At 70.1% G+C, this 56,015-nt stretch carries 53 protein-coding genes, 1 tRNA gene and 1 pseudogene (2 of these 55 only partly in view); 22 read left to right on the top strand and 33 right to left on the bottom strand.

Going from position 1 to position 56,015, the window contains the following annotated elements; genetic code table 11:
* Positions 1–387, bottom strand: partial view of a LacI family DNA-binding transcriptional regulator gene (locus tag ACZ4SA_RS02170; RefSeq protein WP_468269258.1) — the 5' portion only. It extends 726 nt beyond the left edge of the window; 387 of the gene's 1,113 nt are visible here — the first part of the coding sequence; the start codon lies at positions 385–387; the stop codon falls past the left edge of the window.
* Positions 388–796: 409 nt separating this feature from the next.
* Here ACZ4SA_RS02170 and hisC point away from each other — a divergent pair, with 409 nt between their 5' ends.
* The gene (gene hisC / locus ACZ4SA_RS02165; protein WP_468268780.1) at positions 797–1,876 is read left to right on the top strand and encodes a histidinol-phosphate transaminase; all 1,080 of its coding nucleotides are present in this window, start codon (positions 797–799) and stop codon (positions 1,874–1,876) included.
* A gap of 41 nt (positions 1,877–1,917) precedes the next feature.
* Here the strand turns inward: hisC and ACZ4SA_RS02160 are convergent, their stop codons facing one another.
* Positions 1,918–2,295, bottom strand: coding sequence for a cyclophilin-like fold protein (locus ACZ4SA_RS02160; protein ID WP_468268777.1), 378 nt, complete (start codon positions 2,293–2,295; stop codon positions 1,918–1,920).
* A 202-nt stretch (positions 2,296–2,497) separates the two neighbouring features.
* Here ACZ4SA_RS02160 and ACZ4SA_RS02155 point away from each other — a divergent pair, with 202 nt between their 5' ends.
* The 4 genes from ACZ4SA_RS02155 to ACZ4SA_RS02140 all read left to right on the top strand — a co-directional run bounded on the left by ACZ4SA_RS02155 (position 2,498) and on the right by ACZ4SA_RS02140 (position 10,051).
* Positions 2,498–4,006, top strand: coding sequence for a cytochrome ubiquinol oxidase subunit I (locus ACZ4SA_RS02155; RefSeq protein ID WP_468268774.1), 1,509 nt, complete (start codon positions 2,498–2,500; stop codon positions 4,004–4,006).
* A 23-nt stretch (positions 4,007–4,029) separates the two neighbouring features.
* Positions 4,030–5,031, top strand: a complete 1,002-nt coding sequence (gene cydB / locus ACZ4SA_RS02150) for a cytochrome d ubiquinol oxidase subunit II (RefSeq protein ID WP_468268771.1) — start codon at positions 4,030–4,032, stop codon at positions 5,029–5,031.
* A gap of 6 nt (positions 5,032–5,037) precedes the next feature.
* Positions 5,038–8,652, top strand: coding sequence for a thiol reductant ABC exporter subunit CydD (gene cydD / locus ACZ4SA_RS02145; protein ID WP_468268768.1), 3,615 nt, complete (start codon positions 5,038–5,040; stop codon positions 8,650–8,652).
* 355 nt (positions 8,653–9,007) lie between these two features.
* Complete coding sequence (locus ACZ4SA_RS02140) at positions 9,008–10,051, top strand: M23 family metallopeptidase (RefSeq protein WP_468268765.1); 1,044 nt, start codon at positions 9,008–9,010, stop codon at positions 10,049–10,051.
* Positions 10,052–10,148: 97 nt separating this feature from the next.
* Here ACZ4SA_RS02140 and ACZ4SA_RS02135 read toward each other — a convergent pair whose 3' ends face one another.
* Entirely contained in the window at positions 10,149–11,018 is an 870-nt protein-coding gene (locus tag ACZ4SA_RS02135; RefSeq protein WP_468268762.1) for a Cof-type HAD-IIB family hydrolase, read from the bottom strand.
* A 97-nt stretch (positions 11,019–11,115) separates the two neighbouring features.
* Here ACZ4SA_RS02135 and ACZ4SA_RS02130 point away from each other — a divergent pair.
* A pseudogene (locus tag ACZ4SA_RS02130) lies at positions 11,116–11,334 on the top strand (LLM class flavin-dependent oxidoreductase); the annotation flags it as partial.
* 81 nt (positions 11,335–11,415) lie between these two features.
* Here ACZ4SA_RS02130 and ACZ4SA_RS02125 read toward each other — a convergent pair.
* From ACZ4SA_RS02125 to ACZ4SA_RS02110, 4 genes are all read right to left on the bottom strand, one after another.
* Positions 11,416–11,817, bottom strand: a complete 402-nt coding sequence (locus ACZ4SA_RS02125) for a DNA-binding protein (RefSeq protein ID WP_468268759.1) — start codon at positions 11,815–11,817, stop codon at positions 11,416–11,418.
* Positions 11,814–12,062 (bottom strand): type II toxin-antitoxin system CcdA family antitoxin, encoded by a 249-nt coding sequence (locus ACZ4SA_RS02120; RefSeq protein WP_468268756.1) that lies wholly within the window; start codon positions 12,060–12,062, stop codon positions 11,814–11,816. Before ACZ4SA_RS02120 ends, ACZ4SA_RS02125 begins: the two co-directional genes overlap by 4 nt.
* Before the next feature lie 665 nt (positions 12,063–12,727).
* Positions 12,728–13,831, bottom strand: a complete 1,104-nt coding sequence (locus ACZ4SA_RS02115) for a hypothetical protein (RefSeq protein WP_468268753.1) — start codon at positions 13,829–13,831, stop codon at positions 12,728–12,730.
* 316 nt (positions 13,832–14,147) lie between these two features.
* Positions 14,148–14,459 (bottom strand): hypothetical protein, encoded by a 312-nt coding sequence (locus ACZ4SA_RS02110; protein WP_468268750.1) that lies wholly within the window; start codon positions 14,457–14,459, stop codon positions 14,148–14,150.
* A 101-nt stretch (positions 14,460–14,560) separates the two neighbouring features.
* Between ACZ4SA_RS02110 and ACZ4SA_RS02105 the strand changes: the two genes are divergently transcribed.
* The gene (locus ACZ4SA_RS02105; RefSeq protein ID WP_468268747.1) at positions 14,561–15,457 is read left to right on the top strand and encodes an LLM class flavin-dependent oxidoreductase; all 897 of its coding nucleotides are present in this window, start codon (positions 14,561–14,563) and stop codon (positions 15,455–15,457) included.
* A gap of 46 nt (positions 15,458–15,503) precedes the next feature.
* Here ACZ4SA_RS02105 and ACZ4SA_RS02100 read toward each other — a convergent pair whose 3' ends face one another.
* The 4 genes from ACZ4SA_RS02100 to ACZ4SA_RS02085 form a co-directional block, all read right to left on the bottom strand.
* Entirely contained in the window at positions 15,504–16,079 is a 576-nt protein-coding gene (locus ACZ4SA_RS02100; protein ID WP_468268744.1) for an RNA 2'-phosphotransferase, read from the bottom strand.
* A gap of 128 nt (positions 16,080–16,207) precedes the next feature.
* Positions 16,208–17,149, bottom strand: a complete 942-nt coding sequence (locus tag ACZ4SA_RS02095; protein WP_468268741.1) for a MerR family transcriptional regulator — start codon at positions 17,147–17,149, stop codon at positions 16,208–16,210.
* 33 nt (positions 17,150–17,182) lie between these two features.
* On the bottom strand, positions 17,183–18,970 hold the full coding sequence (locus tag ACZ4SA_RS02090; RefSeq protein ID WP_468268738.1) for an SDR family oxidoreductase: 1,788 nt from the start codon (positions 18,968–18,970) through the stop codon (positions 17,183–17,185).
* Complete coding sequence (locus tag ACZ4SA_RS02085; RefSeq protein WP_468268735.1) at positions 18,967–19,836, bottom strand: M24 family metallopeptidase; 870 nt, start codon at positions 19,834–19,836, stop codon at positions 18,967–18,969. The genes ACZ4SA_RS02090 and ACZ4SA_RS02085 overlap by 4 nt, the downstream gene beginning before the upstream one ends.
* A 246-nt stretch (positions 19,837–20,082) precedes the next feature.
* Here ACZ4SA_RS02085 and ACZ4SA_RS02080 point away from each other — a divergent pair, with 246 nt between their 5' ends.
* The 5 genes from ACZ4SA_RS02080 (at position 20,083) to ACZ4SA_RS02060 (ending at position 24,560) form a co-directional block, all read left to right on the top strand.
* On the top strand, positions 20,083–21,045 hold the full coding sequence (locus tag ACZ4SA_RS02080; RefSeq protein WP_468269256.1) for an ABC transporter ATP-binding protein: 963 nt from the start codon (positions 20,083–20,085) through the stop codon (positions 21,043–21,045).
* A complete protein-coding gene (locus ACZ4SA_RS02075) occupies positions 21,042–21,950 on the top strand; it encodes an ABC transporter permease (RefSeq protein ID WP_468268732.1) in 909 nt (302 codons plus the stop codon). The genes ACZ4SA_RS02080 and ACZ4SA_RS02075 overlap by 4 nt, the downstream gene beginning before the upstream one ends.
* Positions 21,947–22,858 (top strand): ABC transporter ATP-binding protein, encoded by a 912-nt coding sequence (locus tag ACZ4SA_RS02070; protein WP_468268729.1) that lies wholly within the window; start codon positions 21,947–21,949, stop codon positions 22,856–22,858. The genes ACZ4SA_RS02075 and ACZ4SA_RS02070 overlap by 4 nt, the downstream gene beginning before the upstream one ends.
* Positions 22,859–22,875: 17 nt before the next feature.
* A complete protein-coding gene (locus tag ACZ4SA_RS02065; protein ID WP_468268726.1) occupies positions 22,876–23,595 on the top strand; it encodes an ABC transporter permease subunit in 720 nt (239 codons plus the stop codon).
* Positions 23,596–23,870: 275 nt separating this feature from the next.
* Entirely contained in the window at positions 23,871–24,560 is a 690-nt protein-coding gene (locus tag ACZ4SA_RS02060; protein ID WP_468268723.1) for a hypothetical protein, read from the top strand.
* Positions 24,561–24,849: 289 nt separating this feature from the next.
* Here the strand turns inward: ACZ4SA_RS02060 and ACZ4SA_RS02055 are convergent, their stop codons facing one another.
* The 9 genes from ACZ4SA_RS02055 to ACZ4SA_RS02015 form a co-directional block, all read right to left on the bottom strand.
* Entirely contained in the window at positions 24,850–25,662 is an 813-nt protein-coding gene (locus tag ACZ4SA_RS02055) for an HAD family hydrolase (RefSeq protein ID WP_468268720.1), read from the bottom strand.
* Complete coding sequence (gene serS / locus ACZ4SA_RS02050) at positions 25,659–26,936, bottom strand: serine--tRNA ligase (RefSeq protein ID WP_468268717.1); 1,278 nt, start codon at positions 26,934–26,936, stop codon at positions 25,659–25,661. Before serS ends, ACZ4SA_RS02055 begins: the two co-directional genes overlap by 4 nt.
* 607 nt (positions 26,937–27,543) lie before the next feature.
* The gene (pheA, locus tag ACZ4SA_RS02045; protein ID WP_468268714.1) at positions 27,544–28,479 is read right to left on the bottom strand and encodes a prephenate dehydratase; all 936 of its coding nucleotides are present in this window, start codon (positions 28,477–28,479) and stop codon (positions 27,544–27,546) included.
* 32 nt (positions 28,480–28,511) lie between these two features.
* Positions 28,512–29,777: an iron uptake transporter deferrochelatase/peroxidase subunit gene (gene efeB, locus ACZ4SA_RS02040; protein WP_468268711.1), complete on the bottom strand. Its 1,266-nt coding sequence runs from the start codon at positions 29,775–29,777 to the stop codon at positions 28,512–28,514.
* Positions 29,778–29,811: 34 nt separating this feature from the next.
* Complete coding sequence (locus tag ACZ4SA_RS02035; protein ID WP_468268708.1) at positions 29,812–31,818, bottom strand: copper resistance CopC/CopD family protein; 2,007 nt, start codon at positions 31,816–31,818, stop codon at positions 29,812–29,814.
* A 21-nt stretch (positions 31,819–31,839) separates the two neighbouring features.
* A complete protein-coding gene (locus ACZ4SA_RS02030) occupies positions 31,840–32,286 on the bottom strand; it encodes a copper chaperone PCu(A)C (RefSeq protein ID WP_468268705.1) in 447 nt (148 codons plus the stop codon).
* Complete coding sequence (locus ACZ4SA_RS02025) at positions 32,283–32,981, bottom strand: SCO family protein (RefSeq protein ID WP_468268702.1); 699 nt, start codon at positions 32,979–32,981, stop codon at positions 32,283–32,285. The genes ACZ4SA_RS02030 and ACZ4SA_RS02025 overlap by 4 nt, the downstream gene beginning before the upstream one ends.
* Before the next feature lie 42 nt (positions 32,982–33,023).
* Positions 33,024–33,764 carry a YcnI family copper-binding membrane protein gene (locus ACZ4SA_RS02020; RefSeq protein ID WP_468268699.1) on the bottom strand — a complete coding sequence of 247 codons (741 nt, stop codon included), beginning with the start codon at positions 33,762–33,764 and terminating at the stop codon, positions 33,024–33,026.
* Positions 33,765–33,857: 93 nt separating this feature from the next.
* Complete coding sequence (locus ACZ4SA_RS02015; RefSeq protein WP_468268696.1) at positions 33,858–34,640, bottom strand: hypothetical protein; 783 nt, start codon at positions 34,638–34,640, stop codon at positions 33,858–33,860.
* A gap of 192 nt (positions 34,641–34,832) precedes the next feature.
* Here ACZ4SA_RS02015 and ACZ4SA_RS02010 point away from each other — a divergent pair, with 192 nt between their 5' ends.
* Positions 34,833–35,294, top strand: a complete 462-nt coding sequence (locus ACZ4SA_RS02010; RefSeq protein ID WP_468268693.1) for an ATP-binding protein — start codon at positions 34,833–34,835, stop codon at positions 35,292–35,294.
* A 30-nt stretch (positions 35,295–35,324) separates the two neighbouring features.
* Here the strand turns inward: ACZ4SA_RS02010 and ACZ4SA_RS02005 are convergent, their stop codons facing one another.
* Together ACZ4SA_RS02005 and ACZ4SA_RS02000 are read right to left on the bottom strand one after the other, a co-directional pair.
* Positions 35,325–36,785: an aminopeptidase P family protein gene (locus ACZ4SA_RS02005; RefSeq protein ID WP_468268690.1), complete on the bottom strand. Its 1,461-nt coding sequence runs from the start codon at positions 36,783–36,785 to the stop codon at positions 35,325–35,327.
* 123 nt (positions 36,786–36,908) lie between these two features.
* A complete protein-coding gene (locus tag ACZ4SA_RS02000) occupies positions 36,909–38,462 on the bottom strand; it encodes a PP2C family protein-serine/threonine phosphatase (RefSeq protein WP_468268687.1) in 1,554 nt (517 codons plus the stop codon).
* 509 nt (positions 38,463–38,971) lie between these two features.
* On the opposite strand from ACZ4SA_RS02000, the gene ACZ4SA_RS01995 reads away from it, so the two are divergent.
* Positions 38,972–39,739, top strand: coding sequence for a bifunctional DNA primase/polymerase (locus tag ACZ4SA_RS01995; RefSeq protein WP_468268684.1), 768 nt, complete (start codon positions 38,972–38,974; stop codon positions 39,737–39,739).
* 358 nt (positions 39,740–40,097) lie between these two features.
* Positions 40,098–40,757, top strand: a complete 660-nt coding sequence (locus ACZ4SA_RS01990; RefSeq protein ID WP_468268681.1) for a hypothetical protein — start codon at positions 40,098–40,100, stop codon at positions 40,755–40,757.
* 195 nt (positions 40,758–40,952) lie between these two features.
* On the opposite strand, the gene ACZ4SA_RS01985 is transcribed toward ACZ4SA_RS01990, so the two are convergent.
* The 3 genes from ACZ4SA_RS01985 to ACZ4SA_RS01975 form a co-directional block, all read right to left on the bottom strand.
* A complete protein-coding gene (locus tag ACZ4SA_RS01985; RefSeq protein WP_468268678.1) occupies positions 40,953–41,945 on the bottom strand; it encodes a DUF5926 family protein in 993 nt (330 codons plus the stop codon).
* Positions 41,946–42,277: 332 nt separating this feature from the next.
* Positions 42,278–42,877, bottom strand: coding sequence for an ATP-binding protein (locus ACZ4SA_RS01980; RefSeq protein ID WP_468268675.1), 600 nt, complete (start codon positions 42,875–42,877; stop codon positions 42,278–42,280).
* A gap of 53 nt (positions 42,878–42,930) precedes the next feature.
* Entirely contained in the window at positions 42,931–43,731 is an 801-nt protein-coding gene (locus tag ACZ4SA_RS01975) for a glycerophosphodiester phosphodiesterase (RefSeq protein WP_468268672.1), read from the bottom strand.
* A 341-nt stretch (positions 43,732–44,072) separates the two neighbouring features.
* Here ACZ4SA_RS01975 and ACZ4SA_RS01970 point away from each other — a divergent pair, with 341 nt between their 5' ends.
* A complete protein-coding gene (locus ACZ4SA_RS01970; RefSeq protein ID WP_468268669.1) occupies positions 44,073–45,653 on the top strand; it encodes a S1C family serine protease in 1,581 nt (526 codons plus the stop codon).
* Positions 45,654–45,740: 87 nt separating this feature from the next.
* Here ACZ4SA_RS01970 and ACZ4SA_RS01965 read toward each other — a convergent pair whose 3' ends face one another.
* Entirely contained in the window at positions 45,741–47,138 is a 1,398-nt protein-coding gene (locus ACZ4SA_RS01965; protein WP_468268666.1) for an FAD-binding oxidoreductase, read from the bottom strand.
* A gap of 295 nt (positions 47,139–47,433) precedes the next feature.
* On the opposite strand from ACZ4SA_RS01965, the gene ACZ4SA_RS01960 reads away from it, so the two are divergent.
* A tRNA-Ser gene (locus tag ACZ4SA_RS01960) sits at positions 47,434–47,518 on the top strand.
* A 135-nt stretch (positions 47,519–47,653) separates the two neighbouring features.
* Here the strand turns inward: ACZ4SA_RS01960 and ACZ4SA_RS01955 are convergent.
* The 6 genes from ACZ4SA_RS01955 to ACZ4SA_RS01930 form a co-directional block, all read right to left on the bottom strand.
* Positions 47,654–47,833 carry an integrase gene (locus ACZ4SA_RS01955; protein ID WP_468268663.1) on the bottom strand — a complete coding sequence of 60 codons (180 nt, stop codon included), beginning with the start codon at positions 47,831–47,833 and terminating at the stop codon, positions 47,654–47,656.
* Between the two features lie 61 nt (positions 47,834–47,894).
* Positions 47,895–49,136, bottom strand: coding sequence for a PP2C family protein-serine/threonine phosphatase (locus ACZ4SA_RS01950; RefSeq protein WP_468268660.1), 1,242 nt, complete (start codon positions 49,134–49,136; stop codon positions 47,895–47,897).
* Positions 49,137–49,445: 309 nt separating this feature from the next.
* Positions 49,446–49,718 carry a hypothetical protein gene (locus tag ACZ4SA_RS01945; protein ID WP_468269254.1) on the bottom strand — a complete coding sequence of 91 codons (273 nt, stop codon included), beginning with the start codon at positions 49,716–49,718 and terminating at the stop codon, positions 49,446–49,448.
* 44 nt (positions 49,719–49,762) lie between these two features.
* Positions 49,763–50,029 carry a hypothetical protein gene (locus ACZ4SA_RS01940; RefSeq protein WP_468268657.1) on the bottom strand — a complete coding sequence of 89 codons (267 nt, stop codon included), beginning with the start codon at positions 50,027–50,029 and terminating at the stop codon, positions 49,763–49,765.
* Positions 50,026–50,289, bottom strand: a complete 264-nt coding sequence (locus ACZ4SA_RS01935; RefSeq protein WP_468268654.1) for a hypothetical protein — start codon at positions 50,287–50,289, stop codon at positions 50,026–50,028. The genes ACZ4SA_RS01940 and ACZ4SA_RS01935 overlap by 4 nt, the downstream gene beginning before the upstream one ends.
* Positions 50,290–50,293: 4 nt before the next feature.
* The gene (locus tag ACZ4SA_RS01930; RefSeq protein WP_468268651.1) at positions 50,294–50,863 is read right to left on the bottom strand and encodes a DUF5994 family protein; all 570 of its coding nucleotides are present in this window, start codon (positions 50,861–50,863) and stop codon (positions 50,294–50,296) included.
* Between the two features lie 294 nt (positions 50,864–51,157).
* Here ACZ4SA_RS01930 and ACZ4SA_RS01925 point away from each other — a divergent pair, with 294 nt between their 5' ends.
* Positions 51,158–51,676, top strand: coding sequence for a DUF5994 family protein (locus ACZ4SA_RS01925; protein ID WP_468269252.1), 519 nt, complete (start codon positions 51,158–51,160; stop codon positions 51,674–51,676).
* Positions 51,677–51,694: 18 nt separating this feature from the next.
* Here the strand turns inward: ACZ4SA_RS01925 and ACZ4SA_RS01920 are convergent, their stop codons facing one another.
* A complete protein-coding gene (locus ACZ4SA_RS01920; protein WP_468268648.1) occupies positions 51,695–52,564 on the bottom strand; it encodes a bifunctional DNA primase/polymerase in 870 nt (289 codons plus the stop codon).
* A gap of 309 nt (positions 52,565–52,873) precedes the next feature.
* Between ACZ4SA_RS01920 and ACZ4SA_RS01915 the strand changes: the two genes are divergently transcribed.
* The 4 genes from ACZ4SA_RS01915 to ACZ4SA_RS01900 all read left to right on the top strand — a co-directional run.
* Positions 52,874–53,179, top strand: a complete 306-nt coding sequence (locus ACZ4SA_RS01915) for a hypothetical protein (protein ID WP_468268645.1) — start codon at positions 52,874–52,876, stop codon at positions 53,177–53,179.
* A 234-nt stretch (positions 53,180–53,413) separates the two neighbouring features.
* Entirely contained in the window at positions 53,414–54,316 is a 903-nt protein-coding gene (locus ACZ4SA_RS01910) for a bifunctional MaoC family dehydratase N-terminal/OB-fold nucleic acid binding domain-containing protein (RefSeq protein WP_468268642.1), read from the top strand.
* A gap of 88 nt (positions 54,317–54,404) precedes the next feature.
* Positions 54,405–54,863, top strand: coding sequence for a MaoC/PaaZ C-terminal domain-containing protein (locus ACZ4SA_RS01905; RefSeq protein WP_468268639.1), 459 nt, complete (start codon positions 54,405–54,407; stop codon positions 54,861–54,863).
* A protein-coding gene (locus ACZ4SA_RS01900; RefSeq protein ID WP_468268636.1) for a lipid-transfer protein crosses the window boundary here: on the top strand, positions 54,860–56,015 show its 5' portion. The gene runs 14 nt beyond the window's last position; the window shows 1,156 of its 1,170 coding nt (coding positions 1–1,156); the start codon lies at positions 54,860–54,862; its stop codon lies off the right edge, out of view. Before ACZ4SA_RS01905 ends, ACZ4SA_RS01900 begins: the two co-directional genes overlap by 4 nt.

Here is a 56,015-nt window from a genome sequence, read left to right as displayed (position 1 = left end):
TGAGGTGGCGGGCAGGATGACCAGGGCGTAGCCGCGGGCGAGCGCGGCCGAGGTCGCGGCTCTGGCCATTTCGGCGAAGTACGCGAACTCCGTGAAGGTGAAAGGTTCATCCCCGTACGTCGTCACCGTCAGGCCGATTAAGCCCGACTTCCCGGTACGGAGGGTCCGGGCCGCGGCGGACGGGCGGTAGCCCAGCCGCTCGGCGACCTCGCGGACGTGTCTGCGGGTGGCCTCGGGCAGCCGGCCCTTGCCGTTGAGGGCGTCGGAGACGGTTGTGATGGAGACCCCGGCCGCGGCGGCCACGTCTCTGATGCCTGCCCGGCCCTGCCTGCCGCCCCGGCGGGATGTGTCCGTCCGGCTCACCTGATGCTTCCCTGCTGCTGTCATGGCGAGCCGATAGTAGGGCTCGCGCAGGTGGTTGGGCCGGTCGCATATGCGCACGTTGACAGGCACGTTTCTGCATGATCATTATGGCTTAATATCCTTGGAAACCAAGTCAGTTGGGCACCGACGGCGGACGGTGCCGGGCGCGGGGCCTTCGAGGCCTGGCGAACGGCCCATGTCTCGATGAGGTCTCAACTCATCACTACGGGGGATGCGCGCCACGGCGTGAGCTACCGGCGCACGCCGGGTGGAGGCGCTCCCCCCTCTCGATCGTGCCCTTCGGGAGCCTCCGCCTCAGGCCGCGGCGAGCGTTCATCGCGCCCGGCCATTCGCAGCGGCGGCGAATCCTCATAAGGTGAGCAGTATTGGTTGAGCAGTACCGATCTGCACGGACGGTCGAGGAGGACCTGCGGTGAGCGAGACGAGCCCCAAGCTGCGCGCCGAGCTGGACGGCATCCCCACGTACAAGCCGGGCAAGCCGGCGGCGGCCGGTGGCCCGGTGGCCTACAAGCTGTCCTCCAACGAGAACCCGTACCCGCCGCTGCCGGGCGTGATGGAGAGCGTGATGGCGGCGGCACAGAACTTCAACCGCTACCCCGACATGGCCTGCACGGGTCTGATGGACGAGCTCGCGGACCGGTTCGGGGTGCCGGTGACGCACCTGGCCACGGGCACCGGCTCGGTGGGCGTCGCGCAGTCGCTGCTCCAGTCGACCTCCGGCCCCGGCGACGAGGTGATCTACGCCTGGCGCTCCTTCGAGGCGTACCCGATCATCACGCAGATCAGCGGCGCGACCGCCGTGCAGGTGCCGCTGACCGAGGGCGAGGTGCACGACCTTGACGCCATGGCCGACGCGATCACCGACCGGACGCGGCTGATCTTCGTCTGCAACCCCAACAACCCGACCGGCACCGTAGTCCGCCGTGCGGAGCTGGAGCGGTTCCTCGACCGGGTGCCCTCCGATGTACTGGTGGTGCTGGACGAGGCGTACCGGGAGTTCATCCGCGACTCCGACGTCCCCGACGGTCTCGAGATCTACCGTGACCGCCCCAATGTCGCGGTGCTGCGCACCTTCTCCAAGGCGTACGGTCTGGCGGGCCTGCGGGTCGGCTTCGCCGTGGCCCATGAGCCGGTGGCGGCGGCACTGCGGAAGACGGCGGTCCCCTTCGGCGTCACCCAGCTCGCGCAGGAGGCGGCGGTGGCTTCCCTGCGCGCCGAGGACGAGCTGCTCGGGCGGGTCGGATCGCTGGTCTGCGAGCGGAACAGGGTGTACGAGGGCCTGGTGGAGCAGGGCTGGACGGTGCCCGAGACACAGGCGAACTTCGTCTGGCTGCGCCTCGGTGGGCGCACGCTGGACTTCGCCGCGGCCTGTGAGAAGGCCGGCGTCGTGGTCCGGCCGTTCACCGGCGAGGGCGTGCGCGTCACCATCGGCGAGTCCGAGGCGATGGACGTGTTCCTGCACACGGCGGAGACGTTCCGCAAGGGTCTGTAGGGCCCCGCGGTCGACCCCGCCGGTGGTGCCGGGCGGGGGCCTCAGTCCTGGGTGACGCACTCCACCCGGACCGGGTCGCCCGCCCTGATCCCTGCCGGCCGGCGGGGGTCGCCGTCGATCCTGCCGAGCACATTGCAGGGACCGGCGAGGCGGCATTCCTCACCGAGGGAGATCGGGGTCGGCCCGTAGGGAAGGGCGAGGGCGTCGCCGTCGGTCCAGAACGCGACGGTGCCGGGCTCCACCACTTGGCGGGCGTTCGACTCCCGAGCCACGGAGACGGGTGTCTCGAAGTAGACCTCCTCGCCCCAGGTCCGGGCCGTCGCGGAGAACGGCAGAACCCCCATGAGCGCCTTGCTCGTGGGGGTTGCGTCGATCGTGGCGGTCAGATGTCCGCCGGGCCAGGAGATCCGTATCTGCATGGGTCAAATTCAACAGTATGTTGAAGTTCTCGAGAAGGCCCCCTCAAGGGGGACCCCCCGATAGAAGGTGCGAATTTCGTGTGCGTCATAATGCTTGTGAATGTGAACGCGTTCACAAGCGGACTCTGTTTCTCCCGTAAATCGGATGGAACGGGAGGGGGTCGGCTGCCGCTGTGACCACGGCGACGTAAGGAGAGACGACGTGGACCTCGCTCTGGCGCCCGAGACCTTGGCGCGATGGCAGTTCGGCATCACCACCGTCTACCACTTCCTGTTCGTCCCCCTCACGATCTCGCTCGCCGCGCTCACCGCCGGCCTGCAGACCGCCTGGGTGCGTACGGGGAAGGAGAAGTACCTCAGGGCCACCAAGTTCTGGGGCAAGCTCTTCCTGATCAACATCGCCATGGGTGTGGTCACGGGCATCGTCCAGGAGTTCCAGTTCGGCATGAACTGGTCCGACTACTCGCGCTTCGTCGGCGACGTCTTCGGCGCCCCGCTCGCCTTCGAGGCGCTGATCGCCTTCTTCTTCGAGTCCACGTTCATCGGGCTGTGGATCTTCGGCTGGGACAAGCTGCCCCAGAAGGTCCACCTCGCCTGCATCTGGATGGTCTCCATCGGCACCGTCCTCTCCGCGTACTTCATCCTGGCGGCCAACTCCTGGATGCAGCACCCGGTCGGCTACCGGATCAACGAGGAGCGAGGACGGGCCGAGCTCACCGACTTCTGGCTGGTCCTGACGCAGAACACCGCGCTCACCCAGTTCTTCCACACCATGACGGCGGCCTTCCTGGTCGGCGGCGCGTTCATGGCCGGCGTCTCGGCCTTCCACCTGGCCCGCAGGAAGCACATTCGCGTGATGCGGACCTCCCTGCGGGTGGGCCTGGTCACCGTCGCCGCCGCCGGACTGCTGACGGCCGTCAGCGGTGACCTCCTCGGCAAGGTGATGTACGAGCAGCAGCCCATGAAGATGGCGGCCGCCGAGGCGCTGTGGGACGGGGAGGCGCCGGCGCCCTTCTCCGTCTTCGCCTACGGAGACGTGGACGAGGGGCACAACAAGGTCGCCGTGGAGATCCCCGGGCTGCTGTCCTTCCTGGCGCACAGCGACTTCGACTCGTACGTCCCCGGCATCAACGACGTCAACGAGCAACTCCAGGAGACGTACGGTCCCGGCGACTACCGCCCCAACATCCCCGTCGCCTACTGGGGCTTCCGCTGGATGATCGGCTTCGGCATGGCGTCTCTCACCATCGGAATGATCGGACTCTGGCTGACCCGGAGGAAGTTCCTGCTGCCCCCCGCCCTGCGGACCGGCGAGGACGAGGTTCCGAATCTGGTGCTCTTCAGGAACAAGGCACTCGGCCCCCGACTGGGCAAGTGGTACTGGCTGATCGCCCTGTGGACCATGGCCTTCCCCCTGATCGCCAACTCCTGGGGCTGGATCTTCACCGAGATGGGCAGGCAGCCGTGGGTCGTCTACGGCGTGCTGCGCACCCGTGACGCGGTCTCCCCCGGGGTCTCCCAGGGCGAGGTGCTCACCTCGATGGCCGTCTTCACCACGCTGTACGCGGTGCTCGCGGTGATCGAGGTCAGGTTGCTCGTGAAGTATGTCAAGGCCGGGCCGCCCGAACTCACGGAGGCCGACCTCGACCCGCCCACCAAGATCGGCGGCGACGACAGCGACGCCGACCGGCCCATGGCCTTCTCCTACTGAGGCCGCAGAGGAGCTGCTGAGGCATGGAACTCCACAACGTCTGGTTCGTACTCATCGCCGTTCTGTGGATCGGCTACTTCTTCCTGGAGGGCTTCGACTTCGGGGTCGGCGTCCTCACCAAACTGCTGGCGCGGGACCGCTCCGAACGGCGGGTGCTGATCAACACCATCGGGCCGGTCTGGGACGGCAACGAGGTGTGGCTGCTCACCGCGGGCGGGGCGACGTTCGCGGCCTTCCCCGATTGGTACGCCACGCTGTTCTCCGGGTTCTACCTCCCGCTGCTGTTCATTCTCGTCTGCCTGATCGTGCGCGGCGTCGCGTTCGAGTACCGGCACAAGCGGGCGGAAGAGCGCTGGCAGACCAACTGGGAGCACGCGATCTTCTGGACCTCGCTGCTGCCCGCCTTCCTGTGGGGCGTGGCCTTCGGCAACATCGTGCGGGGGGTGAAGATCGACGAGAACAAGGAGTACGTCGGCACGTTCTTCGATCTGCTCAACCCGTACGCGCTGCTCGGCGGACTGGTCACGCTCGCTCTCTTCACGTTCCACGGTGCTGTGTTCGCCGCGCTGAAGACGGTCGGCGACATCAGGACCCGGGCCAGGGCGCTCGCGTGGAGGCTGGGTCTGCTTACGGCTGTGCCGGCGCTTGGCTTCCTGCTGTGGACCCAGGCCGCAGGCGGCGACGGGAAGAGCCTGGTGGCGCTGGTCGTCGCGGTGCTGGCGCTGGCGGGTGCAGTCGGTGCCATCAAGGCGGGTCGTGAGGGCTGGTCGTTCGCCCTGTCCGGGGTCGCCATCGCCACCTCTGTGGCGATGCTGTTCCTCGCGCTCTTCCCGGACGTCATGCCGTCCTCGCTCGACTCCGCCTGGAGCCTCACGGTCACCAACGCCTCGTCGAGCCCGTACACCCTGAAGATCATGACGTGGCTGGCGGCCGTCGCCGCACCGCTGGTGATGCTCTATCAGGGCTGGACGTACTGGGTGTTCCGCAAGCGGATAGGCACCCAGCACATCGCCGACGCCCACTAGCGGGGGATGTTTCACGTGCAACCGATCGATCCGCGTCTGCTCCGGTACGCCCGGGCCACCCGGATCTTCCTGGCCGCGGTGGTGGTGCTCGGGCTGGCCGGCGCGGCCCTGGTCATCGCTCAGGCGATGCTCATCGCCGAGGTGGTCGTCGGGGCCTTCCGGCACGGGCTGTCCGTGTCCGGCCTGTCCACACCGCTGGTGCTGCTGGCGGCGGTGGCGGTCGGGCGGGCGGCGGTCTCCTGGCTGACCGAACTCGCCGCACATCGGGCGAGCGCCGCTGTGAAGTCGGAGCTCCGGCGACGGCTGCTGGAGCGGGCCGTCGAACTGGGGCCGGGCCGGCTGAGCGGGCGTCGCACCGGAACGCTGGTAGCGCTTGCCACCCGGGGCGTGGACGCGCTGGACGACTACTTCTCGCGGTATCTGCCGCAGCTCGGACTCGCGGTCGTGGTGCCGGTCGCGGTGCTCGCCCGGATCGTCACGGAGGACTGGATCTCGGCCGCGGTCGTCGTGCTGACCCTGCCGCTGATCCCGGTCTTCATGGTGCTCATCGGGTGGGCCACGCAGTCGCGCATGGACCGGCAGTGGCGTCTGTTGTCCCGGCTCTCCGGTCACTTTCTCGACGTGGTCGCGGGCCTGCCCACGCTGAAGGTCTTCGGACGGGCGAAGGCACAGGCGGATTCGATCCGCTCCATCACCTCGCAGTACCGGCAGGCGACACTGCGCACACTGCGGATCGCCTTCCTGTCGTCCTTCGCGCTGGAGCTGCTGTCGACCCTGTCGGTGGCTCTGGTGGCCGTCGGCATCGGCATGCGGTTGGTCCATGGTGATCTCGATCTGTACACCGGGCTGGTGATCCTGATCCTCGCGCCGGAGGCCTATCTGCCGCTCCGGCAGGTGGGGGCCCAGTTCCACGCCGCGGCGGAGGGACTCTCCGCGGCACAGGAGATCTTTGAGGTCCTCGAGACCGCTCCGCGGGAATCCGGCGGGCGTCCGGTGCCCGGCACCCTCCGGCTGGAGCTGGACAGGGTGACCGTTCGGCACAGAGGTCGTGACGAGGCGTCGTTGGACGCGGTCTCCCTGGTGGTGGAGCCCGGCGAGACGGTGGCGCTCGTCGGGGAGAGCGGGGTCGGGAAGTCCACGCTGCTGGACGTCCTGCTCGGCTTCGTGGCGCCGGCAGAGGGGCGCGTACGAGTCGACGGAACCGACCTGGCCGAGCTGGATGTGCACCGGTGGCGGGACCAGATCGCCTGGGTGCCGCAGGCTCCGTATCTCTTCGCCGGGACGATCGCGGAGAACGTACGCCTCGCGCGCCCGGACGCGGACGACGCGGCGGTACGGGAAGCACTGCGGGCGGCGGGGGCGTACGACTTCGTCGCGGCACTCCACCGAGGGACGGACACGCCGATCGGCGAGGACGGCTCGGGGCTCTCGGCCGGCCAGCGGCAACGGCTCGCGCTGGCCAGGGCGTTTCTCGCCGACCGGCCGCTGCTGCTGCTGGACGAACCGACAGCCGCGCTGGACGGAGCGACCGAGGCGGACATCGTCGAAGCGGTGGGCCGGCTGGCGCGGGGCCGGACGGTGCTGCTGGTCGTCCACCGGCCCGCCCTGCTGGCCGTCGCGGACCGCGTCGTCACGCTCGCCCGCCCGGCCGCGGCAGCGGACACCAGGCGGACCGAAGACCGCGTTACGGAGACGGCACGGACGAACCCCGGCGCGGAGGCGATACCGGAGACGGGTGCGGAGCCGGCAGCTCACCGCAGCGCTCCGGTCAGGAGCGGACAGCCGCCGCTGGCGCGGGTGCGCACCGCAGCGGGCCACCTTCGGGGCCGGCTCGGCCTGGCCCTTCTGCTTGGCAGCCTCGCCCTCGGCTCCGCCGTGGGCCTCATGGCGGTCTCCGGATGGCTGATCTCCCGGGCCTCGGAGCAGCCGCCGGTACTTCACCTGATGGTGGCCGTGACGGCCACCCGGGCGTTCGGGATCGGGCGGGCCGTCTTCCGGTACGCGGAACGCCTGGTGTCCCATGACGCCGTGCTGCGTACGCTCGCCGAGATGCGCGTCGCCGTGTACGGCCGGCTCGAACGCATCGCGCCCGCCGGCCTGGGCCGCACCCGCCGCGGCGATCTGCTCTCCCGGCTCGTCTCCGACGTGGACGCCCTCCAGGACTACTGGCTGCGCTGGATGTTGCCCGCCGGAACGGCCCTTGTCGTGGGCGCGGCGTCCGTCGGATTCACGGCCTGGCTGCTGCCGGAGGCAGGAATGGTCCTGGCCGTGGGACTGCTCGTGGCGGGAGTCGGCGGACCGCTGGCCGGCGGGGTCCTCGCCCGGCGCGCCGAACAGCAGCTCGCGCCGGCCCGCGGCGTCCTGACGACCAGGATCGTCGAACTGCTTGCAGGGACGGCGGAACTGGCCGTCGCCGGTGCGCTCCCGCGACGGCTGGCTTCGACGCGCGAGGCGGACCGGAAGCTGACGCGCATCGCCGCGCGGCAGTCCGCCGCCACGGCGCTCGGCGGCGGACTCTCCGCCCTCGTCTGCGGCCTGACGGTGGTTTGTGCCGCGCTGGTCGGTGTGCTGGCGGTGCGGGCGGGCCGTCTCGACGGTGTCAGTCTGGCAGTCGTCGTGCTCACGCCGCTCGCCGCCTTCGAAGCGGCCTCCGCGCTGCCGCTCGCCGTTCAGTACCGGCGGCGCGTCGAGCGCAGCGCCGAGCGGGTGTACGAGGTGCTCGACGCTCCCGTACCCGTGCGGGAGCCGGAGCGGCCGGCCGCTGTGCCGGACACTGCTTTCCCGCTGGAGCTGCGCGGGGTCGGCGGCCGGTACCCGGACCAGGACCGGGACGCGCTGAGCGGCTTCGACCTGACGCTGACCCCGGGGAAGCGGGTCGCGGTCGTGGGGGTCTCGGGCTCCGGAAAGTCGACGCTCGCGCAGGTGATGCTCCGGTTCCTGGACTGCGACCGGGGGACGTACACCATCGGCGGTGTGCCCGCGGCGTCGCTGGACGGTGACGCGGTGCGGCGGTTCGTCGGGCTGTGTGCCCAGGACGCCCATCTCTTCGACAGCTCCGTTCGCGAGAATCTGCGGATCGCCCGCCCGGACGCGACGCGGGAGGAGCTGCGTCGGGCTCTCGACGACGCCCGGCTGCTGGAGTGGGTCGACGGCCTCCCCGACGGTCTCGACACGCTCGTCGGTGAGCACGGCGCCCAACTGTCGGGCGGCCAGCGCCGGAGGCTGGCCCTGGCGCGGGCGCTCCTCGCCGGGTTCCCGGTCCTGGTGCTGGACGAGCCCGCCGAGCATCTCGATCTGGCGACGGCCGACGCCCTCACCGCCGACCTGCTGGCGGCGACCGAGAGCCGGGCGGCCGAGGCGCGAGCTGCCGGGCGGGGCACCGGCATGGACGCGGAGTGCGAGGCAGCGGGGCCCGCTCCCGCCACCGTGCTGATCACGCATCGCCTGCGCGGTCTGGAGGCGGTCGACGAGATCGTCGTCCTGGACGCGGGACGGGTCGTGCAGCGGGGGGCGTACGAAGAGCTCGCCGTGGTGGAGGGGCCGCTGCGGGCCATGCTGCAGCGGGAGCGGGCCGCGGACGAACTCGACGCCCGACTTTCCCCGTCGGACAGAACTATTTGATCTCGGGTCATGAACCCGTCCGAAAGCCGAGGGCCCGCTCGACGCCGCAGCCCGGGAGACGCGCGGCCACGCGGGCGTGTCGGCCGACGGCACCGCCAAGGAGACGCGCGGCTGCCCGGGCCTGTCCGCCCGGGCCTGTCCGCCGCGTCGCCGCCCGGGTGCCCCACCTTCTGGAGGCCATGCGGGGGCCGGACCCGCCGGACCGGGCGCTTCCGCCGGACCCGCCGCGCCTTCCGGTCCGAAGCCGTAGCGCGGACGGGCTTGTCCCCCGAGTTGCGGCGGTAGCTGGGCCAGGTGGCCCTACGACACCGCACCGGTCCCCGAGATCCCACCGATCCCGGGCGACGATCCGTGGATGTGCTTGAGACTCCGCGACCGGCTGCTGATCCTCCCGGTGGTCCTGTGCGCGCTTCTCGGTGCGCCGGTGCCCCCCGCCGTGGCGAACGACGCTCCGGCGCCACCTGCCGGCATCGCTGTGACACGGCTCTACGAGGACGTGGCCAAGGCCACGGAGCAGTACGAGCGTGGCAAGCGTGCGGCCGACCGGCAGCGCGCCGTCGCCGACCGTCTCCAGGACAGGCTGGCGCAGGAGCGGAAACGCCGCGGCACGATCCACGACGCCGTCGGAGCCGTCGCGCGGGAGCAGTACCGGACCGGCGGCTCGCTCGCCTTCGTCGGCCGCCTCCTGCTCGTCGACGACCCCGATGCCCTGCTGCGCGGCTTCCGCCTCGGCGCGCAGGCCGAGCAGGCGGTGAGCCGGTTGCTGGACCGGGCGCGCAAGGCCGAGCGGGAACTCGGCGCGGCAGAGGCGAAGGCCACCGCCGCCTGGCACGACCTCGCCGTACGCCACGCCCGGCTGGCGGCCGTCAAACGAGGTATCGAGTCCAAGCTCGAGGCCGCGCAGTGGGAGCTGCAGGCGGAGGCGGACCGCAGTGCGGCGGCGGGCAAGTGCGCCGGTGCGGTGCGGCCCGAGAAGCCGGCACCTCCGGCCGGCCCCGAATGGGTGGCGCCGGCTGAGCACTACACGCTCTCCGCGGGCTTCGACAGCGTGGGCGCGCTCTGGGCCCATCGGCACACGGGCCAGGACTTCGCCCTCGGTCTCGGCGCTCTGGTGCGGTCGGTCGGAGCCGGGCGGGTCGTCAGCGTCTCCTGCGGCGGCGGTTTCGGCATGCAGGTCGTCGTGGCGCACTCGGACGGCTACTACACCCAGTACGCGCACCTGGCGTCAGTCGCCGTCGACCAGGGCGAGCAGGTGCGCACCGGTCAGTGGATCGGCCAGGCGGGTACCACGGGCAACTCGACGGGGCCGCACCTGCATTTCGAGGCGCGGCTCACGCCCTATCTGGGGTCGGGGGTGGATCCGGTGGCCTGGCTGCGCGAACGCGGCGTGAATCTGTGAGCCCGGTGGCGAGCCCGGCGGCCCGGCCGCACCCCGTGCAGGCGACCGCGGCCCCGGCACGGTCCGCTTCCTCCGGGCCGGACTGACACCGTCCAGGTCAGACCTGATGCTGCTCCATGTGCCGGGCGAGGATCTGCTCGATGACCACGGCGACGCCGTCCTCGTTGTTGGCGACCGTCCGCCCGGACGCGGCCGCGATCACATCGGGATGCGCGTTGCCCATGGCGTAGGAGGTCCCTGCCCAGGTCAGCATTTCCACATCGTTGGGCATGTCACCGAACGCCACGACCTCGTCGGCGGAGATCCCGCGCTGCGCGCAGCACAGCGCGAGGGTACTTGCCTTGCTCACGCCCAGGCCGCTGACCTCCAGCAGCGCCGTCGGACTCGAGCGGGTGAACGACGCGAGCTCGCCCGCCGCGGCACGGGCCAGGGTGAGGAAGCTGTCGGGCACCAGATCGTGGTGGTGGGCGAGCAGCTTGATCACGGGGGCGCCTTCGCCCGGCCGCTCCTCGTGGAGGAGCTTCTCCGCGGTGGCGACGGTGGCGCCCGGGTCGAGATGGAAGGGCGGATAGTCCGGCTCGTAGTGGATGCCGCTGGTCAGCTCGACTGCGAACGAGGTGCCGGGTGCGGTGGTGCGCAGCGTCCGTACGACGTCCATGGCGGTCGCCCTGGGCAGATCGCGGACCTCCAGCAGCTTTCCGCCGGCGTGCAGATCGACCACCGCCGCGCCGTTGGCACAGATCGCGAGGCCGTGGCCGTGGACGTGGTCGCTGACGACGTCCATCCAGCGGGCCGGCCTGCCGGTGACGAAGAAGACCTCGATCCCGGACTCCTCCGCGGCTGCGAGCGCGGCGATCGTCCGGTCGGAGACCGACTTGTCGTCCCGCAGCAGCGTTCCGTCGAGGTCGGTGGCGATCAGCCGGGGCGTGATGAGGGGCAGGCGGTGGGGCTCGGTAGCTGAGGTCACAGATCCATTCTCCCGTACGGGTGTGCACGGGCGTGCGAGAGGGCGCACATTTGAGTGGACGGTGTCGCGGGCCGGTCGGGCACGTACGCTCGGAGGCATGCGTCTGAGCACCGTGATCCTCCCCGTCCGTCCCTGGCAGCGCGGCGGCCGCGACGAGTGGCTGCGCGCCGAACAGCTCGGTTTCCACACCGCGTACACGTACGACCACCTGTCGTGGCGAACCTTCCGCGACGGCCCCTGGTACGGCGCGGTGCCGACCCTGACGGCCGCCGGCGCGGCGACCGAGCGGCTGCGCCTCGGCACGCTGGTCACCTCAGTCAAGCCTTTTTCACCTATCCCGGCCTGACCAGGGCGGATTTCCCTGGGGCCGAGGCGTGGCCCCTTGTACTCCCCCCTCTCAGACACCGATGAGCCTGACCCGGTCACCGCACAGCCGGGCCATGTCGTCGACGTCGGACGTCAGTACGGCCACCGGACCCGGCTGGCGCAGTGCCACCTCGGCGACAGTCGCGTCGATCGCGTACTTGTGGCCGTGCAGACCTGCGGCCTTGAGCAGTTCCGCGGATGCCTTGGCTGCCGCCTCGGTCACCGGCTCGACCTTGACCCGGGACAGCACCCACCGCAGCCGGGGCATGTTCACCCGGGGGTGGCTGACTTCCACGATGGTGTTGGCTCCGATGACGTAATCGGCACCCATGGCATGGAAAACCTGGAACATCGCGAGGATCTTGCGGTCCTGCGCGATCCAGGCGGAGATCCCCTGTGAGTCCAGGACGACGGTCTCGACGTGCTCGTTCACGCCGCGCTCGCCGACCCGCTCGCGTCCATCGTCCCGAAGATCCTGGAGCGCGCCTCCGCCAGCTCCTCCTCGGTGAAGGCCCCGTGCTCCTCCTGGTGGCGCTGCAGGTCGGCACTGAGCAGTTGGTGCCGCAGCTGCCGCGCCACCGCCTCGGCGACATAACCGGAGATGTTGTCGGTGAGCTTCCTCAGTTCGGCGACCTGCTCGGTCGGCAGCGTCACCGTGATCCTTGTCGTGTCCGCCATGACGCGAGCATACCGCGATATGCGCACCCGCGGTCGTCTCGCTCGGCGTGCGTCCGAGGCCGCAGGTCGGTGCGTCGCCGGGTCGGGCCGGGAGTCTCGGGGCCGCCTGCGCGTCCTGGCCGGGATCCTCGACCGGCACCGCGGCCGGCTTCCCGCCGGAGTCCACGCCCGGACCTTCGGCCGGTGTCCCGCCCGTGGCCCCTGGTCCCATGGTGGACCGTCGGCCGCCCCTCGCAGGTCTTCCGCACCAGCTCCGTGGTCGACGCCTTGGGGCAGGCTCGCGGACGGTGCGGTGAACCTTGGCGTGTCGGCCATCACGACCGGGCGTCGGCCCCTTCGGCGTGTGGCGCGTCTCCCACATCATCGAGCCGGTCCGCAGTCGGTCGCCGACCATGCCCATCTACTGCTCGTCGTGGTGGCCCTCACATCGTCGAAGCGCACTCCGGGGATCCGGCAGAACGGTTGCCTGGCCGGGGCTTCGCCCTGGGCATCCGCCACCATCGGCGGCTCCAGGCGCACAGGGACGTCCGGCGCGCGACTGGCAGCCTTCATCTCCTTGTCGGCAACTTGCAGCGCTGTGTCCGTCGGGCAGGAGCGACCGGAGCCGCTCAGGAAGTGGCGAGCCAGACACGCTGCTCCTCCTCCCCCTGGTACGAGATCGCTCGTCACGCCCGACCAGCGTCGGGGCAACCACTGCGTCCGGCCGTGGCCTGCATGAAGTGCGTGAACACCGTCGTGGCATCTGGAACCGCATCGCCGACGAGCGCCTCGTTGACGTTGCCGTAGAACACCGTGGGCTTGTCCTTGCACATGGCCCGCCGCAAACCCTTGTCCACTCCCTCGGGCAGCCCGTCGAACAGGGCTGTCATCCGCGGGGACGAGACCATCGCGTACTGCGCCATCGGAACCTCGGGGCTGTTCCTGGGGCTCTTCGCCACGGAACACGTCTGGAGTTTCCCTGCGACCGCACCCACCTGCCAGTAGTACAGAAACTCGCGGCCGAAAGCGAAGCGCATTCCGGAATTACGGCAGACGTCGAAACCCTCCTGGGCCACATCCGTCGCTCCGTCCACGACCACAAGCGGCGATTCCGCGAGCAACGGCTCGTCCGGCTCGCAGTCCGCTTCTTCCATGCCCACGTCGGCGGCTTCCAACAATAGCTCGGTGACCTGATGCGGCGAGCCGATCGGAAAGGGGGTGGCTGACTCTTCGCCCTGGTCACGCATCCAACTCGCGCTGCGGATCGTCACCACGGAGGGCCTTCCGTCGACGTCACACGCCTCCGGCAGGACCAACAGCCCCCTGTCCCGCGTCACGACACCCTCCAGGCCGTCGGGCAACGGCGAGGCGGAACCATCGAGGTAGGGGGCCATCCACGCGCGACGGTCCTCGGCCCCCGCAGGAACGGGGCCGATCGCCAGCGAGACGCGCTCTTCGACCTCAACCGACCCCCCGCTCAGATCTAGCGGCGAGGTGATGGTCACGTCGCAGGTCGCCAGCTCCGTCGCACCGGCCGACGGCGGTTTAGACCGCGTGCTCTGCCGCCGGGACCCCGGCTCGTCAACCGCGTCCTCGCTCAGGAAGAGCGGGCCGCTGTTCTCGTACCACGCCCCCCAGCAGTGGCGGGCACGGAACGGCCAGCCGCGCGTGGACCACAGTCCCGCGCCGGCGGCGAGCATGATCGCGATCACCGTCCAGACCAATATCCGGCCCCGTCTGTCGGCCCTGGCGCTGCTGTCGGCTTCCGTATGGCTGTTGTCGCCACCCATGGGAGTTCCCCCTCGCGAACGGGCTTCGCTGTTCGAGCAAACCCACCGATGGTACGACTCCGCCCCGGCACGAACCCGTACGGGGCGGAGCACCGCGTGCGACCACCCCGGCGGACGACGCCACCCGGCCATCACGGCGGAGCAGACCGAAGCCTTCCGCGTCCAGCAGCGCGACGAAGCCGCCCGGCTCGGTCGCGAACGCCGAAAGGCGCCCGCCGGGCCCGCCGCGAACTCGCGCCGATGAGCGGCGGTTGTTCGTCGGGACTTCTTCGCACGGGCGCTCAGCGCCGTACGGCACCGAGCAGCTCACCCGGCCTCAACCGGCCCAGTGGCGGTACGCCTCGATCCACTCCGCCCCCTCGGGCGCCGGACTGGGCAACGGCAGTTCCAGGACGCCGATCGGCTGCCGGACGCGGTCACGAGAGCACAGGGCGACGATCCTGCCGTCGGGCGTGAGGTCGACGCCGCGCACAGTTACCTCGACGCCGAGAACCGCGGTGGTGAAGGGCAGGTCGAGGTACTCCTCAAGCATGGTGAACAGACCGGTGAGCTGCTCGTCCTCGTTGCCGGCGTCGACAGTCGCCTCTTCGATCATGGCCTCGAGTTCGGCCCTACCCAGCGTGCCCATGACGCCACCGTAGCGGCCCCATCGCGACGTCGGCGTGGCTTCCCGAATCTGCTCCGTCGGCGTATCCGTGGCAGCGGGGAAGCCCGCGTATCGTCGGGGTCATGCGACTGAGCACGGTGATCCTCCCCATCCACCGGTGGGTCGAAGGACAGAAGATCTGGCGGCGGGCCGAAGAACTCGGTTTCCACACCGCGTACACGTACGACCACCTCTCCTGGCGGACCTTCCGGGACGAGCCGTGGTTCGGCGCGGTCCCCACTCTCACAGCCGCAGCAACCGTGACACACAGTATGCGTTTGGGTACGCTCGTGACGTCCCCCAACTTCCGGCACCCGGTGACCCTGGCCAAGGAGCTGATCTCCCTTGACGACATCTCGGGCGGGCGGATCACGCTGGGCATCGGTGCGGGCGGTGTGGGTTTCGACGCCACGGCGCTCGGCCAGGAGGCATGGACACCACGGGAACGCGCCGACCGGTTCGCCGAGTTCGTGCCGCTGCTCGACCGGCTGCTGACCGAGGACTCGGTGACGCAGGAAGGCGCCTTCTACTCGGCGGTGGAGGCGCGCAACATCCCCGGGTGCGTGCAGCGGCCACGTCTGCCGTTCGCGGTCGCCGCGACCGGCCCGCGCGGGCTGAAGCTCGCGGCCCGGTACGGGCAGGCCTGGGTGACCACCGGCGACCCGAAGCTCTTCGAGACGGGCACCCCCGAACAGTCCCGCGACGCCATTCGAGGGCAGATCGACAAACTCGCCAAGGCGTGCGCAGACATCGGCAGGAACGTCGGCGAACTGGACAAGATCCTGCTCACCGGCTTCACGCCGGACCGCGGCCGGCCGCTCGAGTCGCTGGACGCGTTCGTGGACTTCGCGGGCAGGCACTTCGAACTCGGCTTCACCGAGATCGCGGTCCACGCCCCCATCCCCGACTCCGACTTCGCGGCCGATCAGGCGGTCTTCGAGCAGATCGCGACCGAGGGCCTGGCCCAGCTCGTCGGCTGAGGCCCCCCGTGGGGCCGAGGGCTGCGCGTCGCGCGAGGCCGGCGGTTCACCCGTCGCCGGGGAAGCGGATGAATTCCGGGGGCACGGAGTCGGTGAGCCAGACGCCGTTGGCGCTCACCCGGAAGACATGGCCCGCCCGGTGGAGCGCGCCTGCGTGCACGGCGAGGACGACGGGGTTGCCGCGGCGCGCACCGACGCGCGTCGCGGTCTCCCGGTCGGGCGACAGGTGCACGTCGTGACGGTTCATGGGCCGTAGGCCTTCGGCGCGGATCGCGTCCATGCTGCGGGCGACGGTCCCGTGGTACAGGTACTCCGGCGGCTCTGCCGCCGGCAGGTCGAGGTCGACTTCGACGGTGTGGCCCTGGTTGGCGCGGATGCGGTCGCCGTCGATCGTGAAGCGCTTCTTGTCGTTCACCGCGACGACGTGGTCGAGCTGGGCCCGGGTGAAACGGAAACCGTGCTCGGCCGCGGCCCGCATCAGCTCGTCGATCCGCACCCAGCCGTTCGCGTCGAGGGTGATGCCGATGCGGTCGGGTTGGTGGCGCAGATGCTTCGAGAGGTACTTCGACACCTTGACGGTGCGCCTCTCGTCGGATGTCGCGTCGGCGGGTCCTGCGTTCATGGGGTCAGCCTGCCTGGTCGGATGTCGGCGACGCCACTCAAAAAATCCTGGCTCGAAGGTTTGATCCACAACCAACGTGCCTTATCCACAGGCGAATTGGTGAATCTGTGAACAACTGCCATGGCTTTTCAATCCGTTTGCCCAATATGCCCGTTGATGCGGTGTGTTGCTGCGAGGTCGTCCAACGTCCTGGCGTGAAGCTCCCTTTCGGTGGCCGCGTGGACGAAGGTGTCGGCGTTGTCCGCACCAACCAGGCGGCGCACAGCGCGCATTGTCTCTGGGGGAAGGGTGACTGTTGTACGCCTTTCCTCCACAGGGGGCGGCCCGTCGGCCATGAGGTGCTGCTGCAGGTGCAGTGTCGCGAACGTCTGCATGGCGCGGGCCAGTTCGGCGTCGAGCGTCTGCCGGGCGAGAGGGCGAAGCCGTCGGACGAGAGCCGCCGCCTCTGCCGCATCGGCGTCCGTCGGCGGCCCGTGCTCGAGGAAGCGCGCGAAGACATGCTCCGTGGTGAACTCAAGGAAACGGGCGGCGATATGCTCCACCTGCTCCCGAACCTCCCTCAGATGTCCGGAGATTGCCGTCAGCGGTACTCCCGCGGAGTGCAATTCGGACGCCACCGAAAGCTCTTGGGGGCTCGGGACCAGAAATTCGTCCTCACGCCCCGGAATCGGCTCCAGCACGCCGAGCTCCACCGCTTCGGCGAAGGCGTCCTCGTCGGGCGTACCGCCGAACCTGCGCTCCAGTTCCTTCCGGGAGATCCTGGCGACCTCCTCGTCGGTCCACGGCCCCTGCACCTCGGCCACGAGTCCGAGCACACCGCCCAGGCCGCGGCCCGTGTCCCAGGCATCCAGCAACTCCTTGATGGAGGCGAGTGTGTAGCCCCGCTCGAGGAGATCGGCGATCTGACGCAGACGGGTGAGGTGAGCGGAGCCGTACACGTTCGAACGGCCCCGCCGCTCGGGCTTGGGGAGCAGCCCCCGGTCCTGATAGGCCCGGATCGTGCGGACCGTGGCGCCGCTGTGGTGCGCCAGGTCCTCGATCCGGTACTCGGCTGTCGACTGCTCGGACAAGTCCACTCCCTCCACGACGGCCGGCCGCGCTGCTCACAGCCGCGGCTCGAGCCTTGCCAGCGCGCGCAGCGCCCCCGGCGTGAACCGTGACATGAAGTGCGCGACCCGGGCTTCAGGGGTGACCGGCACGACCGCCTGGTTGCGTACCACCGCCCGCAGGATCGCGTCGGCGACCTTCTCCGGAGGGTAGTTGCGCAGCCCGTACAGCCGGGCCGACTTCTTCTGCCGCCGCTTTTCCTCCGCCTCGTCCACTCCGGCGAAACGGGCAGTGGAGGTGATGTTGGTGTTGACGATGCCGGGGCAGATCGCGGTGACGCCGATGTCCCGGCCGGCCAGCTCGGCCCGCAGGCATTCGCTGAGCATCAGCACCGCCGCCTTCGACGTGCTGTAGGCGGGCAGTGTTCTGGAGGGCAGATAGGCGGCGGCCGAGGCGGTGTTGACGATATGGCCGCCCTGGCCGCGCTCCGCCATCTGGCCGCCGAAGATCCGGCAGCCGTGGATCACGCCCCACAGATTGACGTCGAGGACCTTCTTCCAGTCCTCGGAGCTGGTGTCCAGGAAGGAGCCCGACAGCCCTGTCCCGGCGTTGTTGACCAGCACATCGACGATGCCGTACTCGGCGGCGACCTTCTCGGCCAGCTTCTCCATGGCCTGTTCGTCGCTGACGTCGACCACCTCGCCCCACGCGTCCGGGGCGCCGATGAGCCGGCACATCTCAGCCGTCCTGGCGGCACCCTCCGCGTCCCGGTCCACGGCCACGATGCGTGCCCCGGCCTCAGCGAAGGCGAACGCCGTGGCCCGTCCGATACCGCTCGCCGCGCCCGTCACCAGGACGAGCTGTCCGCCGAACCGTTCCGCGTACACCCCGGTGTCCGGCTTCGCCGTCGGCCCGGGCCCCGCCGGCCTGCTCGGTCCGCCCTCGTGAGCATCGACGAACTCGCCGATCCACGCCGAGAGTTGGTCGGGTCGTGTTCTTGGGACCCAGTGCTTGGCGACCACGGACCTGCGGGTCAGCCGCGGTACCCATTCGCTCAGATCGTCGTAGAGCCGCTCGGACAGGAACGCGTCACCGGTCGGCGTGATCAGCTGGACGGGCACGTGGGTGTAGGCGTCGGTGCGCGGGCGGCGCAGCCGGGCCCGGACGTTGTCCCGGTAGAGCCACGCGCCGTGCGCGGCGTCCTGAGGCAGCGACGCCGTCGGATACTCACCCGCGGGCACCTTCTCGACACGCTGCAGTATCTTCGGCCAGCGCTTGCCGAGCGGGCCTCGCCAGGCCAGCTCGGGCAGCACCGGGGTGTGCAGCATGTACACGTACCAGGACTTGGCACCCTGGCCGAGCAGTTGCCCGACCCTGCGCGGGGTCGGACGGCTCATACGCCGCTTGATCCAGTGTCCGAAGTGGTCCAGCGAAGGGCCCGACATGGAGGTGAAGGAGGCGATGCGGCCTTCCGTGCGCGCGACCGTGGCGAACTCCCAGGCCTGCACGGACCCCCAGTCGTGGCCGACGAGGTGCACGGGCCTGTCCGGGCTCACCGCGTCGGCGACCGCCAGGAAGTCGTCGGTCAGTTTCTCCAGGGTGAAGCCGCCGCGCAGCGGGGTCGGCGCCGTGGAGCGGCCGTGTCCCCGGACGTCGTACAACACGACGTGGAAGCGGTCCGCCAGCCTGCCCGCGACCTCGGACCAGACCTCCTTGCTGTCCGGATACCCGTGGACCAGCATGACGGTCGGCTGCGTCTCGTCGCCCAGTTCGGCGACGCACAGCTCGATCCCTCCCGTACGGACCCGGCGCTCGCGCGCCCCCGCCAGTGCTCCCACGCTCACCGGTTCCTCTCCTGTGCCCACCGCCGCACATGCGGCAGGTCGTCGTCCAGCCAGAACGCGCTCTGCTCGGGTTCCCTGGAGTCGGTGACGACCAGGATCTCCTCGAACTTCGCACCCGTACCCCGGAATCCGAGGTGCGGTTCGACCGCCCACAGCCCCGGCCGGGGTGGGTGGTCGGAGAACTTGTAGGGGCTCCACAGCGGGGACCAGCCGTCGCGGTGGCCGTGCAGCACGTCGCTCGCGAGGCCCTTCAGTGCCTGGGTGCCGAACCCGAAGAGACTCGGAGACCAGCGGCGGTCCCTCACCCGGTCGATCTTGTGGGCGATCACGCCGAACGGGTAGGCGCGGTGCCTGTTGGCGTACCCCTGGCGGACCATCAACCGGTCCACGCTTTCGTAGATCTCGCGCAGCGGCCGTCGTTCCCGCACTTCGCGCAGGATCAGCTCGCGGTGCGCCCCGAGGTCGGCGAGCAGCTTGTCGTGGAGGGGGCTCGGGCCGAGGCAGCCCGAGTAGCCGATGTCCGCGGTGAAGCCGCCCAGAACCGGCGCCATGTCGAGGATGAACGGCATCCCCGCCTCCAGGACACGGTCGGTCGGGAAGAACTGCAGAGGTGTCCGGAAGTCCGTGAACGCCGTGCGATCCCCGAACCAGGCGAAGGGGAGGTGGAACCAGTCGCGCACCCCGCGCCCGCGCAGCCACTCCCGCTGCATCCGCGCCGCCTCGCGCTCGGTCACACCGGGCTTCAGCTGGGCCGCGACGGCTTCCGCGCACTCGTACGCCAGGCGCTGCACATCCCTGAAACCGCGGAGCTCGTGCCTGAAACCGCGGAGCTCCCCGGTCCGTTCAGCTGTCACTGCCGAGGCCATGCCACCGTCCGTCTCCTGAGCGATACGACCCGTAACTTGACACTGATGAATGTGACAATGCCCGGCGGCTGCGTCAAGGGGTGTGCACAACCCGGGCCCGCCGTCCACTTCGGTCGCCCTGCCCCACGAATGCCGTCCACTTCGGTCGCTTTGCCCCTACGGGCCTGTACCTCTTGAGTCGGAGACGGATAGAGCCGCGAGGCTGACGTCAGGTGTGCCGCGCGCCACTACCTTCGAACTGTGACTGTGATCGCGACCGAAAGCCTGAGCAAGCGGTTCCCCCGGGTGACCGCCCTTGACCGGCTCTCCTTGGACATCGGCCCCGGTGTGACCGGACTGGTGGGCGCCAACGGAGCCGGCAAGTCCACGTTGATCAAGATCCTGCTGGGTCTGTCCCCCGCCACAGAGGGGCGGGCCGCCGTGCTCGGACTGGACGTCGCCACGAGCGGCGCCCAGATCCGCGAGCGAGTCGGCTACATGCCCGAGCACGACTGCCTGCCGCCCGACGTCTCGGCCACCGAGTTCGTCGTCCACATGGCGCGCATGTCCGGCCTCCCGCCGACGGCCGCACGGGAACGCACCGCGGACACCCTGCGCCACGTCGGTCTGTACGAGGAGCGGTACCGCCCCATCGGCGGCTACTCCACCGGCATGAAGCAGCGCGTCAAACTCGCCCAGGCGCTGGTCCACGACCCGCAGCTGGTCCTGCTCGACGAGCCGACCAACGGCCTCGACCCGGTCGGCCGCGACGAGATGCTCGGTCTGATCCGCCGCGTGCACACCGACTTCGGGATCTCGGTCCTGGTCACCTCGCACCTGCTCGGCGAACTCGAGCGCACCAGCGACCACGTCGTCGTCATCGACGGCGGCACGCTGCTGCGCTCCAGCTCCACCAAGGACTTCACACAGATCACCACCACGCTCGCCGTCGAGGTCACCGACTCCGACAGCCACCCCGACGGCACGGCCGCGCTCCGGGCGGCCCTCGCCGCCGCCGGGCTCCAGCTGCACGAGCGCACGGAGGACGGTCTGCCCGGAGCGGGCCACATCCTGCTGCTCGAGGCGACCGGTGAGGAGACGTACGACATCGTGCGCGACACGGTCGCCGATCTCGGCCTCGGTCTCGTCCGGATGGAACAGCGACGCCATCACATCGCGGAGGTCTTCCGCCCGGAGGCCGCGCAGGCCATGGAGGTGCAGAGCCGATGAGCACCCACACGCACGGCGGCCAGGCCCCCGAGACGACGCGGATCCACAACATCGGATACCGCAACTACGACGGCCCCCGACTCGGCCGCGCCTACGCCCGCCGCTCGCTCTACTCGCAGTCGCTGCGCGGCGCCTACGGACTCGGACGCTCCGCCAAGTCCAAGGTGCTGCCGATGATCCTGCTCGGGATCATGTGCCTGGTCGCCGCCATCATGGTGGCGGTCGCGATCTCGGTACCCGCGATGTCGGACCTGCCGGTGGAGTACACCCGCTTCGCGATCATCATGCAGGCCCTCATCGCCCTGTTTCTCGCCGCTCAGGCGCCGCAGTCGGTCTCCCGGGACCTGCGCTTCAAATCGGTGCCGCTGTACTTCTCACGCCCGATCGAACGCGTCGACTATGTCCTCGCCAAGTTCGCGGCCATGGCGTCCGCCGTCTTTCTGCTCACCGCGACACCGCTGGTGATCCTTTATCTGGGCGCGCTGCTCGCCAAGTTCGACTTCGCCGACCAGACGAAGGGCTTCGCGCAGGGCATGGTGTCCGTGGCTCTCCTGTCCGTCCTCTTCGGCGGGATCGGGCTGGTGCTCGCCGCGTTCACGCCGCGCCGCGGATTCGGCGTCGCCGCCGTGATCGCGACGCTCACCATCACGTACGGCGCGGTCTCCACCGTCCAGGCCATCGCCTGGGAGACCGGTTCGGCCGGGGTCATCCAGTGGCTGGGTCTGTTCTCGCCGGTCACGCTCATCGACGGGGTGCAGACCGCCTTCCTCGGCGCCGAATCCGCGTTCCCCGGCGGCGAAGGCCCCGGGGCCGGTGCGGGCGTGGTCTATCTGCTCGTCGTCCTCGCACTCGTCGCCGGCTCGTACGGCGTCCTCATGCGCCGCTACCGAAAGGCCGGGCTGTGACCACCATCAGCATTGACAACACCTCGCGGTGGTTCGGCAACGTCGTGGCCGTCAACGACGTGACCATGACCATCGGTCCGGGCGTCACCGGGCTCCTCGGCCCCAACGGCGCCGGGAAGTCCACCCTCATCAACATGATGGGCGGCTTCCTCGCCCCCTCCAACGGAACCGTCACCATCGACGGGGCCCGGATCTGGCGCAACGAGTCGGTGTACCGGCAGATCGGCATCGTCCCCGAGCGCGAGGCGATGTACGACTTCCTCACCGGACAGGAGTTCGTCGTCGCCAACGCCGAACTGCACGGCCTGGGCGCCACAGAGGCCCAGAAGGCGCTCGCCACGGTCGAGATGGAGTACGCGCAGGACCGCAAGATCTCGACGTACAGCAAGGGCATGCGTCAGCGCGTGAAGATGGCCTCCGCCCTCGTTCACGAGCCGTCCGTGCTGCTGCTCGACGAGCCGTTCAACGGCATGGACCCGCGCCAGCGCATGCAGCTGATGGACCTGCTGCGGCGCATGGGCGCGGAGGGCCGCACGGTGCTGTTCTCCTCGCACATCCTGGAGGAGGTCGAGCAACTCGCCTCCCACATCGAGGTGATCGTCGCCGGACGCCACGCGGCGAGCGGTGACTTCCGCCGCATCCGCCGGCTGATGACGGACCGGCCGCACCGCTATCTCGTACGGTCCAGCGACGACCGGGCGCTCGCCGCGGCCCTCATCGCGGACCCGTCGACCGCGGGCATCGAGGTCGACCTGGCGGAGGGCGCGCTGCGCATCCAGGCAGTCGACTTCGGCCGCTTCACCGAGCTGCTTCCGAAGGTCGCCCGCGAGCACTCCATCCGGCTGCTCACGGTCTCGCCCTCCGACGAGTCCCTCGAGTCGGTCTTCTCCTACCTCGTAGCGGCCTGAAAGGAGCTGTGACGTCCATGTACGACCCCACAGTCGCCCGGCTCACCTATCGGGCCGTCCTCGGCAGGCGCCGGGCCGCGATCCTGTTCGTGCTGCCGGGACTGCTGCTGCTGATCGCCGCAGCCGTGCGGGCCTTCAACGGCGCGGACGACCAGGTCGCCGCCGACGTGCTCGGCGGGTTCGCCCTCGCCACGATGGTGCCGCTGATCGGAGTCATCGCGGGCACCGGCTCGATCGGCCCCGAGATCGACGACGGCTCGATCGTCTACATGCTCGCCAAGCCGGTGAAGCGGCCGACGATCATCTTCACCAAGCTGATCGTCGCGATCGCCGTGACGATGGCCTTCTCCGCGGTGCCCACGTTCATCGCCGGCTTCATCCTGAACGGCAACGGCCAGCAGGTGGCCATCGCCTACACGGTGGCGGCGCTCGTCGCGTCCATCGCGTACAGCGCCCTCTTCCTCCTCCTGGGCACGGTCAGCCGGCATGCCGTGGTCATCGGACTGGTTTACGCCCTGGTGTGGGAGACGCTCTTCGGCAGTCTGGTGGCCGGTGCCCGCACGCTCAGCGTCCAGCAGTGGTCGCTGTCGCTCGCGGAGAAGATCGGCGGCGAAGGACTGATCGGCTCCGACGTGGGCCTGCCGGCGGCGGTCGCGCTGCTGGCGGGCGTCACGGTGGCGGCCACCTGGTACGCCGGCCAGAAGCTGCGGGTCCTCAAGCTCGCCGGCGAGGAGTGAGACGGCGATCCGAGACGGCCCTGTGCCTCGGCCCCTGCCCCTGCGGGCGGGGGCCGAGGCGTATCGCGTAACTGTACGTTTATCGGCTCGTTGTCCAGTGTGCGTGGAGGCAACTGGAGTTCGTGACGTCGAGGGTTCGTGAAGGCGGGGATTGCCGGTGCCGGCGGTGCACGCACCGTCCGGGCCGGTCATTGAGTGGATTGCACCGTGAGCCGACCTCCGCCCCTGGGCCCGGGGAGGGCCGCCCATGACGGTTCACGAACGGAAGGCATCCCATGCCATCGGAAATCGCCCTGCTCGAGTCGCGCGCGATGCGCGTCGAGCACGTGGGGCGGGTAGAGGCCCTCGACAAGGTGAAGGCACTGAGCCTGCTCCCTGACAGCATCCACGTGTCCACAGAGGGGGTCGCGCGGTACTTCGAAGTATCCACAGGCGTCATCAGGCAGTTGACGTCACGGCACCGGGAGGAGCTCGCGGCGAGTGGAATGCTCGTGATGCGAGGCGCTGACCTGCGCGAATATCAGAGTGACAACATGTCACTCTCATCCGAGGGCGAGGGAAGTTATCCACAGCGCCGCTCCAGCCTCACCCTCTTCACGCGCAGGGCAGTGCTCAACGTCGCCATGCTCCTTCGCGACAGCGACATCGCCCGCCGGGTGCGTACGTACCTCCTCGACGCAGAGGAGGGATGGCGTGAGGGCTACGCGTCCCTCGACGGGCGCGTCACGAAGCTCGAGCACTGCATCGCCGGTGTCGGGACGGCACTGCAGGAACTCGGGCCGGTGCTGGAGCGGATGTCCCAGCGCCTCGACAGCCTCGACCAACGGCTCGATGCCACGAACCGGGTCGTCGCGGCGATGAGCAACCGGCTGTGCGAGCTGTCCGACGACATGGTCCGGATGGACGCCAGGATGGACGACTTCGCCCGGCAGCTGCGGGATCTGCGGCGGCGCAGGAGGCGCTGAGCAGGCGCTGAATAATCGGTGGCGCCGGAACGGCCGGCCCGGCACAGTTGCAGAGCCGGTACAGCACATCTGTGCGACCGGTGCCACCGGCCGGGAGAGGAGCACGGCGATGACCAGGAGTTCGAGTCCCGGCCCGTCATGCTCCCACCGAGGCGGCACCCGGCAGGCCGCGGAGTAGTCATCGCACTCCGCACGGCCGCCGGGCGGCCGCCCAGGGGGCGGCCGCTTCGAGCGCGCATCCGCGCGGGCCGCCCCCTCCCGGACGCTTCAGCCCACTCTTCCGCACACTTCAGCCCGCCAGCAGGTGCTCCAGCACCACCGCGATGCCGTCGTGCTCGTTCGACGCGGTGATCTCGTGTGCCACGGCCTTGAGTTCGTCGTGCGCGTTGGCCATCGCCACACCGTGCGCGGCCCAGCCGAACATCGGGATGTCGTTCGGCATGTCGCCGAAGGCGATCGTGTCCGACGCGCGCAGCCCGAGCCGTCGTGCGGCCAGCGACAGACCGGTGGCCTTGCTCAGCCCCAGCGGCAGGATCTCCACGACGCCCGCGCCCGCCATGACCACGTCCACCAGACTGCCGACCGTCGCCCTGGCCGCTGTCGCCAGCTCGTCGTCGCCGAGCGTCGGGTGCTGGATGTAGACCTTGTTCAGCGGGGCGGCCCACAGGTCGGTCGGATCCTGCATCGGCACGTACGGCAGGGGACCTTCCTGCACCCGGTAGCCGGAGCCGACCAGCACGTCGCCGTCGAGTCCGTCGCGGCTCGCCGCCAGCAGCAGCGGTCCGACCTCCGCCTCGATCTTGGACAGAGCCAGACCGGCCAGCTGTCGGTCGATCGTCACGGAGGTCAGCAGCCGGTGCTCGCCCGCGTGGTAGACCTGCGCCCCCTGCCCGCACACGGCCAGACCGTCGTATCCCAGGTCGTCCAGGATGTGCCGGGTCCACGGCACGGCCCGCCCGGTGACGACGATGTGCGCGGCGCCCGCCGCGGTGGCCGCGGTGAGCGCGTCACGAGTGCGCTCGGAGACCGTGTCGTCGTCACGCAGCAGCGTTCCGTCGAGGTCGGTCGCGACGAGCTTGTACGGGAAGGGGGCGGGGCTCACTTGGAGATCGGCTCCAGCAGTTCGCGTCCCCCGAGATACGGGCGCAGCACTTCCGGCACCCGTACGGAGCCGTCGGCGAGCTGGTGGTTCTCGAGGATCGCCACGATGGTGCGCGGCACGGCGCACAGGGTGCCGTTCAGCGTCGCCAGCGGCTGTACCTTCTTGCCGTCACGCATGCGCACAGAAAGCCGGCGGGCCTGGAAGGCGTCGCAGTTGGACGCCGACGTCAGCTCGCGGTACTTGCCCTGGGTCGGGATCCACGCCTCGCAGTCGTACTTGCGCGAGGCGGAGGCCCCCAGGTCGCCGGTGGCCACGTCGATCACCTGGAACGGCAGCTCCAGGGCGGTGAGCCACTGCTTCTCCCAGTCGAGGAGACGCCTGTGCTCGGCCTCGGCATCCTCCGGGGCGACGTACGAGAACATCTCGACCTTGTCGAACTGGTGTACCCGGAAGATGCCGCGGGTGTCCTTGCCGTACGTACCGGCCTCGCGGCGGAAGCATGGCGAGAAGCCCGCGTACCGCAGCGGCAGCTTGTCGGCGCCGATGATCTCGTCCATGTGGTACGCGGCGAGCGGGACCTCGGACGTGCCGACCAGGTAGTAGTCGTCCTTCTCCAGGTGGTACACGTTCTCCGAGGCCTGGCCCAGGAAGCCGGTGCCCTCCATTGCGCGCGGACGGACCAGCGCCGGGGTCAGCATCGGGATGAAGCCGGCTTCCGTGGCCTGCGCGATGGCGGCGTTGACCAGGGCGAGCTCGAGCAGCGCACCGACACCGGTGAGGTAGTAGAAGCGCGAGCCGGACACCTTGGCGCCGCGCTCGACGTCGATGGCGCCGAGCGCTTCGCCGAGCTCCAGGTGGTCCTTGGGTGTGAAGCCCTCGGCGCCGAAGTCGCGGATCGTGCCGTGTGTCTCGAGGACGACGAAGTCCTCCTCGCCGCCGACCGGGACGTCCTCGTGGACGATGTTGCCGAGCTGCAGCAGCAGTCGGCGGGTCTCCTCGTCGGCGTCGTTCTGCTCGGCCTCTGCCGTCTTGACGTCCGCCTTCAGCTGCTCGGCCTTCTTGAGCAGCTCGGCGCGCTCGTCGGGCGTGGCCCTGGGGATGAGCTTGCCGAGCGACTTCTGCTCGGAGCGCAGCTCGTCGAAGCGGAGGCCCGAGGACCTTCGCCGCTCGTCGGCGGAGAGCAGGGCGTCGACAAGGCCGACGTCCTCTCCACGGGCGCGCTGGGAGGCGCGAACACGGTCGGGGTCCTCACGGAGCAGGCGAAGGTCAATCACCCCACCAGGCTACCGGTGCTCACTCGCCCCACCCCACCGCATATCGGCACGCGTGTCTCTTTGTCCTTATTGTGACGACTTGCCGGAATTCAAAAAGGGGCGGCAAAACGCATGCGCGGACGTCGGTAATCGCGGCGCTTTTCGTCGAAAGGGAGAGAGAGGGGCACGCCTTCGATTGATCATGATCCTTTGTGCCGCCCGGGGGTTGGCGGCGGCTTGTCCACAGGGCGGCCTGGCTTCAGAAGGTTATCCACAGGCTGTGTGGTGGATCTGTGGATTGCGGAAGTGATCATTCCGAGAGCCGCCCGAGGGTCGAAGGAATCCCATCCCAAACCGGCACCACACACTCATTCGGGTGGGAATTCCTCGCCCCAAAGAGTTGATCAATGGAATTTGGGTGACGGGTTCGACCTTGTCGTTCTGTGGACGGAAGAAGGCAGGTGAGGCGATTTGTCGACCTCGTGGCGTTCTGTTGTCGACTTGTCCCCAGGTCGAGAAGCGCACCTGTGGACAAGATCTGTGGATAACGAAAATCTGCAGGTAGGACCGGTTGCCGGGCAGCAGGGCCCGAGTGCTGCCGACGCGGGGCCGACCAGCACCCGCCGACTCAGGCCCGGCCGTCCTGGCAGCGCGCCAGCCAGTCCGACGCCGCCGTGAACTCCGTGTCCGACGTGCCGGCCCGCAGCGGACGCACGTCCGCCGCTGTCACACCGGCGCGCGGATACGAGCCGAGGAAGCGCACCTTGGGGCAGATCCGCTTCAGCCCCATCAGGGCCTCGCCCACCCGCCGGTCCGCGATATGGCCTTCGGCGTCGACGGCGAAGCAGTAGTTGCCGATGCCGGCGCCCGTCGGCCGCGACTGGATCAGCATCAGGTTGACCCCGCGCACGGCGAACTCCTGCAGCAGTTCCAGCAGCGCACCGGGGTGGTCGTCACCCAGCCAGATGACCACGGAGGTCTTGTCCGCCCCGGTCGGCGCCGAGGGCCTGGCCGGCCGTCCCACCAGGACGAAGCGCGTCTCCGCGTTCTCCGCGTCGTGGATCTCGGAGACCAGGGGCACCAGCCCGTAGGTGGCGGCCGCGAACTCGCCCGCGAAGGCGGCGTCGTAGCGGCCCTCCTGCACCAGCCGCGCCCCGTCGGCGTTCGAGGCGGCGGACTCCCACAGGGCGTCCGGCAGGTTCCTGCGCAACCAGTTCCGCACCTGCGGCTGCGCGACCGGATGACCGGTCACGGTCTTCACCTCGGAGAGCGTCGTCCCCGGGCGCACCAGCAGCGCGAAGGCGATGGGGAGCAGCACCTCGCGGTAGATCATCAGCGGCTCGCCGGACGCCAGCTCGTCGAGGGTGGCGGTGACGCCGCCCTCCACCGAGTTCTCGATCGGCACGAGGGCGGCCGCGGCCTCACCGGCACGTACGGCGTCGAGCGCCGCCGGCACGGAGAGCATCGGGACCAGCTCCCGGGTGGCGGCTTCGGGAAGGGTGCGCAGGGCGGCTTCGGTGAAGGTGCCCTCGGGACCGAGATAGGTGAAGCGCGTGGCCGACATACCGTCACCCTAATGGGCCGCGGAACCACACATCACGACTCCAGCAGCCGCTGCCCCACGTACTCGCCCTTCCTCGGTGCGCCCGGCACCGCGAACAGTCCGCTCGCCTCGTGCCGGATGAACGCCGACAGGGCGTCGCCCCGGTCGAGCTTGCGCTGCACCGGCACGAAACCGCGCAGCGGATCGGCCTGCCAGCAGATGAAGAGCAGCCCCGCGTCAGGTGTTCCGTCCGTACCCGTCCCGTCGTGGAACGAGAACGGCCGGCGCAACATGGCCGCGCCGCCGTTCTGCTCCGGCGCGGAGATACGGGCGTGGGCGTTACCGGGGATGACGAGCTTCCCGTCGGGGCCGGCCTTGTCCAGGTCGAGCTCGGTCGTCTCCGTGCCACCGGTCAGGGGTGCGCCGTCGGACTTGCGCCGCCCGATGACACGCTCCTGCTTCGCCAGGGAGAGTTTCTCCCAGTCGTCGAGGAGCATCCGGATACGGCGCACGACGGCGTAGGAGCCGCCCTCGAGCCACGGATGGTCGGTGCCGGAGGGCACGAAGAGCCGCCGCTCGAAGTCCGGCTCCGACGGCTTCGGATTGCCGGTGCCGTCGACCTGGCCCATCAGATTGCGCGCTGTCATGGGCTGCGCGGTCGCACCGGGCGAGCGGTTGAAGCCGTTCATCTGCCAGCGGACCCGGGTGGCTTCCCCCGCCGCCTTGTGGATCGCGCGCAGCGCGTGGAAGGCGACCAGCGCGTCGTTCGCGCCGATCTGCACCCACAGATCACCGTCGCTGCGCCGCGCGTCCAGCTGGTCGGCGGAGAAGGCGGGCAGCGGATCGAGGCCCGGCGGCCGCTGCGCCACCAGGGACGTGCGGTCGAAGAAGGAACGGCCGAATCCGAAGGTGACGGTCAACGACGACGGTCCCGCGTCCAGCGCGACGCCCGTGTCGGCGTCGCCCGCCGGCCTGCCCGCCATCAGCTCGCCCGCCAGCACCGACCAGCGACGCATGAGAGCCGCCGCCTCCTTGCGGCCCGCGCCGGGTGCGAGGTCGAAGGCGACCAGATGGCCGTGCGCCTGCTGCGGCTCCGTGATGCCGGCCTGGTGCGGACGGTCGTGGAAGGCGATGCCCGTGGACCCGACCGTGGCCAGGGCCGTAGGACTCTCCTCCGCTGCCGCGTGCGCGACCGCACCTCCCGCCGCACCCAGCACCAGCCCGGTCGCGCCGACGGCGCCGGCGGTGCCGAGAAGGCGTCGCCTGGAGATGTCGCTGCCGCTCGCCGGTGTGCCGTCGTCGGATGTCGCAGGTGTCACGGATGTCGCAGGTGTCACGGGTGTCACGGGTGGCTCAGCCGATCTTGATGTTCTTATCGATGGTCTTCTGGTCGATGTCCGAGGTCCGCACGGTCACCTTCACCTGCCAGTCGCCCGGCATCGGGATCTGGACGGCGCTCGCGGTCCAGTGTCCCGCGGCGATGCGGTCCGGAGTGATCGGCAGCGGGCCGATCTCCTTCGCCTTCAGGGTGAAGGAGACCTTCACCTCCGGGGCGTCCAGCGCCTTGCCGTCCGGCGACTCGATCCAGATGTGCATGTCATTGGCACCGGAGAGCGCCGGGTCGAGACTCAGCCGAACGGTTCCTTTGCCGTTCCGGCTGCCCGTGTCGAAGGGCATCGTGATCTCGGTGGGGCCCGCCGGCCTGGCCGGGGCGGCCTGCGCGGCGCCGCCCTTGGCGGCCTCCTCCTCCGTACGGCCCGGCTCGGTGGAGGTGAGCACCGTCGTCACGGCGAGCAGCACCACCGCGATGCCCGTCTCGGCCAGCACGGAACGGCGCAGGCCCGAACGCTCGCTGTCCGCGTCCCTGTTCCGCTTGCGTTCGGCGGTCGCCACAGCGGCCTTCTGACGGGCGAGCTGCGCGGCGCGCTTCGGGTCGGCGACGGACGTCGTGTCGTCGTCCCGGACGACCGTTTCCTTCTCCTCCCCCTTCTCCTCCCCCTCGGTCTCCTTCCCCTCGGTTTCCGCGCTCACGTCGGCGAGCCGGCCGGTCCAGCGCCGCGAGATCCACGCGACGCCGACCATCACCGCGACGAGTCCCACCTTGATCAGCAGCAGCTGCCCGTACGACGTCCCGGTGAGCGCCGACCACGAACCGACCTGCCGCCACGACTGGTAGAGGCCGGTCACGCTGAGCACGACCACGCTGACGAAGGCGACGGTCGAGAAACGCCGGACCGCCCGCCGTTCGACGTCGGGCGACCGGTAGAGAGCGGTCAACAGGGTGGCGAGACCGCCGAGCCAGACCGCGACGGCCAGCAGATGCAGTACGTCGACGGGCATCGCGATGCCGGGCTGGATGCCGGTCGAGGCGTGTTCGGACAGGGCCCACGTTCCGGCGATCCCGGCCGCGACGACCGTGCCGCCGATGCCGAGACCGAAGGTCAGGTCCTTGTGCGTGGTCTTGCCGTCGCCGTCGTCGCCGTCGTCGCCGTCGTCGCCGTCCTCGCCCGAACGGCTCGAAGCGTCGTCCGGCAGCGCGGCCGCAGACATGCGGGCGTACGCGCCGAACAGGACCGCGACGAACAGTGCTGCCGCGCCGAGCAGCAGCAGCCGTGAGACGAGCGCCGAACCCGTCTTGGTTTCCAGGACGGCGGGAAGCGCCCCGAGGTCGAGCACGTCACCGAGGCTGCCGGAGCGGGTGTAGGGCCCGCGCAGCAGAAGCATCGCCAGGGTTGACGCGGTCATGGCGACCCAGCCCTGGACGACGAGGCGCTGCACCGGCCGGACCGCTGCACCGCGCTGCCAGCACAGGAGGACGAAGGCGGCGCCGCCGGCGAGCAGGATGAATCCGCCGTAGGCGACGTAGCGCGCGATGCCGTAGAGGACGCCGACGACTCCGCCGCCGGCCTCCACGTCGGGCAGCGCGACCTCGGTCTTGGAAGGCGCCCCGATGGCGAAGGTGAACGCTCCGGACACGGGGTGGCTGTCCGCGGAGACGGCCCGCCAGGCGACCGTGTAGGTGCCGTCGGGCAGCCCGGAGTGCAGGTCGACACCGTAGGTGACGGTGCCGCCTGTGCCGAGATCGCGGATCCTGGCGGTGTCGGCGCGTTTGCCGCTCGGCTCGAGGACCCGGATCGAGTCGTCGCCCATGGCGATCTGCTCGGAGAAGGTGAGGGTGACCTCCTTGGGTGCGGTGGCCACCACCGCCCCGTCCTTCGGGTTGCTTCCCGTGAGCACGGCATGTGCCGACGCGGGGCTCGCGCCGGCCAGCAGTGCGCCGAGGAGCGTGCCGACCAGCACGGTCACGGCGAGCAGCACCCGGACCGGGGACGGGCCGAAGCGCGGGGCGGTGGCTGTCATCACGTGATCAGTCCTCGGTGCTCAGTGCTTCTGCGGGTGGTAGGTGGTCTCCTTCACGGGGAGCTCGACCTTGATCGGGTCCGACTTCTCGAAGTGCAGCTCCACCGAGACCTTCTCGCCCTGCTTCGGTCGCTGCTTGAGCGCCATGAACATGATGTGGCTGCCGCCTCGTTCGAGGTCGAGCGTGCCGCCCGCAGGGATGTCGAAGGCCTTCACCTCCTGCATTTTCTGGTTGTCCGACTCGTGGATCGTGACGTCGTCGGAGATGGTGCTGGTGACCGAGGTGAGTTTGTCGCCGCTGCCGCCGCCGTTCTCGACCGTGAGGAAGCCGGCGGCCATGTCGTCGACAGGCTGCGGCATGAACGCGCCGCTGACCTTCAACTCGGGCCCGCTGTCGGCCGAGCAGCCCGCCGCCGCCAGGCCCGCGACGAGTGCGGCGGCGACGGCGAGAGGGGCGCGGCGCGTCACGGCTTCTCCCCCTCGATCAGCTTCGGCAGGTCCTTCGCGTACTCGTCGACCGAGGTGTTCTCGCCGTACAGGACGTAGCCCCGGTCGGTCTTCGGGGAGAAGGCGACGACCTGGGCGCCGTGCATGGACACGACCGTCCCGTCCTTCTCCTTCTTCGGCGCGTCGATGCCGATGCCGATCTGCCGCGCGCCCGCCTGGATGGTCGGGAAGTCACCGGTCAGTCCGACGAAGGACGGGTCGCCCGCGCTGGGCAGCCACTTGCCGAGCTCGGCGGGGGTGTCCCGCTCGGGGTCGGTGGTGACGAAGACGACCTGGAGCTTGTCCTGATCGGCCTTGGGAAGCTGCTTCTTGGCGACGGCGATGTTGCTCATCGTCAGGGGGCAGACGTCGGGGCAGTGCGTGTAGCCGAAGTAGATCAGCGTCGGCTTGCCCTTGGTCTCCTCACGCAGGTCGTACTTCTTCCCGTTGGTGTCGGTCAGCACGAGGTTCGGCTTGGTGTACGGCTGGGTGAGCGCCGTCGCCGCCTTGGTCTTCGCCTCGGCGGAGACGTCGGTGACGGGGCTGCCGTCGACCGTGTTGTTCTGCGTGAGCGCGAAGCCCGCCGCGACAGCGAACACGGCCGTGACGGCGACTGCCGCGACCAGCGGCGCGCGCCGGCTGCGGCGGGTCTCTCCGTCGCTCTTGGGGGTGTGCATCAGGTTCTCTTTCGAAACGAAACGGGTTCGGTGCGGGGCCGGTCAGGCCGAGCGGCGGCGTCCCGCCAGCACGCCGAAGGCCACGCCCGCGGCGCCGACGAGAATGCCGACGATGCCCAGGACGCGGGCGGTGGAGTCGCTGCTGTCGCCGGACGCCGTCTCGGACTTCGCGCCCTCGTCGTGGCCGGATGCCTTGGCGTCGTCCTTGGCGGCGGCGCCGGTCGCGCCCGCGCCGTGGTGGTCGTCGGAGGCGGCCGACAGCTTGAGGACGGGAGCCGGCGACTCGGGCTCCTCGCCGCCCTCGGTCGGCTCCTCGATCCAGCGCACGACCTCCTTGTTGTCGTACGTCTGGATGGCCTTGAACACCATCTGGTCGGTGTCCTCGGGCAGTCGGCCGAGGGAGAGCGGGAACTGCTGGAACTCGCCGGGACCGATCTTCGAGCCGTCCGCGGTCCAGGTGACCTTGGTGACCGCTTCGGTGATCTGCTTGCCGTGCACCTCGAGCGGCTTGTCCAGCTTCGACTTCTCGACCTTGACCTTCCAGCCCGGCACCGGCTGCGGCATCACGGACGACAGCGGGTGCTCGGCGGGCAGGTTGATCTCGACCTTGGTGGTCGAGGCGTTGTCGCGCTCGTTGGGCACCTTGACGTTGACGACCGCGTAAGCGCCCTTGGCGGCCTCGCCCTGCGGCTGCACGCCGACGTGAGCGAAGGCGGCGCCGGAGAACACCAGCACGGACGTGGCGGCGACGGCGGACGCGGCGGCGAGACGGGAAACATTCATGACAGAAGCTCCACGGTGAAGAAGAGGTGAGTGTGCCGACGGCGCACGGGTGCGCGCGGGCACCGCGGCACCACTCCTGTCGAGCGAGCCGCGTCAGGCGCTGAGGACGAATACGGGCGGAGGTCCGCGCCTGATCACCGTGTGCTGAAGTTCCTGCGCCGCTGTCGGCGCAAGTGGCCCGCCCGCAGGGGGCGCGAGCCGCGGCCCGGGACCGAACGCCCCCTGAAGACCTGCGCGCAGAGCCCTCACGAGCGCGAGCGCGGCGCGCAGCGGGCGCAGCCAGGCGGCCTGCGCCACCTCGTGTGCCGAGTCGGCCGACAGCCGGATCAGCCGCAGCAGTGCCGCGTCGCCGCGGCGCAGCAGCAGCCCGGTCACGAGCGCGGCCAGCAGATGTCCGAGCATCATGGGCAGGGTCGGCAGCAGCGCCGGAGCGGCCGCGGCCTCCGCCATGTGCGCGTGGGCGGTGGCCGCTTTGGGGTCGACGCCGGCCAGGGTGACGATACGGCGGGCGTCGGCGGGGCTCATGGACGCGGCGCCCGCCCCGCACACCAGTTTCGCGGCCATCCTGATCAGGGTGTCGTCCGCCGTCGGCGCGAGCCGTAGCTGCCCCTGGCCGGCGGCGAACATCGTGTGCAGACCGAGCTGTCCCACGGTGAGCACGCCCGCGATGGCCGGCAGCGAACGCTCCCGCCCGGCGAACGGCGTCACCACGACGAACACCCCGGCGAAACCAAGGGCCAGGGTCCACAGGGGCAGTGCCCTGCAGGCGGCCAGCACATGTCCTGTCGCGGACAGCACGACGCAGACCGCGGTGAACACCGCGGCCCTCAACAGCCGCAGACCGGCTCCGTCGCGTGCTCGGCGTAGGGAGGACATGGCCGGGTCATCATCGCACCCGGGTGCCTGCCGCCGTGCGGCAGGTCCGGAAGATGCCGTTTGCCGACATACACCGGTGGCCGGCGAATGCGCATCCGCCGAACGAGGGCCGTCACAGCGACGAAGCGCTTACCGACCGTGTCCGCGGGCAATACGTATCGGTATGTCGAGCCGCGGCCAGGAGGCTGGAGCATGAGCATCTGGTGGTCCCTCCATTTGCGGCGCGAGGCTGCGAGCGTGCCGCTCGCCCGGCGTCTGCTGCTGGGCACCATGGAGACCGTGGGCGTCGATCCGGACATCTCCTACGACCTGTCGGTCGCCCTGACCGAGGCGTGTGCGAACGCGGTGGAGCACGGCGGCGACCGTGGCACCGGCGAGGCGTCGGAGGCGTACCGCGTCACGGCCTATCTGGACGGCGAGAAGTGCCGTATCGAGGTGGCCGATTCGGGGCCCGGCTTCCCCACCCGGCGCGGTCCGCTGCGCGGCAGCCCCATGACGTTGCCGGGCCCCGGCGCGGAGAGCGGCCGCGGGCTCTGCCTGATCGAGCAGCTCGCCGACCATGTCCACGTCCGCAACAGGCCGGGGCGCGGGGCGGTGGTCAGCTTCGACAAGATCCTTAAATGGCGGGAGGGCGCGCTGCTCGACGTGTCGTGAGTGCGCGCCCTCCCGGGACCTTCCGTCCGGTCAGCCCTGTTTCAGCGACGCCATCCAGGCCTCGACCTCGTCGGCCCGGCGCGGCAGCGCGGCCGAGAGGTTCCTGTTGCCGTCCTCGGTGACGAGGATGTCGTCCTCGATCCGCACGCCGATGCCGCGGTACTCCTCCGGCACGGTCAGGTCGTCGGCCTGGAAGTAGAGGCCGGGCTCGACGGTGAGGCACATGCCGGGCTGCAGGGTGCCGTCGACGTACGCCTCGGTGCGCGCGGCGGCGCAGTCGTGGACGTCCATGCCGAGCATGTGGCCGGTGCCGTGCAGGGTCCAGCGGCGCTGCAGACCCAGCTCGAGAACGCGCTCCACGGGACCCTCGACGAGGCCCCACTCGACGAGCTTCTCGGCGAGCACGCGCTGCGAGGCGTCGTGGAAGTCGCGGTACTTGGCGCCCGGCTTCACGGCCGCGATACCGGCTTCCTGAGCCTCGTACACCGCGTCGTAGACCTTGCGCTGGAGCGCGGTGTAGCGGCCGTTGATCGGCAGGGTGCGCGTGATGTCCGCGGTGTAGAGGGTGTGGGTCTCCACGCCGGCGTCGAGCAGCAGCAGGTCGCCGGAGCGGACCGGGCCGTCGTTGCGCACCCAGTGCAGGGTGGTGGCGTGGGGGCCGGCGGCGCAGATGGAGCCGTAGCCGACGTCGTTGCCCTCGACGCGGGCGCGCAGGAAGAACGTGCCCTCGATGTAGCGCTCGCTGGTGGCCGCGGCCTTGTCCAGGACCTTGACCACGTCCTCGAAGCCGCGCGCGGTGGAGTCGCACGCCTTCTGCAGCTCGCCGATCTCGAACGCGTCCTTCACGGCGCGCGCCTCGGAGAGGAATACCCGCAGCTCCTCGTCGCGCTCGGCGGTGGCCTTGTCGGTCAGCGCCGCCTCGACGCCGGCGTCGTGGCCGCGCACGGCACGCACCGGACCTGTGGCCTCGCTCAGCTTCGCGGGCAGCTCGCGCACGTCCTCGGCCGGAATGCCCAGCAGCTGCTCGGCCTCGGCGAGCGAGTGCCGGCGGCCGACCCACAGCTCGCCCTGGCCCGACAGCCAGAACTCGCCGTTCTCGCGGTTGGAGCGCGGCAGCAGGTGGATGGTGGCCACGTGGCCGTCGCCCTTGGGCTCCAGGACCAGGACGCCGTCCTCGGTCTGGTCGCCGGTCAGGTAGGCGTACTCGGTGGACGCGCGGAAGCTGTACTCGGTGTCGTTGGACCGCGTCTTGAGGTTGCCCGCGGGGATCACCAGGCGCTCGCCGGGGAAGCGCGCGGACAGCGCGGCCCGGCGGGCGGCGGTCTGCTCGGCCTGTGCGATGGGCTCGAGCCCCTGCAGTTCGGTGTCCGCCCAGCCGGTGGTCATGTTCTCGGCCAGCTCGTCGGAAACGCCCGGGTACAGCCCGTTCTTGCGCTGCTTGATCGGCTGCTCCTCGTCCTCCGGGGTCTCCGGGGTGAGCTCCTCCGCCACGTCTGCCTCCTGGGGCCTGTCCGGCCTTCACTGAAACGACTTCGGGTCCCGCCCGCCGTTCGGCAGGAGGGGACGCGTCCATCGTATGTGTGAGCGGTAGACGACCCGAATGGATGTGAATAATCAGTCAAACCGGGCGGCGAGCAGGACGATGTCCTCTCTGCCGTCCGGTTCACCGGATGTACGGCCCCGGCCCTCCGGCAGCAGGGTGCGCAGGACGTGGTCGGCGATCGCCGCCGGATCGTCGCGCAGTGCCCTCGGGACGCTCGCCGCCGCCGACTGCAGCCGGGCGAAGGCGCGGTCCATGGCGTCGCCCGTACGTCGCAGCAGCCCGTCGGTGTACAGCAGCACCGTTTCTCCCGGCTGGGGGGACAGCTCCACACTCGGCGCCTCCCAGCAGGCGAGCATTCCGAGCGGGGCGGACAGGGACGTCTCGACGAACTCCGTACGGCGCTCACCGATCACCAGCGGCGGCGTGTGCCCGGCGCCGGCGAGCAGGATCTTCCTGGCGGCCGGTTCGGCGTACGCGAAGAGCGCCGTAGCCGTCCGCGCGGGCTCGGTCAGCCGCAGCAGCAGCTCCAGGTCGGACAGGACCGCGACCGGATCCTCGCCCTCCATCACCGCATACGCCCGCAGGGACGCGCGCAGCCTGCCCATCGCGGCGAGCGCACTCGGGCCGGAGCCGCTGACCGACCCGACCGCGAGCCCCAGCGCTCCCTCGGGCAGCGGCAGCGCGTCGTACCAGTCACCGCCGCCGTGCGCGCCGGTGAGGTGCCGGGCGGCCAGCTCGACACCGGGCACCCGGGGCAGGCGGCTGGGCAGCAGCTCCTCCTCGACGGTCGCGACGGTGGCACGGGCCTGTTCGAGCTCCAGCAGGCGGGCCAGGTGCTCGGTGGCGTAGCGCATGTAGAGGCCGACGAGGTGGCACTGGCGCTCGACCGGTGCGGCCGGCTCGTCGTAGAGCCAGACGGCCGCGCCGAGCGTGCCGGACTCCATGGTGGCCAGCGGAACCGTGTAGCTCGCGGCGTAGCCGAGGCGGAGGGCCACCTCGCGGTGGAGGGGGTGGAGCGAGTCGTCGCCGAGCAGGTCCGGATGGGCGACCGGCCCCGGAACGCCGGACGGACCGCAGCAACGGCCGTCCAGGATGCGCCCGTACGCCGTCGCGCCGCGCGGCACCGTCTCGATGTGGCCCAGGTCGGAACGGGTCAGGCCGAGGCCTTTGGCGAGAGCGGGGCCCCGGTCGTCCCCCAGAGGGCCGCTGTCGCGCGCGGGGCCTGGGGGCGGTTCGAGAACGACCATGCCGCGGCGGGCGCCGACGAGCGCTGCCCCGGCGCGGAGCAGTTCGTCGAGAGCGTCGTCGAGCGAGCCGGTTCTGATCAGCCGCTCGGTGAGTTCGTGGAGCGTCGTGAGATCGGAGACCCATCCGGCCAACCGGTCCTGAAGCACCGCTCCGGCGGCGGGGGGTGCGGCAGGGACCTGGGGCATGGGGGCGGGATTGTGCGCGGGTGCGGGAACTGTTGAGTCGATTCCAGCCACTTTCGGCAGGTGAGGGGCGCTCATGGCAGCCGGCTTTCCGGCAGGTGCGTTCTGCTCAATAGCATCGCAAACCCCCATGTCATTCTGCGCCGCTATCAATGGATCCACATCTACACGCACACATAAGGTGATGTCCAGCACTGTCCCGGTGGGATTGATGGTGTCCGCGGGGAACGCGAGGAGCTGTTAACTTGGCTGAAAAATGCACCTGATGGCGGCCTATTGGGGTCGACTGAGGGCGTTCAGCAGGGGGACTCCCGTGCCGAGGGCCCGGGGGAAAGCGTCATTGCAAGCGTGTTGGGTACGTAAACAGTGATGGCCAGGGGCAGTTGGAAGCGCCCCGGAACCTGGCAGCGGGCGCGGGCGTCCTAACAGCCGGAGGCCGCGCCTCATCCCCCGAGTGGCGGGGAAGAAGTACAGCGGGACAGCAAGCGCCAGGCGCGCGCCACCCCTCGCCACGCGTTTAATGGACTACAGCCCATGTTCGGCCCCCAGGGCGACGATCCTGTCGCCGGCGAAGCAGGGGGCGCCCATGCCACTGGCAAGGGGCGACGAAACGCCGACCAGTACGCGCACCTGTACGCACAGTAATGAGCTGCACACCTGATGTGATGTGGACCCCGGCGTTCAACGGAAAGGAACGAGCGCTCATGCGCGAGATCCTCGGAAGGCGACGCAGGCTCCGGTACCGGCGTAAGAAAGGGCCTGTCCAGCTCGGAACGGCGCTGACCTGCGCCGTCGAGTGGAAATGGCCCGTGCTTCCCGGTGTGGGACTGAAAGCGGCCGGCAGTGACCGGCCGGAGGACAAGGGAAGAGGCCGCACGGAGCGCAGGCGCGGATGCGCCTGTCCCGACCCCGAGTGCGTCGTCCCCGGCGCGCACCCCTTCGAACCCGGCATCCTCGCGGCGACCACCGACGAGCGGATGATCCGCTGGTGGTGGACCAACCGGCCCACCGCCCCCGTCATTCTGGCCACCGGCGCATCCCGGCCCGGCGGCCCCGGAGAAGGCGGCGCGCCGTGCGCTGTGAGCCTGCCCGCCCTCGCCGCCGCGCGTGCACTGTCGGTGCTGGACCGAATGGACATGCGCCTGGGGCCGATTGTCGCGACCCCCACGCGGTGGTCGCTGCTGGTGGCCCCGTACAGCCTGGAACAGCTCGGCGAACTGCTCTTCGTCAAGGACTGCGTACCGAGCTCGCTCCGTTTCCACGGCAGCGGCGGATATCTGGTGCTGCCACCGGCGGAGACCGGCACGGGGCAGGCGCGCTGGGAGCGGGCCCCGCTTCCCGGATCCGCCGCGCCCTGGCTGCCGGACGTCGAAGCGGTCGTGGACGCGCTCGTCGAGGCGAGCGCGAGCAGCGCACCCGGCAGCGGGCTCTACCCGCCGGAGGCGGGAGAGGGCAGCCGACTCGCCTACTAGTGCGTTGTCCAGTGAGGTCGGTCCGCAAAACGCCTCGCCGGGTCCGGGACGTCCGCTCGCTGCGTTGAAGCCCAAGCAGCTTTGCTGCTTGGGCTTCCGGCCGTCTGCGGTCGCGCTCGCCGTCCGCGGAGGGCGGGTTCGCGGCGTCCGGTGCGGCGCTGGCACTCCGGACCGGCCCCGGGTCCCGCGACGCCGGCGCGTTGCGGCCCGCCCGCCCGCCTCGGCCCGGCTCCGTCACTCGTACGGGTAGCGATGGGCCGAGTTGTCACGGAAATGGGCGCGCGGCCGGCCGTGCGCCCGTACAGCGCCGATATCTTCGGGCTCTCGTCATGAAACTCCCGCGGTCGGCAGGTGGCCCATGAATCTTCGTATGATCGGGCTCGCAGCCGCGGTAGTGGTCGCCGCACTGGTACCGCTCGCGGCGTCGGCCGGGCAGGCGGGCGGGCCGGGGCCGGCTGCCGGGGCGGGGTCCGCTCCGGCGGGCGACGCGGAGGGCGGCCCCGGTGAGGCGGGTCTGCTGCCCGGCCTCGCCACGTCCGGGGCGTCCGACACCGGGAACGCGGCGGGCGTGGGCGGCCCCGGGGGCGAGCCCGACGCGACCCGGCGCGTGGCCGGGGAGTCCGCAGTGGCCGATGTGCCGGGCGGAGCAGGGGACGCGGCCCCGAGGACCGCGTTCCGATGTGGGCCGGAAGTCGCCTCTCCCGGTGGCATCGAGGCACAGACCTGTGTGTTGACGCGTTACGGTCAAACATGGGCCCGCACCTATTACCGCAATGCGACGGGCATGGAATTGTCGTCCGTACTCACACTGATGGGGCCGGGCGGGCGCACTCTGCAGACCAACTGCAAGGTGGAGGCGGGCGACGAGCCGCGCTCTTGTGAAACACCCCGTGAGCCTTCGCGCGGCGCTGCTTCCACGTTCTGGGCGGTGGCCGAGTTCGCCGCTTCCGGCGGAACGGGCGACGAGCCGCTGTTGTTGCGTTCGGTGAGCAACTCCCGTGACGGCGGGGGTCATTGAGCCCGGAGAGGCGTCTCGGAAAATGGAAACGCCCGATCGCTGGCGACGGGGGATGCACCAGCGACCGGGCTTCTAGAACGGTAACAAGAGATCGGCGGTTCGCAAATTCGATCTCTCGTATTCGGACATTGATTTACCTGCCGATTGCACGAGTTGTGACTGGTGTCACCCGTTGCCCGGCGGTAATCGTGACTCTCAGCTGAGGGTGACCTGGCGGTTCGTGAGACCGCCGCGTGCGCGGCGCTCCTCGGCACTGAGCGGAGCGTCGGACTCGAGCGCGGACGCCAGCCGCTCGGCGAATTCGGCGGAGGGCTTCTCGCACTCCTCGGCGCCCATCCCGCTCGGCAGGTCCCACACCGGAACCACCAGGCCGTGCGCACGGAAGGAGCCGACCAGCCGGGTCCCTTCCCCGAGCGACGAGCTGCCCGCGGCGTGCAGCCTGGCCAGGGCGTCGAGGAGCCGCTCCTCCGGGTGCGGCATGACCCAGCGCAGGTGGTTCTTCTCCGGGGTCTCGCACCAGTACGCGGCGTCGACACCGGAGAGCTTCACGGTCGGAATCGCCGCCGCGTTCGCACGCTCGAGAGAGGCGGCCACCTCCGGCGACGCCTGCTCGGCCGAATCAGGAACCCAGAATTCGAAGCCGGAGCGCACGGTCGGCTCGAAAGCGGCGTCCGGAGCGAGGAGGTCCTGCAGCCGTACGCCCTCGGCAGCGGCGCCACGAGTGGTGACCGGAGTGCCGGGCGCAGCCTCCAGGGCCCTCTGCAGGGTGGCGGCGAGGTCGCGGCTGAGGTCACCCGACGGAGTGTCGTTCTGCAGGCCGAGCAGAACCGAACCGTCGTCGCGGCGCAACGCGGGCCACGCCATGGGAAGTACCGTCGCGAGCGTCACCGACGGCACACCTTCGGGCAGGCCGCCCTTGAGAGTGAGCTCGACCGTCGCGGCCGGCACCAGTTCGCGCAGCGCCACCCAGTCGCATTCTCCGGGCAGGCCTTCGAAGGGACGCTGGACCAGCTCGGTCACGGCGTGCGAGGCCGCCCGGCCGTGACACGCCTTGTAGCGGCGGCCGGAGCCGCAGGGGCAGGGCTCGCGGGCTCCCACGACCGGAACCGGCTCATTGACGCCTGTTGCGCCGGCCCCTTTCCTGGGCTGAGGCTTCGTCGCCTTCGTCTGGGGGCGCTTCTTGGCCATGGTGTGGCTTTCTCCCGATTGCGGCGGTGCTGTGTCGGGCGCGAGCCTAGCCGTACGCCGCCTTCGCGGGTGGGCAGCGGGCCGATGCGTTCCCGACGTGGCGCCGTCGCCGGGGGACGCGGGCCGGCCGAGGCGTTCTTGCCCAGTGCCGCCGACGGCACCATTTCTGCCACGCGGCCGTAGGATCCGCGCCGGTCCGGCAGTCGGGCTCATCTTCTGCCACGCGGCCGTAGGATCCGCGCCGGTCCGGCAGTCGGGCTCATCTCGGTCCGGCCGTCGGATCTACCTCGGTCCGGCGGGCGGATCTGCCTTCAAATCGCCGGCCCAGCACGTCAGTCGAGGTCTTCGAAGGCATCCGCGAAGTCGAAAGAGGGACCTGCGACGCGCGTAGCGAAATCCTCGCGGCGGTGCCCTTCAGTGACGATCACCCACACCGTGACCTCGCCGGTCGCGCTGTCGCGAACACCCCACTCCTGAGCCAGCGCCGCAATGATGTTGAGCCCGCGGCCGCCTCGTGCGGTGACCGAGGGCGTGGCCGGGACAGGCCGGGTCGGCCCGCCCCCGTCCGTCACCTCGACCGTGAGCCGGCCGGCCTTGTCGACGTGCCATGCCGCCCGTACGTCCCCGTCGCCCGCGTCGGCGTGTCCCAGCGGTCTGCCGTGTCGGCACGCATTGCTGAGAAGCTCGGAAAGGATCAGAACTGCGTCGTCGACTACCGAGTCCGACACCCCGCCGCGCCTCAGCTGCTCGCGCATCCTGTGTCGCGCCTCGCCCACGCCCGCAGGGCCATGGGGTACGGCCATGCTCGACGACGTGGGCACCTCCTGTGCCACCACAAACGCCACCCCCGAGACCTCCTTTGCCCCACGCCACGGTGTGAATGCCCCAATGGACTGGACCGGAAACCGGCCAAGTGCGGACCTGTGACGCACTCGACATGGTCGGATACGCACCGAACGCGCCGGTGTACTCCCTGTGAGACGAGTCAAAGGCGGCCGAGTTGGGACAGAACCTGCCTGGGGCGGTTGGTGATGATGGCCTCCACCCCGAGTTCGACGCAGAGTTCGACATCCTCCGGCTCGTTGACGGTCCAGACATGGACGCGATGGCCCCGGCTGTGGAGGCGGGCGACATATTCGGGGTGGCTGCGCACGATCCGTACCCCGGGACCGGCGATCCGTGTGCCGGCCGGCAACCGTCCGTCGCGCATCCGGGGAGTCATGAACTGCATCAGGTACACCGTGGGGACATTGGGCGCCGCCGCCACGACCCGGTGCAGGGAGCGGGCGGAGAAGCTCATGATGCGCACGGGGGAGTCGTCGGGGGACACCGGTGAGGCCAGGCCGAAGCGGCCCAGCAGGTGGAGCAGCCGCTCCTCGACCTGGCCCGCCCAGCGGGTGGGGTGCTTCGTCTCGATGGCCAGCTCGATGCGGCGCCCGGCGTCGGCCACCAGCTCCAGCAGCCGTTCCAGGGTGAGCACGGAAGTGAGGGACGGGTCCTTCCAGTCGGGGCTCTCCGCCGCGTCCTTCCAGGAGCCGAAGTCGAGGGCGGCGAGATCCGCGAGCTCGAGGGCGGACACGGCGCCCCGCCCGTTGGAGGTCCGGTTGATGCGGCGGTCGTGGACGCAGACCAGATGACCGTCGGCGGTGAGCCGTACATCGCACTCGAGGGCGTCCGCGCCGTCCTCGATCGCCTTGCGGTAGGCCGCCAGGGTGTGCTCGGGGGCATCTTCGGAGGCGCCGCGGTGGGCGACGACCTGGATGCTGTGCTGTCGTGCTTGGGTCACCGCGTCATGGTGTCACCGCGGCGGGGCAGGCGGGTGCCAGGTGCCGTAAAGCGCTTCCGACGCGTGCGGGGGCGGTCGCGGGGTGACCCGAAGGGCGCTGTGGACATGCGCCCGTATTGTCCGAAGTAAAGGATTGCCGGGATACGCACAGGTCCTGCTTACAGTGGCCTGACGTGCTGTGGGAAAAGCTGGCCCCCGACACTTGGACAGACCGCGGACACTGGAACGGCGGACGGACGTCATGACGTGACGCACCGCCGGGCGCGGCGGATCTTGCCGCCCGGCCCGGAGACCGACGTGGAACCTGTGGAATCTGACGTGGAACCTGAGGAGAAAGAGCTGTGAGCACCGAGAACGAGGGCAACGCGGTCCCGGCCGCCCCGTCCGTACCTCCCGTGCCGGGCGCTGCTCCCCAGGGCCCGACGTCGCCGGCGCCGGAAGCCGAACCGCACGAGTCGGCGTACGACGCGGCGGACTCCACCTACGGGGCCCCTTCGCCGTCCACTCCTGCGCACCCTGCCCCGCCCGCCCATGAGCCGGCGGCGGGGGCCTTCGCGGAGCAGGCCGGGCACTCCCCCCAGTCCGGGCCCGCCGCGGCGCCGATCCCCGCCCACGGCGGTCAGGTCCCGCCGTCCGCACCGGTGCCGGCCGCCGCGCCCTCAGAGGCGCAGCACGCCGGCGCCGGCTGGCCCTCGCCGCCGCCCGCGCTGCCCTCCTACGGGGGCGGCGGGACCGGTGGTCACGCCTGGGGCGCGCCGGTCCCGGCGCCCCAGCCCGGGCGAAAGCGTTCCGGCGGGCTGGTCGCCGCCGTGCTGGCCGCCGCGCTGGTCGCCGGCGGGGTGGGCGGCGGCATCGGCTACTGGGCGGCCGAGCGCAACGACGACGGTTCCAGCTCGACCACGGTGTCCGCGACCAGTCCCCAGGACCTCAAGCGCGACCCGGGGACGGTCGCCGCGGTCGCCGCGGCCGCGCTGCCCAGCGTGGTCACCATCGAGGCCAAGTCGGGCGGCGGCGGCATCGACGGCCCCGGAGGCGAGGGCGAAGGCGGCACGGGCACCGGCTTCGTCTACGACAAGGAAGGCCACATCCTCACCAACAACCACGTGGTCGCCTCCGCCGCGGAGGGCGGAACCGTCTCGGCGATCTTCTCCAACGGGAAGAAGTACGACGCCGAAGTGGTCGGCCGCGCGCAGGGTTACGACGTCGCCGTCCTCAAACTGAAGAACGCCCCATCGGGCCTCGACCCGCTCGCTCTCGGTGACTCGGAGAAGGTCGCGGTCGGCGACTCGACCATCGCGATCGGCGCGCCGTTCGGTCTCTCGAACACCGTCACCACCGGCATCATCAGCGCCAAGAACCGCCCGGTCGCCTCCGGCGACGGCTCCAGCGGCAAGAACTCGTACATGAGCGCGCTGCAGACCGACGCGTCCATCAACCCGGGCAACTCCGGCGGCCCGCTGCTGGACTCGCGCGGCGCGGTCATCGGCATCAACTCGGCCATCCAGTCGGCGGGCAGCGGGGGCTACGGCCAGAGCCAGGCAGGCTCCATCGGCCTCGGCTTCGCCATCCCGGTCAACCAGGCGAAGACGGTCGCGGAACAGCTCATCAAGACCGGCCAGCCGGTCTACCCGGTGATCGGCGCCACGGTCGACATGTCGGAGCAGGGTTCCGGCGCGAAGATCACGGAGGAGGGCTCGGGCGGCAGCCCGGCGGTGACCCCGAACGGACCGGCGGCGAAGGCCGGACTCCAGCCCGGCGACGTCATCACCAAGTTCAACGGCAAGCCGATCGACAGCGGCCCGACCCTGATCAGCGAGATCTGGACGCACAAGCCCGGTGACGAGGTCTCCTTGAGCTTCGAAAGGGACGGCGAGCCGCGGTCGGTGGAACTCGTCCTCGGCGAGCGCAAGGGCGACAGCTGACCCACCTCCCTACCGAGCCACCCTCTCGCCCCCTGGACGCTGCTGCGCCCCGGGGGCGAGTCCGTCCCGTCACCGACATACCACGCGTCACAGCGTCGCCGGCGGGATGTTCTGGTTGGCACGGAACAAGTTGTCCGGGTCGTAGGTGCGCTTGATCGAGGCGAGCCGGTCGTAGTGGCCGCGATAGGTGGCCCGGACCCGGTCCGCACTCTCCTGCTCGCCGATGAAGTTCACGTAGGCACCGCCCATGGAGTGCGGGTGCAGGTCGGCCCAGTAGTCGACGCACCACTGACGGATCAGCTCGGCGTTGTCGGGGTCCGGGTCGACTCCGCCGATCACCCCCGACCAGACGGCGTCCCGGTAGGCCCAGGCCGTGTCGTCGGCACCCACCCGGTGGGCCGCACCGTCCACCGGGTACAGGTGCATCGTCGACAGGCCGGTCGGGATGCCCTCCCCGTACCTGTGGTGCACGTCGACGGCGGCGTCGGAGATCGAGTCGAAGAAGTCGCCCCGCCAGTACCACTGCAGCCCCTTGGGGATCAGTTCGTCGAACATGGTCTGCAGGCCGGGGTACGGCATGGGGGTCGTGAAGTGGAAGGCGGGCGGTGCCGGTTCGTTCACCACGGCGAGCACTTCTTCCAAACGGTCGCCTGCGAGGTCGCCCGTGTAGCACCACACCACCGCGCACATCTTCTGCCCGTGGATCGATTCGGGGAACGGCGGCCCGGGCGGCACGACCAGCACAGCGAAGAACCCGCTGAGGTCCTCCGGCGCGGCGGGCAGGAACTCCCGGTACCAGCGGAGAACCTCGGGCGTGCGGTCGACCGGCCACACCGTCACCGCGACCCCTACCGTGTGCGCGGGGTGCAGGCGGAAGGTGAACGAGGTGACGACGCCGAAGTTGCCGCCGCCGCCCCGCAGGGCCCAGAACAGGTCCGGATGGTTCTCCGCCGACGCGGTGACGAAGGTGCCGTCGGCGAGGACGACATCGGCGGAAACCAGGCTGTCGATGGTCAGGCCGTACTTGCGGGTGAGGTGGCCGTGGCCGCCGCCCAGGGTGAGACCGCCCACGCCTGTGGTCGAAATGAACCCGGCCGGCACGGCGAGGCCGAAGGCATGGCTCGCATGGTCCAGGTCACCGAGTTCGCTCCCGCCACCGACCTGGACGATCTTCGCTTCCGGGTCCACCCTGGCCCAGCGCATCGGCGTCAGGTCGAGCACGAGCCCGTCATCGACCAGACACAGCCCCGGTCCGCTGTGCCCGCCGCCGCGCACGGCCAGCTCTGCCCCGGTGTCCCGGGCAATGGAGAGCGTCGCCTGCACGTCCGCCACATCCGTGCACTGGGCGAAGACGGCGGGCCGCCGGTCGATCATGGCGTTGTAGATGCTGCGGGCGTCGTCGTAGCCCGGATCCTGCGGGCTGACGACGGGCCCCCGCAGTGCCTCGCGCAGACTTGCGACAACCGTTCCGTTGATACCGCCCATGGCCGAACACCTCTGTGTGGAATGTGAGGCCGGGAGAACTGGCGGACGGATGAAGGCGCATGACGTCCGGGCGGGTGGCGGGGGCGTGGTGCGCGGATCCGTCGTGCCCCGATCGGTACTGGCGTGGCGTGGCCCCACCCCCTTTCAGTGTTCTCCTGCTCGCCCGGCCCCGCACGTCGGCCGCGGCGGTGCCCCGGGCACCGCGGGACTTCGGGGCCAGTGGTGGGCCACGGCCCCCGCGCACCCCGGGAGGCCGGTACGCTGTACCCGCTCCGCCCCAGGTGGGCGGAGCGAAGGTGGGTTGCCCGAGCGGCCTAAGGGAACGGTCTTGAAAACCGTCGTGGCGCGAGTCACCGTGGGTTCAAATCCCACACCCACCGCAGCAGGTCAGAAGGTTGCAGGTCAGAGGGGTGCCCCGTTCCGGAGGGGTACCCCTTCTGTATGCACCCTGTCTCACCCTGGTTCGCCGGTATCCCACCTCTGACCAGTGCGTGCGGCCAACCTGCGGCCAAGATTCAGGGGCCCTCGGTCCCGTCCTGGTGCTCCGCCAAGACCTGCTCGATCAGCGCGTTCATCTTCGCTTCCTCGCCGTCCAGGACCTTGGCGTAGTAGCGCAGCAGGACGGCGACGCTTTGGCCCGCGCACCGGGCCGTCTCGGCAGGCTCACCCCGGAGCGGAGCCAGAACGACACGCACGCATGCCGTAGGTCGTACGGGATGGCGGCCAGCGGAGAGGCCACCTGGGGCGGCTCTCGGCTTACTCCACGATGGCGAGGTGGTCGGCGGCGCCCCCGCGCCACTCGATCAGGAAGAGGGTCGCGTCGTCACTGGTGCTCCCGCCCCGTTCCTCCTTCAGGGCGTGGGAGAGCGAGCGCACCACCGCCCGCACTCCCTCCTCGGTCTGCTCGATGCGGTTGACCCAGTGGATGAGCTGCTCCTCGCCGAACTCCTCTTCGCCGGCTTCGTGCTCCTCGATCAGGCCGTCGGTGAAGCACAGCACCCGGTCACCGCGTTGCAGCATTTGCTCGCTGACCCGGGGCTCTTCACCTCCGAAGCCGACCGGCAAGGTGGTCGGGCCGTCCAGCTGCCGCAGGACCCGGTGGTTGCGGATCAGCAGTGGGGCGGGGTGGCCCGCGTTGACCCACTGCAGATGGCCCGTTGCGATGTTCAGGCGCATCATCTGCGCGGTGACGAAGTGTTCGGGGCCGAACTGCTCGGCGACGGCCCGGTCCATGAACGCGTAGATCTCGGACAGGCCGATGCCGGCCCGTCTGGAGTGCCGGTAGGCGCCGATGGCGACGGTGGCCATCGTGGCGGCGTTGAGGCCGTGGCCCATCGCATCGAGCACGGCCACGTGCAGGATGTCGTCGTTGAGTGCGTAGTCGAAGCTGTCGCCGGCGACGTTGTAGGCCGGTTCCAGGATTCCGGCCACCGCGACCTGGGGGACGGACATCGCCAGCGGTGGAAGCAGAGACCACTGGATCTCCGCGGCCACGCTCATGGGTTCGCGGCGCCGGGCGAGGAAGAACTGGTCGGTGTAGCTGTGCTTGGTGACCAGCATGTCGGCGATCAGGCCGGCGAGCCTGCGCAGCAGCCGCCGGTCGTCGTCATCGACGGTCTCCAGGGTGAGGACCAACACTCCCACCTGGTCGCTTCCGTCCAGCAACGGCAGATACATCCGGACGCCGTCGGCCTTCGGTACCTCGACAGGGGCCGCGTTCAGGAAGGCCGTGCCGGCGTACGAGTCCCCGATCGGTTCGGGCTCACCGACGCTCAGCCCCCTGCCCGGCAGCGGCATGAGCAGGAGCTGTGCATAGTCCTGCAGGAGGATCGAGATATCCCGGCCACCGACCCGGGCAACCTCTTCCGCGATCAGCGGGGCGATCAGCTGCGGCGGCATCTCGTGTGCCCGGTCCAGCAGCACCCCCAGCAGCCGCTCGCCGAACCCCTCCGACCGGTCCACCGTGCCCTTGCCGGGCTGCCGATCACCCTCCGCCATAGCCGTGCCCTTTCACGTCACCAGCCTGATTTCGCCTTCGCCTGCCGAGCCGGCTGTCTCCAACGAGTGGGGCGCCGGGGTAGCCGTGTGCTTGGCTTCGGTGCCTTGCTGCCGGGATCCGCTCGATGACTACCGTTGCGTAGACCGTGCGCAACGGCCCCGGCGTATGCACACCGGGGCCGCCCATCCGGGCCGGTCGCACGTGAGAGGTGCGCCGACCCATTCACCATGTTATGCCTATGTCGCTTATCCGACATGAGGGGCTTTTTGGGTAATGCGGTCCTTGGTCGGAAAGGGCTCGGCGCCGTGTCAGCCGCGTTCCTCCTCTTCGGCCTCCATGAGCCGGATTCCCTGATGCGTCAGCGTGACCATTGCGGGTGTGTTTCCCTGCGCCCAGTCGACTGTGATGAGCCCCTCGCCCGCCAGGTATGCACACGCTGCGGCCAAGTCCTGCTCAGGCGTGTGGAGGTCGTCGCGCAGCTTCGCCCCGGTGACGCCAAGGAGGCGATTGCCTTCCGTGGCCTCGTACAGGGTCTTCATGATCGCTTCGCGGTATTTCTTCCGCTCATGGAGTGTTGCCATGATTGCTGCCCAACTCGTGCCGGGCACCGACGAGGGTCCTTGCCTCAGACTTCGTCCGTCTGTGTGCGGTCCTGTGCGGAGGAACGGCTGGCTACCAGCCAGGGCGGCCGTGCCCGCTCTGCCGTGTGCGTGGTGTCCACCGTGAAGTGAAGGCGGGTTCCGCCGTCGCTGCCGGCGGGGTAGCTGCGCTGTTCGGTGGCGGCGAAGCATTGACGGAGTGCCTCTGCGACCCGACGGGCGGCCTCGGGGGACGCGGCGACGATTCGCACCTCCGCATGGCTGCCCGAGGGTGGTGGCTCCGGTGATTTCATGCGTGACCTCGTTCATCAGGAGCACGTGCCGGTGGGCGGGCGTCGTCGCGCTGCACCCACCGCCCGCGGTCAACCACGGGCGATCCCGCATGCTCTGCCGGCCGTCTTCCCTTCCGGCTCCGTCGGCCGATTCCCGGCAAGGTGTCGCCGTAGTGGAATGCTGCGATCCGCTCGTGGTGCCGGCCATTGAGCAGATGGATCAGCAGCACTCCGATGATGATCATGGCGATGATCACGGACAAGGCGATGGCGATCTCCATGACCTCACATCCCTCGGGCGCAGCTCATGGATCCGGGCGGGTTCGGGTTCTCAGCCGCCGCTGAGGCGTGCCCACCGTCGGTTTCCCACTCCTCTTCCCGGTCGAGCGACTCCTGCGCCTCGCGGGAGGTGTCCTCGTTCGTCATCAGAGCACTGGCGGTGGCGAGTCCGCCGGGGGTGGTTGCGGCAGCCATCAGCCGGACGGCGGCAGCCGCGCCGGTCTCCGGCGGGATCACCAGCAGGTCCCAGCGGCCCGCAGCGTAGGAGAGCAGGATCAGCTTGTGCGGGTCCTGCTCGTCGGCGAACCAGCCGACGTGCACCGTGTGCCCCGCCACGGGCACCTTGCGCGGGATCACGGGCCAGTGGGTCGGGTTCACCGTCACACGCGTGATCCGGCCCCAGCGCGCGTCCAACACATCGGTGAGGGCGGGGAGTTCACGCGAAAGATCGCGGGAGCGAGGCCACCAGGCGCCGTCCAGGAGGCCGGGGGCGGGCCCACCCATTGTCAGAGACAGGCGCGCAGCTGGTGAGGTCACGCGCTCACTGATAGTCATACGGTCGAGGGTCGCGGTCATGGCGCGGACCTGTCCCCGGGGGCTTGTCTTCGACGTCCCGGTGTTGTTGCTCGCCGAGAACGACACCGGCATGGGAGCCGGTGTGCGAAGTACTCTCGGTGGTTCCACTGTACTCCGGGCACGGTCAGCTGAACCCGCGCGTGACCAGCGACCTTCGATGGGAACCCGGGTATCTGCGGCGAGCGGGTGGGCCTGTACGTGGGCACACGGAGTACGGTGAAACCGGCAGCCGCTCAGACCTCGTCCCCGGCGATCAGCGAGCGCATGCCGAACCCCAAAGACGGGGAGTACACCATGTCCGACGCCGACACCCCGCGTGAAGCGAAGCTTCTGCCGGACGCGATTCACCATGCCGTGAAACCTGGAACAGCCCTGCTGCGGCTGGAGACGACACATGCCCGTCAGGGAGTTCTCGACGGTGCGTGGTGGCCGCATTCTCGCGAAATCAGCGCCGAGCTGCCGAGTCTCATCACCGCGCTGACCGAGCACCTCGGACCCGTCACGCGGGTCGGCCTGGACTCCAGTGCCTGGGAAGAACTACCGACACGACTGATCATCGAGGACCGCGTCGTGCACATCGACTCCTTCCCGATCGGTGACGACACCGTCCTCATCACCCGAGGCGAGCGAGACTACTTCTCCCTGCTGGTGATCCCACCGGACACGACGCCCGACGCGGCACGCGCAGCGATGGCCCGGGCCGTGCGCGCCGAAAACGCCACGGCCGAGCAGATCCTCATCGACACCGGCATCGGCCGGACACGCCGGATCGCCGCGGAAGACCCCCGAGCGGGGCCTTGGACCGCCGACTGACCGGAGCCGGTGCGGGCGTCAGTGGAGGCCGCGGCCGGAGGTGAGGCGGGCTGCGGACGCGGTCGTGGCGCGGGCCTCGCGTTCGGTGAGGCCGGCGTGGACCGCCGCGTCGACGAGTGCTTCCGTCAGGGAGTCGCCCAGCCCGTTCTCGTACGCGCGGCAGGCCGCCCAGAACAGCCGGGTGTTGCGCTGGCCTTCGTGTGCCGCGAGGACGAACTGGACGAGGCCCTGCCCCTGTTCGCGGGCCGGTGCGGGCGTGGGGCGCGGGCGGGCGGGGGGCGTGATGAGACGCAGCAGGGCGCGTGGGCAGGGGGCGGGCGGCAGATCTGCCGTTCCCGGTGCGAGTCGGTAGGCGCCGTGGGCGGTGACCGAGCCAGGGCCGACGAGGTAGCCGCCGGTGCCCCGGACGTCGATGCCGGGGGCGAGCCGGCTCGCCGAGTTGGGGACGACGACCTCGGGCGGGCCCGTCAGCCAGAGATGACGGCCGCCGCTCGGGGTGAGGACGGTGACCGTCTCCGGAATGGTGAACAGGTCGCGCAGCGCCAGGTGCTGCAGTTCGGCCATGGAGTCGGTCGACGACTTGGTGTCGAGGTCGATGCCGATCAGGTGGTGCGGCGGGCGTCCGCAGGCGATGCCGTAGCCGGTGGCCCAGGGAGCGGCGGCGAACAGGGCGCGTACGCCGGCGGGGTCGGTGGTGGCGTCGTGGACGCCGTGGCCGGGGAGGCCGCATTCGCCACGGCAGAGCACCGGCTGGGCTTCGCCTCGGTGGGGCGAGCGCAGGGCGGGGAGCTTGGTCGCGGACAGGGGGATGACGGGGAGCCCGCGCTCGGCGGCGGAGAGAGCGTGGGCGAGGGCCAGTGTGGCGGTCTGCCGGGCGGGGATGGCCATGAATCCATGTTCGTACACACGTTCGAAGAAGGGAAGGGTGAATGCGGCGGAAAGCGGGATGGAGGCTTGGGTCCGTGCCGTACGAGGCCGTGGTTCCGGGGCCGATGTGGTCATGGTGATCCCGTGGGTGAGAAGAGGGTTTATCGACAAGTCCTCACGCTTGCGAGCGAATGCCCCTTCCGGGGTGGTTCGCCGGGGATCACGTGGGCAACTCTCATCTCGCGACGTCGTGATCAAGTCCGAAGCGGACGGCCAACCGCTCGGAAGACCGCAGCACTTGAGCAGTTCCGGTATATGGAGGAAAAGAACATGGCAAGCATCCGTTCAGCCCGCGTACTCGCCGCTGCCGCCGCCCTGCCCCTCACGATCGGGCTCCTCGGTGGCGTCGCCCAGGCCGACAACGGCGGTTTCGCGGACGACGGGTCGAACGTGTCGGTGGCCACGATCGCCGGCAGCGGCGTCTGGGGCGACAACTTCGGCAACTCCTCGACCACCCAACAAGTGGCGACCGGGCCCGGCGCGAGTAATCAGAGCAATACGGCAGGGGTCAACGGGTTCGGCTTCACGGTCATCGATCAGGACAATGTCTCCGTGATCTTCTCGCCTCTGTGGTGAAGGCCGGCCCGAGGGGAGGGTGAGCCAGGGGGGAGGGGCCGGTCCGAGGGGACGGTGAGCGAGGGGGAGGGTGAGTCGGGAACGATCGTCTGCGCGGCGGTGCTTGGGGGCGCCGTCGCGCAGAGGTGTTCCGGGGCTTGGGGGCGCCGTCGCGCAGAGGTGTTCCGGGGCGTGGGGCGTCGGCCCGCTGTCGTGACCTTGACGGCGCCACAAAACTGACGGACAGTCAGATGCGTGGTTACGGACGAGTTGTACGCGCAGCTGAAGACGTACGAGGGCCGGGCCGCCGCCATCTCCGGCGTGGGCAAGGATCTCGTCAACGAGCCGATGATCAGGCACTGGTGCGAGGCGATGGGGGACACCGATCCGGCGTACGCCGGGCCCGACGCCATCGCGCCGCCGACGATGCTCCAGGCGTGGACGATGGGTGGTCTGTCGGGTCACACCGATCGAACCGCGGCGCAGGACGAGCTGTTCGCGCTGCTCGACGGCGCCGGGTACAGCTCGGTGGTGGCCACCGACTGTGAGCAGGAGTATCTGCGGCCCCTTCGGCCGGGCGACCGGATCACCTTCGACGCAGTGATCGAGGCCGTGTCCGAGCGCAAGACGACCAAGCTGGGGAGGGGCTATTTCGTCACCACGCGGATGGACGTGCGAGCCGGTGGCCGGCTCGCGGGCACGCACCGCTTCCGGATCCTCAAGTACGCCTCCCGGGAGCGCAGACCCGAGGGAACGCGCCCGCGGCCGGTGATCAACAGGGACAACGCGGGATTCTGGGAAGGGGTGGCCGCGCACCGGCTGCTCATCCAGCGGTGCGGCGGCTGCGGGACGCTGCGTCTGCCCTGGCTGCCGGGGTGCGGTTCCTGCGGATCGCCCGAGTGGGACACGGTCGAGGCGAGCGGCACGGGCAGCGTCTTCTCCTATGTGGTTATGCACCATCCCCCGTTCCCGGCGTTCGACCCGCCGTTCGCGGTGGGTCTGATCGAGCTGACGGAGGGTGTGCGATTCGTCAGCAACGTGGTGGGCGTGCCGTACGACGCGGTGCGCATCGGTATGCCGGTGGAGCTGGAGTTCCTCAGTGTGGACGAGGAGTTCGAGCTGCCCGTCTTCCGAGGAGGGCGGGGTGGTGACGGCTGACATGTGCTGCGCGCCGGGCCGCCCACCAGGCGTGCGGCGCCGAAGGCCTCGCCGAACCGGGCGCATTGCTCGCGAAGGAGGAAACCCGATGACCCCGACGACCACCACGGGCCCGGCCGATCCGGTCCCGCGGGCCGGCACGCAGCTGCCGCCCCTGACCGTCCCCGTCACACGCACGCTGATCGTCGCCGGAGCACTCGCCTCACGCGACTACCAGGACGTGCACCACGACGCGGAGCGGGCCAAGGAGAAGGGCTCGCCCGACATCTTCATGAACATCCTGACGACGAACGGCCTCGTCGGCCGGTACGTCACCGACTTCTTCGGTGAACGTGCCGTGCTCCGCAAGGTCGCCATCCGGCTCGGTGCACCCAACTACCCCGGCGACACCATGGTGTTGACCGGCACCATCGGCACCATCGACGGTACGGCGGCCGAAGTGCGGATCGTCGGCGCCAACAGCCTCGGCAACCACGTCACCGGCACGGTGACGGTGACCCTCCCGGCCCCCCTGCTGCCCCCCACCCTCCCGGAGGCCGGCGCATGAGCCTCCGGCAGAAGGACACCCTCGGCGGCAGTGCGGCCGTCGTCGGCATCGGCGCGACCGAGTTCTCGAAGGACTCCGGCCGCAGTGAACTGACGCTCGCCGTCGAGGCCGTGCGTGCCGCGCTCGACGATGCCGGTCTCTCCCCCGCCGACGTCGACGGCATGGTCACCTTCACGATGGACACCAGCCCGGAGGTCACCGTCGCCCAGGCCGCGGGCATCGGCGAGCTGTCCTTCTTCTCCCGTATCCACTACGGCGGAGGCGCGGCATGCGCCACCGTGCAGCAGGCGGCACTGGCCGTCGCCGCCGGGATCGCCGATGTCGTCGTCTGCTACCGCGCGTTCAACGAGCGCTCCGGGCGGCGTTTCGGTTCCGGAGTGCAGCACAGGGAGCCGTCGGCGGAGGGGGCCGCCCTGGGCTGGAACCTCCCTTTCGGGCTGCTCACTCCCGCCTCCTGGGTGGCGATGGCCGCGCAGCGCTATCTGCACGCGTACGGGCTGACCCCGGAGGCGTTCGGGCAGGTCGCGGTCGCCGGCCGGCGGTACGCGGCAACGAATCCCGCCGCGTACTTCCACGGCCGCCCGATCACCCTGGACGACCATGCCGCGTCCCGGTGGATCGTCGAGCCGCTGCGGTTGCTGGACTGCTGCCAGGAGACCGACGGCGGCCAGGCGCTCGTCGTGACCAGCGTCGAGCGGGCCCGTGATCTGCCTCAGCCGCCTGCGGTGATCCTCGCCGCCGCGCAGGGGGCGGGCAGGGCCCAGGAGCAGATGACCAGTTTCTACCGCGACGACCTCACCGGCCTGCCCGAGATGGGCGTCGTCGCCCGACAGCTGTGGCGGACCTCCGGTCTCGGCCCGGGCGACATCGACGTGGGGATCGTCTACGACCACTTCACGCCGTTCGTGCTGATGCAGCTGGAGGAGTTCGGTTTCTGCAAGCCGGGTGAGGGGGCCGATTTCGTGGCCGCGGACCTGCTTCCTCTGAACACCCATGGAGGACAGCTGGGAGAGGCGTATCTGCACGGGATGAACGGCATCGCCGAGGCGGTCAGACAACTGCGCGGCACGTCGGTGAACCAGGTACCGGGCGCGGCCGGCACCCTGGTGACGGCGGGCACCGGCGTCCCCACCTCGGGCCTGGTCCTCGGGG

This window comes from Streptomyces sp. NPDC027962 (genome assembly GCF_055566095.1).
Note: the sequence above shows the minus strand (reverse complement) of the source record. Positions and strands in the feature narration are given on the sequence as shown.

Excerpts from the sequence above, each read along its gene's own strand:
- ACZ4SA_RS02110 (WP_468268750.1), bottom strand. The coding sequence starts at position 14,459 with ATGGGCACGCTGGGTAGGGCCGAACTCGAGGCCATGATCGAAGAGGCG.
- ACZ4SA_RS01905 (WP_468268639.1), top strand. The coding sequence starts at position 54,405 with ATGACCCCGACGACCACCACGGGCCCGGCCGATCCGGTCCCGCGGGCC.
- ACZ4SA_RS02105 (WP_468268747.1), top strand. The coding sequence starts at position 14,561 with ATGCGACTGAGCACGGTGATCCTCCCCATCCACCGGTGGGTCGAAGGA.
- ACZ4SA_RS02025 (WP_468268702.1), bottom strand. The coding sequence starts at position 32,981 with ATGCACACCCCCAAGAGCGACGGAGAGACCCGCCGCAGCCGGCGCGCG.
- ACZ4SA_RS02015 (WP_468268696.1), bottom strand. The coding sequence starts at position 34,640 with ATGTCCTCCCTACGCCGAGCACGCGACGGAGCCGGTCTGCGGCTGTTG.
- ACZ4SA_RS02035 (WP_468268708.1), bottom strand. The coding sequence starts at position 31,818 with ATGACAGCCACCGCCCCGCGCTTCGGCCCGTCCCCGGTCCGGGTGCTG.
- ACZ4SA_RS02020 (WP_468268699.1), bottom strand. The coding sequence starts at position 33,764 with ATGAATGTTTCCCGTCTCGCCGCCGCGTCCGCCGTCGCCGCCACGTCC.
- ACZ4SA_RS01935 (WP_468268654.1), bottom strand. The coding sequence starts at position 50,289 with ATGGAGATCGCCATCGCCTTGTCCGTGATCATCGCCATGATCATCATC.
- ACZ4SA_RS01925 (WP_468269252.1), top strand. The coding sequence starts at position 51,158 with ATGTCCGACGCCGACACCCCGCGTGAAGCGAAGCTTCTGCCGGACGCG.
- cydD (WP_468268768.1), top strand. The coding sequence starts at position 5,038 with ATGTTTCACGTGCAACCGATCGATCCGCGTCTGCTCCGGTACGCCCGG.
- ACZ4SA_RS02085 (WP_468268735.1), bottom strand. The coding sequence starts at position 19,836 with ATGGCCTCGGCAGTGACAGCTGAACGGACCGGGGAGCTCCGCGGTTTC.
- ACZ4SA_RS01990 (WP_468268681.1), top strand. The coding sequence starts at position 40,098 with ATGAATCTTCGTATGATCGGGCTCGCAGCCGCGGTAGTGGTCGCCGCA.
- ACZ4SA_RS01950 (WP_468268660.1), bottom strand. The coding sequence starts at position 49,136 with ATGGCGGAGGGTGATCGGCAGCCCGGCAAGGGCACGGTGGACCGGTCG.
- ACZ4SA_RS01915 (WP_468268645.1), top strand. The coding sequence starts at position 52,874 with ATGGCAAGCATCCGTTCAGCCCGCGTACTCGCCGCTGCCGCCGCCCTG.
- ACZ4SA_RS02120 (WP_468268756.1), bottom strand. The coding sequence starts at position 12,062 with ATGGCGGACACGACAAGGATCACGGTGACGCTGCCGACCGAGCAGGTC.
- ACZ4SA_RS02140 (WP_468268765.1), top strand. The coding sequence starts at position 9,008 with ATGTGCTTGAGACTCCGCGACCGGCTGCTGATCCTCCCGGTGGTCCTG.
- ACZ4SA_RS01940 (WP_468268657.1), bottom strand. The coding sequence starts at position 50,029 with ATGAAATCACCGGAGCCACCACCCTCGGGCAGCCATGCGGAGGTGCGA.
- ACZ4SA_RS01945 (WP_468269254.1), bottom strand. The coding sequence starts at position 49,718 with ATGGCAACACTCCATGAGCGGAAGAAATACCGCGAAGCGATCATGAAG.
- ACZ4SA_RS01920 (WP_468268648.1), bottom strand. The coding sequence starts at position 52,564 with ATGGCCATCCCCGCCCGGCAGACCGCCACACTGGCCCTCGCCCACGCT.
- pheA (WP_468268714.1), bottom strand. The coding sequence starts at position 28,479 with ATGTCGGCCACGCGCTTCACCTATCTCGGTCCCGAGGGCACCTTCACC.
- ACZ4SA_RS02075 (WP_468268732.1), top strand. The coding sequence starts at position 21,042 with ATGAGCACCCACACGCACGGCGGCCAGGCCCCCGAGACGACGCGGATC.
- ACZ4SA_RS01965 (WP_468268666.1), bottom strand. The coding sequence starts at position 47,138 with ATGGGCGGTATCAACGGAACGGTTGTCGCAAGTCTGCGCGAGGCACTG.
- ACZ4SA_RS02060 (WP_468268723.1), top strand. The coding sequence starts at position 23,871 with ATGCCATCGGAAATCGCCCTGCTCGAGTCGCGCGCGATGCGCGTCGAG.
- ACZ4SA_RS02115 (WP_468268753.1), bottom strand. The coding sequence starts at position 13,831 with ATGGGTGGCGACAACAGCCATACGGAAGCCGACAGCAGCGCCAGGGCC.
- ACZ4SA_RS02010 (WP_468268693.1), top strand. The coding sequence starts at position 34,833 with ATGAGCATCTGGTGGTCCCTCCATTTGCGGCGCGAGGCTGCGAGCGTG.
- ACZ4SA_RS02100 (WP_468268744.1), bottom strand. The coding sequence starts at position 16,079 with ATGAACGCAGGACCCGCCGACGCGACATCCGACGAGAGGCGCACCGTC.
- cydB (WP_468268771.1), top strand. The coding sequence starts at position 4,030 with ATGGAACTCCACAACGTCTGGTTCGTACTCATCGCCGTTCTGTGGATC.
- ACZ4SA_RS01930 (WP_468268651.1), bottom strand. The coding sequence starts at position 50,863 with ATGACCGCGACCCTCGACCGTATGACTATCAGTGAGCGCGTGACCTCA.
- ACZ4SA_RS02160 (WP_468268777.1), bottom strand. The coding sequence starts at position 2,295 with ATGCAGATACGGATCTCCTGGCCCGGCGGACATCTGACCGCCACGATC.
- ACZ4SA_RS01985 (WP_468268678.1), bottom strand. The coding sequence starts at position 41,945 with ATGGCCAAGAAGCGCCCCCAGACGAAGGCGACGAAGCCTCAGCCCAGG.
- ACZ4SA_RS02065 (WP_468268726.1), top strand. The coding sequence starts at position 22,876 with ATGTACGACCCCACAGTCGCCCGGCTCACCTATCGGGCCGTCCTCGGC.
- ACZ4SA_RS01995 (WP_468268684.1), top strand. The coding sequence starts at position 38,972 with ATGCGCGAGATCCTCGGAAGGCGACGCAGGCTCCGGTACCGGCGTAAG.